This window comes from Streptomyces sp. NPDC005576, from assembly GCF_042871745.1.
In the GTDB taxonomy this organism is placed as follows: domain Bacteria; phylum Actinomycetota; class Actinomycetes; order Streptomycetales; family Streptomycetaceae; genus Streptomyces.
The window spans coordinates 22,529-80,199 of sequence record NZ_JBIAJC010000006.1 but is presented as its reverse complement, the minus strand read 5'-3'; the positions used below and the strand labels follow the sequence as shown (position 1 = coordinate 80,199).

Sequence of the window (57,671 nt, the reverse complement as noted above, 5' to 3'; positions counted from 1 at the left end):
CGGGCGATCGCCGCACTGATGGCGGTGACCGTCAACAACGTCCGGTTGATGCGCGCCTTCACCCCGCAGCCCTACCCGGGAGAAGCGCTCTTCTTCCAGGCGGGCCGCGAGCAGATCACCGCCGTTGAGGCGAAGGGCCTCTGGGCCCCGTACACCGGGCGCCTCGTGCACCACGTCGTCGACAGCGGCCACGCCGGCATGACCGGCGCGGACTCCCTCCAGGTGATCGGCCCGGTGATCGCGGCCCGGCTCACGCCCGCGCCCGCGTCGGTCCCGGCCGCCCCGGAGCCCGTCGTCCCCGCCCGCCTCCCCGCCGAGTCCGGGCTCTCCCTGACGGTCTGAGCCGTCCCCGCCCAGCCCTGCCCGCCCCGCACCCGTCCTGTCCCGCTCCCGCAGCGGCACGTACCCCGAAAGGCTCACCATGTCCCGCTCGATCCTGCTCGACGCCGTGCAGACGGGCATCGAGGTCCCGACGTTCACCTCCTCGCCGGCCGCCCAGGCCACCCGGGGACTCCGTCCGGCCCAGGTGCACCGGTACGACCTCTCCCCGGCGGAGGCGCGGGCGGCACTCGCCCTCGCGGAGCAGTGCTTCCACGAGTACCGCCACGTCAGCGACCCGCGGTTCCTCGCCGACGTGAGCGTCCTCGCCCACGAACTCCCGCGCGCCCTGCGGCTGGCGGTCAACGCGGCCCGGCTCGACGACCGCAAGCACGGGCTGGTCATCGGCCGCAACCTCGTGGACGACGACGGCATCGGGCGGACCCCGCTGGGCTGGCAGCACGCCGACACCCGGGCCAGCCGCACCCACGCCTTCCTGATCATGCTCTACGGGTCGCTGCTGGGCGACGTCGTCGGCTGGGCCACCCAGCAGGACGGGCGCATCGTGACCGACGTCGTGCCGACCCCCGGCATGGAGCAGAGCCTGGTGAGCTCCAGCAGCACCACCGAGCTGGGCTGGCACACCGAGGACGCCTTCTCCCCGTACCGCGCGGACTTCGTGGGGCTGCTCTGCCTGCGCAGCCCGCAGCTCACCGCCACCACCATCGGCCACCTGGACCTGGAGGCGATGCCGGAACGCGTCGCCAGGGTGCTGCGCCGGCCGCGCTTCCACATCCTCCCCGACACCTCCCACGAGGCCGCCCTCAACACCGATCCCGCCGCCGCCGGCCGCGCCGACGCCTTCGGACGGCTCGACCGGGTCCGCCGCGAACCCCCGCTCGTGGCGCTGCTGGAAGGCCACGCGGACGCCCCCGTGCTCCGTATCGACGGCGACTTCGTGGTCGCGGCCGAGGGAGACCCGGAGGCCGCCGCGGCCCTCGACTGGCTCGTCGGCCACCTCGGCGACAGCCTGTACGACTTCCCGCTCGCGGCCGGCGACATGGGCTTCATCGACAACCGGAACGTCGTGCACGGCCGCCGTCCGTTCACCCCCCGCTACGACGGCACCGACCGCTGGCTGAAGCGGGTGAACGTCGTGGAGGACCTGCGGCGCACCCGCCCCGGCCGACCGTCCGCAGCCAGCCGTGTCATCGGCTGACCCGCTCATCCACCGGAGGCAGACATGACCGACGACCCGACCCGCGCCGTCACCCGCGCCCTGGGCGACATCGAACCCGCCCTCCTGGAGGACTGGTTCAGGACCCGCTACTTCGACGCCCGCGTCGACATATCCAGTTCGGGCATGCAGAACTACTCGCTCGGCGACCTGCGCTCGATGCTCGGCATCGAGGTGTCCGAACTCGACCGGCTGGCCTTCCGCGACAGCCCCTCGCTCGGCTGCGAGCCGCTGCGCGCCGCGATCTCGGACCGGTACGCGCCCACCCGTCCGGAACGCGTGATGGTGACGCACGGGTCCACCGAGGGGATCTTCCTCGCGCTCTCGGCGGTGGTGAGGCCCGGCGACGAGGTCATCGTGCTCAGCCCGGTCTACCAGTCGCTCTCCTCGGTGGCGTCCGCCCTGGGCGCGACCCTGCGGATCTGGGAGCTTTCCGGGCAGGACGACTTCGAGCCCGATCTCGACCGCCTCGCGGCCCTGATGACCCCGCGCACCCGCGCCGTGGTCGTCAACTTCCCGCACAACCCCACCGGCGCCATGCCCGACCAGGCCGGCTACCTCCGGCTGCTGTCCCTGGTGGAGAACGCCGGGTGCTACCTCTTCTGGGACGCGGCCTTCGGTGAACTCGTCTACGACCGCGCCCCGCTGGCCGACCCCGCCACCCTCATCGACCGGTGCGTCTCCTTCGGCACCATGTCCAAGGCCTTCGGCCTCCCCGGCCTGCGCATCGGCTGGTGCATCGCTCCGCCGGACGTACTGGAGGCGATGGTCAAGCTGCGTGACTACGTCACCATCAGCACCTCCCCGCTCAACGAACTGCTCGCCACCCGGGTCATGGAGAACGTCGAGAGCGTCGTGGGCCCGCTGCGCGAGCAGGCGCGGTTCAACCGGCTGCTGCTCACCTCATGGGCGGCGGACCACACCGGGCTCGTCGGGATGCCGCTGCCGCACGGGGGAGTGAGCGCCTTCCCGGTCTTCCCCGCCCTGACCGACACGGTCGCCCTCTGCGACAAACTCCTCACCGACCACGGCGTCCTGCTGGTCCCGGGCATCTGCTTCGGCCACCCGGACCGGGTGCGGCTCGGCTTCGGCGGCCCCCACGGGGAGTTGCAGGAAGGGCTCGCCGCGGTCGCCGAGGTGGCGGCCGAACTCTCGGCGGAGACGCTGGGCGTCCGGTGACGGGACCGTACCGCCGGGAGGGCACCGGGCCTCCGCACCGGCTTGTCATCGGTTGTCATGCGGCAGCCGGGACAGCTTCCCCGGGGGACCTCCGATCCTCGAAACCACTCCCCACCTGCGACGGACCGCACAGATGCCAACGGCCGCACCATGGCTGACAATCCGCAGTCGGAGGGGGCAGGGAACCAGCTGACAGGATTTTAAAGATTTCCTGTCAAGATCTGGCATCTCAATTGGCAGGGTGTGCTTAGATAGCTGTCATCAGGAGGGGCGGTGCGGAAAGCACCGGACTCCTGGGGCTGGCGTCGTCCCTCGCGCCGGAACTGCACCACGGCGCGACAACGCGCCGCCCGACGGGCGGCGCGCCCAGGCGATGGACGGTCCGAAGGACGAATGATGAACCAGGAAACCGCAACGGCCCCCGCCGCGACCGCAGGTCGGGCGGAGATCGCCGGCCACGGCCGGACCGCCGGTCCCGACCGGATTGCCGGTCGTGACGGGTACGCCGGACCGGACGGCGCCGCCACCGTCGCCGGCGCGGTCGGCCCGGAGCGCCCCGCATTCCTCTGGCGCGAGCTGCTGGACCGGCTCGCGGTGGCCGGGGCCGAGGACCTCCCGCCCGCGGACGCCACGGACCGCCGGGAGTTGCGGCGCCTGCTCGGTGAGCGCGAGGCCCGCACTGGGGCCTGTATGGGGTTGGCCCGCGGCGTCGCGGAGCTGGACACGCACGCTCGCAGCGTTGCCGAAACGCCCTGGTAGCTCCGCTACAAGGCCGCTCCGGCGCCTTGCGATCGCACGCACCCAGCCCCACTCCTCCATCCGCGCGACCATCCCGTACAGGCCCTGACGGCTGACCTGGCCGAATCGCCCTTCTTGACATCACAGCTGTGCGCCGCGCGTGTCGCGGCGGGATCGAGCACGCCCACCCATGCCTTCCCCTGCCGGGGTCCGAGAACCAGGAGTTCTGTCATGACCCGTTCACTGCGTGCCCTCTCCGTCGCCACCCTCGCCGCTTTCGCCCTCTCCGGTGCCGCAGCGCTCTCCGGAGCCGCCGCACTCGACATCGAATGGCCGGTGGCCCCGCAGAGATCGGTGTCGGCCGCCTCCGCCCCGGCCGGCATCGAATGGCCCGCGGCCCCCAGCACCACCACGTCGGACACCGCCACGCCCGCCGGTATCGAGTGGCCGGCGCCCCCGGCCGGCTCCACCACCAACAAGATCGAATGGCCGTAACCCTTCCGTCCCCTGCTTGTCAGGGCTTGTCAATGTGAATGACACGACCGTGCCCGAGAGGGAGTCCATGCTCACCGAAGTCAGAGCCCCCGCCACGGCCCTCCCCCGAGTCCTCGGGGTGAGCACCGCCAACCCCGAGACCAGTTACAGCCAGGACGACATCCTGCGGATCTTCGGCATCGACGACCCGACCATCGTCTCCGTCTTCCGCAACAGCCACATAGAGAAGCGCCACCTCACGCTCCCGCCCCCCGGTCCGGACGGTCTGCCCGTCCTGGAGACGCAGGGCCAACTCCTGCGCAAACACCGTGACAAGGGCATCGAACTCGCCTCCGAGGTACTGCTGAAGTGTCTCGCGGAGGTCGGCGCCGGCCTGGAGGACCTCGGTTACCTCTGCTGCGTCACCTCCACCGGCCTGCTGACCCCCGGCTTCAGCGCCCTGCTCATCCGGGAACTCGGCATCCCCGTCACCTGCAGCCGGCTCGACGTGGTCGGCATGGGCTGCAACGCGGGGCTCAACGGCCTGAATCCCACCGCAGCCTGGGCCTCCCGCAATCCCGGCAAGCTCGCCGTGATGATCTGCGTGGAGAGCTGCTCCGCCGCGTACGTCTTCGACGGCACCATGCGTACCGCGGTGGTGAACGGCCTCTTCGGGGACGGGGCGGCGGCGGTGGCGGTCCGGGCCGACGACGGCCTCGCGCCCGGCGGCTCGGGACCCCAACTCCTCAACTTCACCAGCCTGATCATCCCCGAGGCGGTCGACGCGATGCGCTTCGACTGGGACGACGACCACGGCAAGTTCAGCTTCTTCCTCGACCGTGACGTCCCGTACGTCGTCGGCGCGCACGCGGAGCAGGCGATCGACAACCTGCTGGCCGGCACCGGTCTGCGCCGCGCCGACATCGCGCAGTGGATCGTCCACTCCGGCGGCAAGAAGGTCATCGACGCTGTCAAGGTCAATCTCGGACTGACCTCGCACGACGTCCGCCACACCACCTCGGTGCTGCGCGACTACGGAAACCTCTCCAGCGGCTCCTTCCTCTTCTCGCTGGACCGGCTGCGCGCCGAGGGGACGGTCGCGCCCGGCGACCACGTGGTCCTGATGACGATGGGTCCCGGTTCCACGATCGAGAACGCCCTCGTCCGCTGGTGAACGATCCGGCCCCGACCGGGACGGCACACCTGTCCGGGCCGGCACCGGAAGCCCGGCCCACCGTCCATGCCCCGCACACCGTCCAGTCCCGCGCGCTCAGCCCGACGCGCGTGCCCAGCCCCGCCCCGCCCGGCCGCCGCGCGTAACCGCGCACCCCGTACGCACCCGCACCGCCCCGCACCCGCACCGCACCCTCCACGGTCGCCCCTCTGGACGGCACTCCCCGACAGGACGGTACTTCTGATGGCTCCGCAGACTCAGTTCTCCCTCGCGGGAATCGAGCTCTCGACGACGATCGACAGCGCCGCGGCTCTGCCCGATCTCGTCCGTACGGTCACCGACATCTGCGGCCGCGCCGAGGACGCGCCCGAGGGCGGGGCGCTGCTGCTGCGCCTCACCGGCACGGCCTCCGACGATCACACCGCCGGCTTCACCGGCGCCGCGTTCACCGGTGTCCACCAGGTCAACAAGTGGGAGCGCGCCCTGCGGCGGCTCGAGCGCGTACCGGTCGCCACCGTCGCCGTCGCGACCGGCGACTGCTCGGGTCCGGCCGCCGACGCCCTGCTCACCACCGACTACCGCATCGCCGGATCCGGCCTGCGCCTGCGCCTGGCCGCGGTCGGCGGTACGACCTGGCCGGGCATGGCCCTCTACCGGCTCGCCCAGCAGATAGGCGTCGGCCGGGCGCGCCGTCTCGCGCTCTTCGGCATCGAGATGACGGCCTGGCAGGCCCTGGAACTCGGACTCGTCGACGAGGTCAGCGACGACACCGAGTCCGCTCTCTCCGTCGCCCTCCACGGGCTCACCGGCGAGCGCGGCCAGGACGTCGCCGTGCGCCGCCGCCTGCTCATGGACGCCTCCTCGATCAGCTTCGAGGACGCCCTCGGCCCGCACCTGGCCGCCTGCGACCGCTCTCTGCGCCGCGCGGTCGCGGCCTCCTGAGGTGACGGTGACGACATGCCCAGAGACCTTGCCGAGCAGATGAGGGAGAACGCCATGACCGCCGGCCGCCCCGTCCCGGCCCGTCCGGTGGCCCCGGACCGGGCTCCGCACCTCCGCGGCGACTTCGACGCCGACGCCGCCGCGCTCAGCCGGTACCTCGAAGGGCTCCAGGAACGCGTCGACCGGCTCCCCGCCCGCCCCGACCGGGGCGAGGCGGACCGGCGGGCCGCCGACCGCGACCTGACGGCCGGCCGCCGCGCCCGGATCGCCTTCATGCGTACGCACGGCGAGCGACTGCACCAGGAACTCACCGACGGTGGACGCCGGTCGGCACGGATCGAGGAGCTCGCCCTGAGCGCCGCCGACCGCGTGCCCGGCCTGGCGCCCACCGCCGCCCGCCTCGCCGGGGAACGCACCCACGTGCAGTCCGCGAAGGACGGGCACGAGATCGACCAGGGCATCCTGCTCTGGGGCATGCTCCGCTCGCCCGGCGCGGGTCTGCGGATCGTCGAGTCGATGCTGGAACCCACCCCCCGGGCCCTGGCCGCGCTGCCCGCCTTCCGCAGCGCCGGTGAACTCGACCTCGGCACCGTCCACCTGAAGCGGGAGGGCGGCACCACCACCCTCACCGTCAACAACCTCCGCTATCTCAACGCCGAGGACGACCACCTCGCGGAGGACCTGGAGACCGCCGTCGACCTGGTGCTGCTCGACGAGGAGAGCCACGTCGGCGTGGTACGCGGCGGTGTCATGGAGCACCCCCGCTACCGGGACCGGCGCGTCTTCAGCTCGGGCATCAACCTCACCAAGCTCTACCACGGCCAGATCTCCTACGTGGACTTCCTGATCCGCCGCGAACTGAGCTACATCCACAAGCTGATCCGCGGCATCCGGTGGCCCGAGGGCGCCGACCCGCTCAGCCCGGACGGCATCGTGGAGAAACCGTGGATCGCCGCGGTCGACGGCCACGCGATCGGCGGCGGGATGCAGTTGCTGCTCGCCTTCGACCGGGTCATCGCCGACACCGGGGTGCACCTCAGCCTGCCGGCCCTCCAGGAGGGCATCGTGCCGGGCGTCGCCAACCTCCGGCTCGGCAGGCTCATCGGCCCCCGCGCCAGCCGTCAGGTCATCCTAGGAGGCCGCCGCATCGAGGCGGACGAGCCCGACGCCCTGCGGATCTGCGACTCGATCGTCGAACCCGAGCAGATGGACAAGGCGGTCGCCGAGGCCGCCGAGACGCTGGACGACCCGGCCGTCGCCCCCAACCGCAGGATGATCAACCTCATCGAGGAGCCGGTCGACGCGCTCCGCGCCTACATGGCCGAGTTCGCCCTGGAGCAGGCCCGCCGCCTCTACAGCGACGACGTCATCGGGAACATCGAGCGCACCTGGCTCAGCCGCCGGCGCGGAGCGGAGACCTGAGATGTCCGTGACCACCCTGCCCGCCGCCGCGGCGGCGCTGGAGCGGGAGTCCCTGCACCCCGCCCTCGCCGACCCGGTGCTCTCCTCGATGAACTTCCTCAACGAGGTGATGACCCGCTTCCCCGACGCGATCTCGTTCGCCCCCGGCGCCCCGCACGACAGCTTCCTGGCCGAGGTCGACGCCGGACGGCACATCGAGAGCTACCTCGCCCACCGCCGGGCCACCGCCGGACCCGACGCCGAGTACCGGCTCTACCGCTACGGACCCGCCGCCGGCCAGATCAACGACCTCGTCGCCCGCCAGCTCCGCCTGGACGAAGGCATCGTGGCCGCCCCCGAGTCCATCGTGGTGACGGTGGGCTGCCAGGAGGGCATGTTCATCACTCTGCGGGCCCTGCACGCCGGACCCGACGACGTACTGATCGTCCCCGAACCCTGTTACGCGGGAGTGGTGGGCGCGGCCCGCCTGCTCGGCATCCCGCTGCGCACCGTCGACCAGACGGACGGGACCCTCGACCCCGAGCAGATCACCCGGGTCTGCGCGGAGATCCGCGCGGAGGGCCGCCGGCCCCGCGCCCTCTACCTCGTACCCGACTTCGCCAACCCGTCCGGGGCGCGCATGGATCTGGCCGCCCGCAGGGGCCTCCTGGCGCTGGCCGACGAAGAGGACCTGCTGCTCCTGGAGGACAACCCGTACGGCTTCACGGCCGCTCCGGGCAGCGAACTGCCCACGCTCAAGGCCCTGGACACCGCCCGGCGGGTGATCTACCTGGGCACCTACGCCAAGGTGTGTCTCCCCGGCGCCCGGGTCGGCTTCGTCGTCGCCGACCAAGAGGTACGGGACGCGGCGGGCGGCACCCGCACGCTGGCCCACGAGTTGACCGCGATCAAAAGCATGATCACCGTCAACACCTCGCCGATCAGCCAGGCCGTCGTCGGCGGCATCCTGGTGGAGGAGGGCGGTTCGCTGCGGAACCTCGCGCACCGCAAGGCGGCGTTCTACCAGCGGAACCTCGCCGCGCTGCGCACCGCGCTCGACCACCACTTCCCGCCCGCCCTGCGGAGGAGTTCCGGCGTGGACTGGCAGGTCCCCGAGGGCGGCTTCTTCCTGATGATGACCGTCCCGTTCGAGGTCGACGAGGAACTGCTGGAAGCCTGTGCCCGCGACCACGGGGTGCTGTGGACCCCGATGCGCCAGTTCTACGTCGGATCCGGCGGCAACCGCAGGCTCCGGCTCTCCTTCAGCTACCTGGACGAGGCGCGCATCCACGAGGGCGTGGCCCGGCTCGCCGCCTTCGTCCGCGGTCGCCTCGTCCCGGCGGCCCAGCCCGACCGCGAGGCCCACCCGGACCACACGGCCATCCCCGGCCACGCGGCCCACCCCGGCCACCCCGCGTCCGCGGGCCGCCCGGACGTGTGCCGCCCCTCGGTGAGATCTTCGTCCGTCCTCTGAGCGGACCGCGGCCGACATCCAGTCGGCCCTGGTCCGCCGGACCCACCCAGCGAGACCGACCGTGCCCACGGCCCCCGCACACACCCGCGCGAGGGCAACCAGCTTACGGAGGAGGAGACATGACCGCTCGATTGGCGCACCGCGCCCTGCCGGCGACCCCCGGCGACCGGGGGGTGCAGCGGCCCGGCCCGATGAACATGCACAAGTACCGGCCCTATACGCCGATCGGACTGCCGGACCGCACCTGGCCCGATCGCAGGGCGGAGCACGCTCCCCTCTGGTGCAGCGTGGACCTGCGCGACGGCAACCAAGCGCTCGCCGACCCCATGGACGTCGGCCGCAAGCGCCGCATGTTCGACCTGCTGACCGGGATCGGCTTCAAGGAGATCGAGGTCGGCTACCCCACGGCGTCCCGCGACGACCACGCCTTCGTCCGCCACCTCGTCGACACCGGCGCGATCCCGGACGACGTGGTGGTCCAGGTGATGACACCGATGCGGGAGGAGTTCATCTCCCGCACCGTCAGCTCGCTGAGGGGCGTCCCGCGCGCGGTCCTCCAGGTGTTCAACCCGACCTCCGAGGTGCAGCGGCGGCTGGTCTTCCGCAAGGACCGCGCGCAGATCCTGAGGATGGCGCTGGAGGGGGCCGAACAGGCCCTCCGCCTCCAGGACTCCCTGCCCGGCACCGAGATCTACCTCCAGTACGCCCCCGAGTCGTACACCCAGACCGAACCCGAGTACGCGCTGGAGATCTGCAACGCCGTCCTGGACCTCTGGGCCCCGCGCGCGGCCCACACCCTGCGCGTCAACCTGCCGGCCACCGTCGAGGTCTTCCCGCCGCAGGAGTTCGCCGACCGGATCGAATACGTCCACCGCAACCTGCTCCACCGCGAGCGCACCCTGCTCAGCGTCCACCCGCACAACGACCGGGGCAGCGGGGTGGCCGCCGCCGAACTCGCCGTTCTCGCCGGGGCCGACCGGGTGGAGGGCACCCTCTTCGGCAACGGGGAACGCACCGGCAACGTCTGCCTGGTGACGCTCGCCATGAACCTCTTCTCCCAGGGTGTGGACCCGATGCTGGACCTGCGCGACATCGACGCCGTCCGCAGAGTGGTGGAGTCCGCCAACCGGATGCCCGTGCCGGCCCGCCACCCCTGGGTCGGGGACTACGTGTACACATCCTTCGCCGGTTCGCACCAGGACGCCATAGCCAAGGGACTGCGCGCCCGCAGCGCCTCCGAGGAGGACCTCTGGGACGTCCCGTACCTGCCGGTCGACCCGCAGGACGTCGGCCGGGACTACAAGGCGCTCATCCGCATCAACACCCAGTCCGGCAAGGGCGGGATCGCCCATCTGCTGGCCACCGACTACGGCATCGAGCTGCCCCGTCGCCTCCAGATCGACTTCGCGGCCGTCATGCAGTCGGTCTGCGAACGCACCGGGGGCGAGATCACCTCGGACGAGCTGTGGAAGCACTTCGCCGACACCTACGTCCGCCCCGGCGTCGGCGGCGTCGAGGAGTCGGGCCCGCTGCGGGCCGGTCGGTCCCCGGAAGAGATCGAAGCCTGGATCGCGGCCGGGCACGGTCTGCGCGCGACGGTCGAGGGTCTGACCGTCACCCGGTCCGGCGAACCGCTCAACGCGGTCACCGTCGCCTGCGAACTCGTGGTCGACTCACGCACCCACTGGGGAGTCGGCATGGCCGACGACGAGGCGGAGGCCCTGACCCGGGCCGTACGGGCCGCCGCCCGGACAGCCACCGAGACGCTCAAGACACTCCCCGAACCGCTCGGGATCGCCGCCGAACCGCGGACCGTCGAAGCGCGCACCACCCAGTCCCATGCCTCGGAGCAGAGATGACCACGCCGACCGCGTACCCCCGACTGACCCTGGCCGAGAAACTCTGGGACCGGCACACGGTGAGCTCCCGCGAGGGCGAGCCCGATCTCCTCTACATCGACCTCCACCTCACCCACGAGGCCACTTCGCCGCAGGCATTCGACGGACTGCGGCTGGCCGGCCGCCCCGTACGCCGCCCGGAGCTGACTCTGGCCCTGGAGGACCACAACGTCGCCACCGCGCCGGTGGACGTGCCCGACCCGGTCAGCGCACGGCAGTTGCAGACGCTGCGCACCAACTGTGCGGAGCAGGGCGTCGAGTTGTACTCGGTGGGTCATGAGCGCCAGGGGATCGTGCACGTGGTGGGTCCCGAACTCGGCCTGGTGATGCCGGGGATGACCGTCGTCTGCGGAGACAGCCACACCTCCACCCACGGCGCGTTCGGTGCGCTCGCCTTCGGCATCGGCACCAGTGACGTGGAACACGTCATGGCGACGCAGTGCATCGAGATGCCGCGCCCCCTGACGATGAGCGTCGAATTCGCGGGCGAACTCCCCCCGGACGTGGGCGCCAAGGAGATGATCCTCGCGCTCATCGCCGAGATCGGGCCCAACGGGGCGCAGGGACACGTCGTGGAGTACCGGGGCGCCGCGGTGCGCGGGCTCTCGATGGAAGGCCGCATGACGGTCTGCAACATGAGTGTGGAAGCCGGTGCCCGTGCGGGACTGATCGCTCCCGACGAAACCACCTTCGCCTACCTCCATGGCCGCCCGCACGCCCCGGCGGGACCGGACTGGGAGAGCGCGACCGCCGACTGGAAGACCCTGGGCACCGACGCCGGAGCGCGGTTCGACCGCGAGGTCGTCGTGGACGTCGGCCGGCTCACCCCCCTCGTGACCTGGGGCACCAACCCGGCCCAGAGCGTGCCGCTGGACGGTGTGGTGCCCGACCCGGAGGGGGTCGCCGACCCGCTGGAGGCCGCCGCCGCCCGCAGGGCCCTCGCGTACATGGGGCTGCGGCCCGGCACCCGGATGCGGGACGTCCCGATCGACGTGGTCTTCCTCGGCTCCTGTACCAACGGGCGAATCCAGGACCTCCGTTCCGCCGCCGAGGTGCTGCGCGGACGCAAGGTCGCCGGTGGCACCCGGTTCCTCGTCGTCCCGGGATCCGCGCGGGTCAGGCTGCAGGCGGAGGCGGAGGGGCTGCACGAGGTCTTCCGGGAGGCGGGCGCCGAATGGCGGCTCCCCGGCTGCTCGATGTGCCTCGGCATGAACACCGACCGGCTGACCGGCCCGCAGCGGTGCGCCTCCACGTCCAACCGCAACTACGAGGGGCGGCAGGGCTCCGAGGCCCGTACCCACCTGGTCTCGCCCGCGGTGGCCGCAGCCACGGCGGTCGCCGGCCGACTGGCCGCGCCCGCGGACCTGCCCCGCTGAACCGCCCCTCCGGCGCCTCCCTCCGACCCCTTCCTCCCGAGAGGACGCAGACCACCCATGGAACCCTTCGCCCGCCACCGGGGCACCGCGGTCGCGCTCCGGCGCGACGACATCGACACCGACCAGATCCTCCCGGCGGAGTTCTGCAAGCGGGTCACCAAGTCCGGTTACGAGGACGGGCTGTTCGCCCGCTGGCGGGAACAGGGGGACCCGGTGGTCGTCTCCCGCCGGTACGCGGACGCCTCCGTGCTGCTGGCAGGACGCGACTTCGGGATCGGCAGCTCGCGCGAGCACGCCGTCTGGGCGCTGCGCGACGGTGGCTTCCGGGCCGTCGTCGCCACCGGCTTCGGCGACATCTTCCGGCGCAACGCGCTCAACAACGGCCTGCTGCCGGTCGATCTCCCGGCCCCCGTCGTCACCGGCCTGATGGACCTGGCCGAGGAGGCGGACGGCGGGCTTACGGTGACCGTGGACCTGACGGAGAACCGGCTCCTGTGGGCCGGTGGCTCGGCGGCCTTCGAGGTCGAACCGCGAGCCCGCCGACGCCTGCTCGAAGGGCTCGACGCCATCGCCGAGACGCTGCTTCGACGGCAAGCCGTCGAAGCGTACGAGGCGACCCGCCCGGGCTGGCTGCCGCGCGTACCGCGGACCGCGGCTGCCCCGTAGGGGGCGTCGGGCCGCAGGTCGGTGCGCGAGCGGGGCGCGCGGGTGGCCGGGCCGGCCCGTATCCCGGAAACACGCTTCAGCGCAGGCCCCCCTCCAGCACCGCCCGGCCGAGCCGGGTGCGGTGGTGGAGCACCCGTACCCCCTGGCGCTGGGAGAGCAGCAGTCCCGCCTCCCGCAACACGGTGGCGTGCCTGCTGGCGGTCGACGGCGCGAGCCGGAGTGCCGCGGCGAGGTCCATCGTGGTCATCGGGCGGTCCAGTATCCGCAGCAGCTCGGCGCGGGAGGCGCCGATGAGCTGCGCCGCCGGGGCGTCGCCGTCGTGGTGCCGGCGTTCGAGCCAGCCGGGCGCGGGGGAGAGCGGGTGGACGAGGACCGGAGGCAGTTCCTGGTCGGCGAGGGTGATGGGGGAGCGGACGCAGAAGAATGCCGGGAGCAGAGTCAAAGCCCTTCCCCGTAAGGTCAGTTCGCGGTCCAGCGGGTAGGGGGCGCGCAGCTCGCGGTCGCGGTAGCGCCATCCGGGCAGCTCGTCGTACCCGATGAGGAGGCCCTCCGCTCCGTGGGTGAGGACGGCCTCGGCGCGCGCGGTCCGGTCGGCCGTCGCCTGGGCGCGCATCGCCCCGAGGTAGGGCTCGACGGCCACCCGGTGGTAGGCGCGCAGCGCGGAGCCGAGGTGGCGCAGGGCCCGGGGGCACCCGTCGGCCAGAGGGCGTACGGCTGCGGGGACGGGGTGGCCGGTGTGCGCGTAGAGGCGGGTGAGTTCCGCGCGCAGGCGGGGCCGGGGGGTGGTGAGCAGTCGGTCGAGTCCGGTGTCGAGATCGGTGTCCCCGCGGCCGGGCGTCAGGAAGTCCGGGAAGTAGGAGCGGTCCGGGCACAGCCGCATGAGCGCGCGGGTCGCGGGGGCGAGCCCGGCGCGCCGCAGGGCCGCGGTCACCTCGCGGCGCCACGGCCCGAAGGCGAGGGGCGCCCGACGGTTCTGGAGCAGATGCAGGCTCAGCGCGGTTTCCCAGAGCGGGTCCACGTCAGGAGCGAGACGCAGCCGGGTGAGCTCCCGGTGCGTGAACTCCACCCGTAGCACGGCGCACCCCCGGTGATCGCGGGCGTTCGGCGGCACCCGCCCGGCGGAACTCTACGCGCATTGCGGATGTGACGCATGCATGTCAGATGGAACGGTCGCGGTGGCGTCCGGCACGTCACCGCCCTGGTGGCAGAGGCGGAAGGTAGCGGGGCGCCGTCCCGCCGACAAGGGCGCGACGGCCTCCTTCGACCAGGAACGAATGGCTTGCGCCGCACCCCCGCCCGCACCACCGTGGCGTTCAGGTGTCACGTCGTCACCAGGCGTCGGACCGGTATGCCCTGGGCCCGGAAGAGGCGCCGGCCCGGGGCCCGGCCGACCGCCGGGTGCTGATGTCCGTGCCCGTCCGCCCGTCACCACGCTCCCGGCAACACCCTTCCGGGCGTACCCCACCGCCCGCGAGTCCTTCGCCGCCCCACCGAGAAGGAGGCGCACCGTGCGCCGAGACCAGAGACCCACCGCCCTGTCCGGTTCCGTACGCCGCGCGGCGGAGCCCCGCCCCGCCGCGCCCCTCGTCCGCCGCGGGCCCGCCGCCGCCGTCTCCCTGCTGGCCGTCGCCGCGCTCTCGCTCGCCGCCGGTCCGGCGGCGGCCCGCGACGCCGCCCCCGGGGACGCCCCGCTCGGGAGCGTCAGCTGGCGGGCGGACCTGTCCGCGCCCACCGGGGACGAGTCCAACGTCAGCCGCGCCGACGGCACACTGCGCCTGCGCGACCACCACGTACGGCCCGCCTCCGCGCGCTCCCCGCGGGGACAGGGCACGGTCCTCCTGGCCGTGCGCCAACTCGACCGCGCCGTCGACCGGATCACCCCGGACGTCGACGCCTCCCTCCCCGCCGGGTCCCAGGTGGTCGTCGACGTGCGCGGGCAGGACGGGCTGGGCCGGTGGACCGAGTGGCGGGAGGCGAGTGAGGACGCCCCCGCCGTGCTGCCCCGGGCCGTCACCCGGGTGCAGACCCGCCTCGTGCTGGTCGCCGCCCCGGACGGCGCCGCGCCGAGCGTCCGTGCGCTGTCCCTGAGCGCCGAACTCGACCCCGACGGACCCCGGGCCGTCACGGCCGCCGCGTCCCTCACGGCCACGGTGTACGCGACCCGCGAGGGACTGGTGGGCGGCACCACCGCCAACGGTCACGTGATCGTCGCCAACGACCACTTCGTGGCCCTGCCGTCCCGGCGCGGCCTCTCCCCGCAGGGCAGCGGCCAGTACTCGGTCAAGGTCTGCGGCCCCGCGCGCTGCGAGACCGCCCCGGTGTGGGACGTCGGCCCGTGGAACACCCATGACGATTACTGGAACCTGTCCTCCACCCGTGAGTCCTTCAAGGACCTGCCGCAGGGCAAGCCCGAGGCGCAGGCCGCGTACCTGGAGGGGTACAACGGCGGCCTGGACGGATCCGGCCGCAAGGTGCTCAACCCGGCCGGCATCGATCTCGCCGACGGCACGTTCTCCAACATCGGCCTGAACAACAACGGCTACGTCACCGTCGAATACCTGTGGACCGGCGCCGGTGCCGCGACCAAGTCCTTCCCGACCTGGGGCACGGACGTCAACATCCGCCAGCAGGCCACCAGCACCTCCACCCGGGTCGCCCAGCTCGCCGGCCCCACGACGGTACGGGTGCAGTGCCAGGTGCACGGCCAGCTCGTCCAGTCGAACGGATACAGCAACGACGCCTGGTCCTACCTGCCCGACTACGGCGGATACGTCTCCAACATCTACATCGACAACCCCGCCGCCTGGCTCCCCGGCGTCCCGAACTGCTGAGCACGTGGCGGGTGGTGCGGCCCCGGCTGCACCACCCGCCCCCTCCGAGGCCCTCTTCCCAAGGTGCCGGAAGCGGTCCAGAATCATCGCTCCGCGACTCGCGTCCGAGGCGCCGTCGTACAGGGTTCGGCACGGTCCGATATGGAAGGATTCCGCCGGAGAAACGTCACTCGTGGGCGGCGTGCCCCGAGTGCCCGACGCCGGGGGAGGCGTCTTGCCCCGTGCGAACGGACCCGCCATCCGGTCGGTGTCCGGCGGACCGGCGCCACCGGGCGTCGTGCCGGGCGTCGTGGGCCGGGCGTCGCGGGTCGGCCACCGTACGCCGCCCCGGGGCGGAAGCCCACGGGCCGGGGTGGCTGCGGCAGCCTGCCCCGCGCGCCACCTTCGCGCACAGGACCAGGGAGCAGCAGCATGGACTTCGGACTCGTCCTCCAGACCGACCCGCCCGCCTCGTCCGTCGTCGGCCTGATGCGCCGCGCCGAACGCAACGGATTCCGCTACGGCTGGACCTTCGACTCGGCGGTGCTCTGGCAGGAGCCGTTCGTCATCTACAGCCGCATCCTCGAACACACCGAGCGCCTCATCGTCGGCCCGATGGTCACCAACCCCGGCACCCGCACCTGGGAGGTCACCGCCTCCACCTTCGCCACGCTGAACGACATGTACGGCAACCGGACCGTTTGCGGCATCGGCCGGGGCGACTCCGCGATGCGGGTCGCGGGCCGCAGGCCCAACAACCTCGCCCGGCTCGGCGAAGCCATCGACGTCATCCGCGATCTCGCCGAGGGGCGCGAGGCGTCCGTCGACGGGCAGCCGGTCCGCATCCCGTGGGTGAAGGACGGCAGACTGCCGGTGTGGATGGCCGCGTACGGGCCCAAGGCCCTGGCACTCGCCGGGCAGAAGGCGGACGGGTTCATCCTCCAGCTCGCGGACCCGTTCCTCACCGAGTACATGATCAAGGCGGTGCGGACCGCGGCCGAGGAGGCGGGCCGCGACCCGGACTCCGTCACCATCTGCGTCGCCGCCCCGGCCTACGTGGGCGACGACCTCGCCCACGCGCGCGAGCAGTGCCGCTGGTTCGGCGGCATGGTCGGCAACCACGTCGCCGACCTGGTCTCCCGGTACGGCGAGCACTCCGGCCTGGTGCCCGAGGCCCTCACCGCGTACATCGCCGGCCGGTCCGGGTACGACTACAGCCACCACGGCCGCAGCGACAACCCCGACACCGCGTTCGTACCGGACGAGATCGTCGACCGGTTCTGCCTGCTCGGCCCCGCCGAAGCGCACATCGAGAAGCTGCGGGCCCTGCGCGACCTCGGCGTCGACCAGTTCGCCGTCTACAACATGCACGACGCCCGCGAGGCCACCATCGACGCCTACGGGTCGACGGTCATCCCGGCCCTCGCCGGCTGACCCCGCACACCGGCCTCCGCGCACCGGCCTCCCACACCGGCCCCCGCACCGGCCCTGCGTACGTCCCGGCCCCGGCACGCAGCGGGGCCGGGACCGCCCGGAGCAGGCCGTCGGCCAAGGCTTCGGCGCACAGGTACGGGGTCCCTTGTGGAGACCGGACCGGTCACGAGATATCTTGATGTCAAGCAATGTTGCAGACGTGGAGCGGAGCACCCGGTGACTGACTCGACCATCATCTATACGCACACCGACGAGGCCCCTGCCCTGGCGACGTACTCGTTCCTGCCCGTCGTCGAGGCCTACGCCTCGACCGCCGGTGTCACGGTCGAGCGCCGCGACATCTCCCTCGCGGGCCGGATCATCGCCAGCTTCCCGGAGCACCTCACGGCCGACCAGCGTATCGATGACGCGCTTGCCGAGCTGGGCGAGCTGGCCAAGACGCCGGGCGCCAACATCATCAAGCTGCCGAACATCTCGGCCTCGATCCCGCAGCTCAAGGCCGCCGTGGCCGAGCTCCAGGCGCAGGGCTACGCCCTCCCGGACTACCCGGACGACCCGCAGACCGACGAGGACAAGGACGTCCGCGCCCGGTACGACAAGGTCAAGGGCAGCGCGGTCAACCCCGTCCTGCGCGAGGGCAACTCCGACCGCCGCGCCCCCGCGTCGGTCAAGAACTACGCCAAGGCCCACCCGCACCGCATGGGCGCCTGGACGGCCGATTCGAAGACCAACGTCGCCACCATGGGCGTCGACGACTTCCGCTCCACCGAGAAGTCCGCCGTGATCGCCGAGGACGGCTCGCTCCGTATCGAGCTCGTCGGCGACGACGGCTCCACCACCGTGCTGCGCGACTCCGTACCGGTCCTGGCCGGCGAGGTCGTCGACGCCGCGGTCATGCGCGTCGCCGCCCTGCGCGAGTTCTTCACCGCGCAGGTCGCCCGCGCCAAGTCCGAGGGCATCCTCTTCTCGGTGCACCTCAAGGCCACCATGATGAAGGTCTCCGACCCGATCATCTTCGGCCACGTGGTCCGCGCCTTCTTCCCGAACACCTTCGCCAAGTACGGCGACGTGCTCGCGGCGGCCGGCCTGACTCCCAACGACGGCCTCGGCGGCATCCTGAAGGGCCTGGACTCCCTGTCCGAGGGCGGCGCCGAGATCAAGGCGTCCTTCGAGGCCGAGCTCGCCGAGGGCCCGGCCCTCGCGATGGTCGACTCCGACAAGGGCATCACCAACCTGCACGTCCCCAGCGACGTCATCGTCGACGCCTCCATGCCGGCCATGATCCGCACCTCCGGCCACATGTGGGGCCCCGACGGCAACGAGGCCGACACCCTCGCCGTACTGCCCGACAGCAGCTACGCCGGCGTCTACCAGGTCGTCCTCGACGACTGCCGCGCCAACGGCGCCTTCGACCCGTCGACCATGGGCTCCGTGCCGAACGTCGGTCTGATGGCGCAGAAGGCCGAGGAGTACGGCAGCCACGACAAGACCTTCGAGATCCCGGTCACCGGCACCGTGCGCGTGGTCGACGCGTTGGGCGACGTCGTCCTGGAGCAGGCCGTCGGCGCCGGCGACATCTTCCGCATGTGCCAGACCAAGGACCTGCCGATCCAGGACTGGGTCAAGCTGGCCGTCACCCGTGCCCGCGCCACCGGCGTCCCGGCCGTGTTCTGGCTGGACGAGACCCGCGCGCACGACGCCAACCTCATCGCCAAGGTGAAGACCTACCTCGCCGACCACGACACGGACGGCCTCGACATCTCCGTCAAGTCGCCGGAGGATGCCACCGCTTTCTCGCTGGAGCGCATCCGCCGCGGCGAGGACACCATCTCGGTGACCGGCAACGTCCTGCGCGACTACCTCACGGACCTCTTCCCGATCCTGGAGCTGGGCACCAGCGCCAAGATGCTCTCGGTGGTCCCGCTGATGAACGGCGGCGGCCTCTTCGAGACGGGCGCCGGCGGCTCCGCGCCCAAGCACGTCCAGCAGCTCGTCAAGGAGGACTACCTCCGCTGGGACAGCCTCGGCGAGTTCCTCGCCCTGGCCGTCAGCTTCGAGCACCTCGCGCAGACCACCGGCAACGCCCGCGCCCAGGTCCTCGCCGACACCCTGGACCGCGCCACCGGCACGTTCCTGAACGAGGACAAGTCCCCGAGCCGCAAGCTCGGTGGCATCGACAACCGCGGCAGCCACTTCTTCCTGTCGCTCTACTGGGCGCAGGAGCTGGCCGCGCAGACCGACGACACCCAGCTCGCCGAGGCGTTCGCACCGCTGGCCAAGACCCTCACCGAGCAGGCGGACACCATCGTCGCCGAGCTGAACGCGGTGCAGGGCTCCCCGGTCGACATCGGCGGCTACTACCAGCCCGACCCGGAGAAGGCCGCCGCCGTCATGCGCCCGTCGGCGACCTTCAACCAGGCGATCGCGACCCTCGCCTGATCCGGCTGCCCGGGTGAGTGCGCGCGCCTGAGCGCACGTACCGCCCGCGCTTCCACGCCACCGCCCCGGCCGGGGAACACCCGGCCGGGGCGGTGGCGTTTCCGGCATTCCCGCAACACAGCCGCCACCTTTCGCGCGGCCCCGCCTGCCAGAATGAGCACGGCTCCACCGCCCGGCGGGAGCCGCCGCGAACGACGGAGGAACCCGTGCCGCCCACCCCGAAGCCGCTGCGCAAGCTCGGGTTCCTCACGATCGGCCTCTTCGACGGCGCGGACCCGCGCCCCGGCCACGAGTCGACCCTGCGCATCATCGAGCTGGGTGAGCGACTCGGCTTCGACAGCGCCTGGGTGCGGCACCGCCACCTCCAGTACGGCATCTCCTCACCGATCGCCGTCCTGGCGGCGGCCACCCAGCGCACCAGCCGCATCCACCTCGGCACCGCCGTCATCCCGCTCGGCTGGGAGAACCCCCTCCGTCTCGCCGAGGACCTGGCGACCGTGGACGTCCTCTCCGGGGGCCGTCTGGAGCCGGGCGTCAGCGTGGGGCCGCCCATGCACTTCGACCGGGTCAAGGACGCGCTCTACCCGGACACGGCGGCCGACGAGGACTTCGGCCACGACCGGGTGCGCCGGCTGCTCGGCCTCGTACGCGGCGAACGGGTCACCCCCTTCAGCGGCACCGAGGGCATCGAGGTGTTCTCCGACCGCGTCGAACCGCACTCCCGGGGCCTCGGCGACCGCATGTGGTACGGCGCGGGCAGCCTCCGGTCCGCCCGGTGGGCGGGCGAGAACGGCATGAACCTGCTGACGAGCAGCGTGGTGAAGGCGGAAGAAGCCACCGGATCACCGGACTTCGCCGAGATCCAGCTGTCGCACATCCGCACCTTCCGCGCCCACCACCCCGACGGCGACGAAGCCCGTGTCTCCCAGGGGCTCGTGGTCATCCCCACCGACTCAGCCACCCCCGCGCAACGCGCCAGGTACGAGGAGTACGCCCGCAGCCGGGCGCCCCGCACCACCGCCCCGCAGGGACCCGCGCGCATGATGTTCGCCCCCGACCTGGTCGGCACCTCGGAGCAGCTCGCCGAACGCCTCCGGGCCGACGTCGCGTTCCAGGAGGTGGACGAGGTCGCGTTCGCGCTGCCGTTCAGCTTCGAGCACGAGGACTACGTCCAGATCCTCCACGACATGGCGACCTTCCTCGGACCGGCCCTGGGATGGAAGCCCGCGGAGTGAGACGGTACGGCGACGTCCGTGCGGCGCGCCGCCCACGGACGACCGTCACCAGCTCGTCCGCAACAGGTGGTTGACGAGGAGCGCCAGCACCACCTGGGCGCCGAGCCAGCCGCGCCGGTGGCCGCCGGGCAGCGCGGCGGCGGCGGGCAGCAGCCAGAGGACGAAGGGCAGCCAGATGCGCTCCGTCTCCGCCTTGCTCATCCCCGACAGGTCGGCCGCCACGACGGCCAGCCCCGCCACCAGGGTGAGCACGGCCAGCCGCTGCGCCCCGGCGAGCGGCAGGCCCGTCCGCAGCGCCCGTACGGCCCCGGGTGCGGCGACCGCCGACCTGCGCAGCCCGGCCACCGTGGCCAGTCCGGCCGGGACGGTGACGGCGGCGAGGTTGGCCCAGACCCAGTAGCCGTACGGCCGCTTGCCGCCCACTCCCTGGTGGTAGCGCTCGACCAGCAGCGGATACGCGTCCCACCAGTGGAAGCCCGCCAGCGTGAACAGGGCCGGCACCACCAGCGATCCGGCGGCGAAGGCGGGCAGCGGGCGGGCGGTGCGGGCGAGCACGAGGACGGTCGCGAGCAGCAGGCCGGTCAGCGGAAGCCCGTAACTCAGGTAGCAGACCAGTCCGAAGAGCAGGCCGGACCCGGCCGCCGCCGGTCCCGGAAGGCGGGTCGTGCGGGTCGCCGACACCGCCAGCAGTGCCATCGACCAGCCGACGACCGCCGCGAACGCGGCATCGGCCGAGACGCCCGCCCAGATCGCCCCCGGTGCGAGGACGAGGAACGGCGCCGCCCTGCGCGCGGACTCCTCGCCGACGAGCACCCGCAGGGTGACCAGAGCGGCGGCGGCGGCGGTCGCCGCGACCACGACGCAGAAGACCGCCGCACACACGGCCCCGCCGAGACCGATCCGGTCCAGGAGCACGAACGGCAGGGTCGCGCCGGGCGGATGCCCGGCCACATGGGTGGGCCAGTTGCCCGGCCGGCCCATCACGATGTGGTCCTCGAAGGTGCGCAGGGCGGCGCCGATGTCGTGGAACCCGGCGACACCGGCGAGGTATTCGTGACGGCTGGTCAGCTTGAGGGCGAATCCGCTCCGCCAGCCGTCGATCATCGCGAGCGAGAAGATCCACGCCGCCGAGACCGTCCAGGACAGGGCGAGCAGCCCGCGCCACCGCGTCGTCACGGCCACCCGGGGGCCGAGGGCGACCGCGAGCACGGCCAGGGCGAGCGCCGCCGGTGTGCCCGGCCCGACGTGCGGGTCCCACGACGCGATCAGGGGCGGCCACCCCGCGTACAGGCCGCCGTCGCCGTTCACCGCCCGGCCGACGAGCACCGCCACCGCCACCAGCACCGCCCCGCAGGCGGCGGCGGCCAGATCCCGGCGTCCGCCACGGTCCACGGCACCCGGACGGCCCGGGGCTCTCGTTCCTCCGGCGCGTCCGGCGCGCTCCTCGGTCCTCACCCCGGCACGCTAAGCCTCCGGTGGGCGTATCCCCCGGCCGACGGGGCCGCCGTACGCGCTCCCGGGCATTCGGGCCACTCGACGGAGTGACCCGGCCCGCACGCCGTCAGGCGCGTCCCCGGGTGGACGGGGTCCGCGCCCTACCGTCGCACCATGGGAGACCTCGCGCGACGCCTCTTCGCACTTCCCGGACCGACGCGGCCCGACTTCTGGCGCAGCCCCCTGCGGGGCGCGCGGTTCACGGCCGTACTCGGCGTGGTCCTCCTCGTCGGGCTGACCCTGGTGGCGGTCACCGGGCTCCTCTCGTACGCCGCGTACAACCCGGACCTCGCGCCCGTCAACGACAAGACACCGGACAAAGGACTGCTCGGCTTCTACCTGTTCGCCTGGCCGACCGACCCGCACTGGCTCTACCGGCTCACCCAGGGCGTCCACGTCACCCTCGGCACCGTGCTGGTCCCGGTGCTCCTCGCCAAACTCTGGTCGGTGATCCCCCGGCTCTTCGCGCTTCCGCCGGTCCGCTCCGCCGGGCACGCGCTGGAACGGCTCTCCCTGGTGCTGCTGGTCGGCGGCGCGCTGTTCCAGTTCGTCACCGGGCTCCTCAACATCCAGCTGGAGTACGTCTTCCCGGGGTCCTTCTACCGGCTGCACTTCTACGGAGCGTGGGTCTTCCTCGCCGGCTTCCTCAGCCACACCGCGCTCAAACTCCCGCAGGCGGCACGGGTCCTGCGCCACGGGCTCCCGGCGGGGGAGCAGGACTCCCTGGCCGCGCCGGCCCCCGCCCCGCCGACGCTCTCCCGGCGCGGCGCGTTCGCCATGGTGGGCGCCGGGTCGCTGGTCCTCCTCGCCACCACGGCCGGCCGCAGCTCCGACGTGCTCCGCCCCACCGCCCTGCTCACCCCGCACGGGGTCGAGGACCCGGGGACCGGACCGGTCGGCTTCCAGCTCAACAAGACCGCCGCCTCCGTGCACATCCGCCCCGCCGACACCGGACCGGCCTGGCGCCTGACCGTACGCGGCCCTGCCGGCACCTTCCGCTTCACCCGGGCCGAATTGCTCGCGATGGACCAGCGGAGTGCGGCGCTCCCCATCGCCTGCGTGGAGGGCTGGTCCACCTCCGACCAGTGGTGGCGCGGGGTGCTGTTGCGGGACCTGGCGGCGATCGCCGGGTTCCCGGACCGGCCCCCCGGCGTACTCGTGGAGTCCGTACAGCGCGCCGGCTCCTTCCGCGCGGCCGCCCTGCGCGAGAACCAGGTGCGCGACGGCCGCTCCCTGCTCGCCCTGGAGGTCAACGGCGAGACCCTGTCGGCCGACCACGGCTACCCGGCGCGGGTCATCGTGCCGGCCGCCCCCGGCGTGATGAACACCAAGTGGGTCGGCGCCCTGACCTTCGGCGCCCTGTGACCGGCCGGGAGCGGGACACGGACGGAGCGGGGAGCACGGACGGAGCGGGGAGCACGGACGGGGGAGGGAACGCGGCGGCGGGTCCGCGCGCCCGGTCGCGCGTCCCCGCCCTCTTCCGACGCCGGTACGGCGAGGGGCCACTCCACCTGCTGCTCCTGGCCGCGAGCTTCGCCCTGACCGGGTACGCCGGGGTCCGGCTCCTGCACGGCGACACCCTCCGGATCCTGCTCTGGTTCGCCGGTGCCGCGGTGGTGCACGATCTCGTCCTGCTGCCGGTGTACTCGACGGCCGACCGCGCCCTGCGCGTGGCGCTGGGGACGCGGCCGGGCCCGGGCGGTGACCGGCGCCGCTCGGTCGACTTCGTACGCGTACCGGCCTTTCTCTCCCTGCTGCTCCTGCTGGTCCAGTTCCCGCTGATCGCGCGGCTCTCCGAACGGTACGAGCCCTACACCGGGCTCTCCGTCGACGTCTTCCTCGGCAACTGGCTCCTCGTCACCGGGGTCCTCTTCGCCGTCTCCGCGCTCTGGTTCGTCCTCTCCGTCCGCCGCCGGAGCGGCCGCGCGCCGAGGCGGCGCAACGAGACGAAGGGCCGTCCGTCGGACTCCCACTGATCGGCCACCCCCCAGCCCTGCCGACGGGCGTGGCGCAGCAGGGCCGGAGTCCCCAGCCGGGCCCACGGGAACGGCGCGGGCGGGGGTCCGGGGTGCGCGGATGCGGAGATGCCGGCCGCGTCGGTGCTCCCGTCATGGAGATGGACCTCGGACCGTTCGTCCAGATCGAGCGGGTGGGTCTCCACGATGAGGAGGCCGCCGGGGGCGAGCAGCGCCGCCACGCGCTCCAGCAGCACGGACGGATCGCCGCCGATACCGATGTTGCCGTCGGCCAGCAGCACCGTTCCCCACCGGCCCTCGCCCGGCAGCGGGTCGAACACACTCCGCCGCAGGGCCCACCCGCCGAGACCGCGGGTACGGGCCACCGCGGCCTCGCTCACGTCGATGCCGAGCGCCCGGTACCCGCGCCGGCTCAGCGCCGCCACCAGCCGGCCCGGTCCGCAGCCGATGTCGAGCACGGGGCCCTCGCAGCGGCGCAGCGCCGACAGGTCGGCGTCGTCGGCGCCCAGACACCAGCGCTCCACGTCCAGCGGCATCAGCAGGCCGTCCGTCCGCCGGAGGAAGAGCGGTCCGCGGCCGGAGCGGAGGGCGTTCGCGTACGGGTCGGCGGCCCAGGAGACGTTGCTCGCGGTGTGGGAGGTGCTCACAGGGCCGCCGCCCTGTCGTTCAGCCGGCCCAGGGTCGCGGCGAACCGGCCGTGCGGCGCGAGGCCGGCGACCCGTACCGCGTCCTCGGCGGTGTCCACGTCGCGCAGGCGCGGCAGCTCACGGACCGTCAGCCCGGCGTCCAGCAGCCGCGCGCGCTGCACCGCGCCCGTCCCGGGTACGGACATGGGGACCCCGCGCAGCAGCCCGGGGTCGGGCGAGGCGAGCCCGAGGGCCCAGAACCCGCCGTCCTCCGCCTCGCCGAACCAGGCGTCGCAGTGGTCCCACCCGTCCGGCGCCAGGGCGGGCGCCAGATGGGGCGCTCCGAGCTGCGGAGTGTCCATGCCGATGAGGAGCGCCGGGCCGTCGCAGCCGCCGAACGCCCCGGCGAGACGTTCGTCCAGTCCGCCGGAGCACTGCGGTACGACCTCGAAGCCCTCGGGGAGCCAGGGACCGGGCGCGCCTTCCAGCACGAGGACCCGGCGCGCGGCCGGCAGCGAGAGCACGGTCAGCAGGGTGTCCGAGAGGGACGCGGCGGCGAGTTCCGCCGCCTCCCCGGGGCTGAACGGCGGGGTGAGCCTGGTCTTGACGCGACCGGGAACCGGTTCCTTCGCGATGACCAGCAGGGTGGTGGGGCCGGAGGGGGTCATCGACAGGACTCCGTCCGCGCGGCGGTGCGCGCGAGCGGCGGTTCCCGCAGCACCGCCCGCATGTCGAGGACCGCGTGCCAGGTGCCCCGCCAGGTCCCGGTGACCTTGGACCTGCCGGTACGGGGGCGGTACGGGACGTCGGCCTCGGCGATCCTGAGCCCGGCGTCGGAGGCCCGCACCACCATCTGGAGCGGGTATCCGCTGCGGCGGTCGGTGAGGTCGAGGGCCAGCAGGTCCGCCCGGCGTCCCGCGCGCAGCGGGCCGAGGTCCCGCAGCCGCAGTCCCGTGCGGCGCCGCAGCATCACGGCGAGCGCCACGTTGGCGACCCGGGCGTGCAGCGGCCAGGCGCCGCGCCCCTCGGGGCGGCGGCGCCCCAGCACGAGGTCGCAGTCGCCCGAGGCGACCCGCCCGACGAACGAGGGCAGCAGGCCCGGGTCGAGTGAGTCGTCGCAGTCGCAGAAGCAGACGAACTCCGCCTCGGCGGCGGCGAGTCCCGCATGGCACGCGGACCCGAAACCGCGTCGCGGCTCGTGCACCACGGTGGCGCCCAGCGAACGCGCCACCTCCGCCGAGCCGTCGGTCGAACCGTTGTCGACGACGATCGCGCGCCAGCCCGCGGGGATGCGGGCCAGCACCCGGGGGAGGGCGGCGGCCTCGTCCAGGCAGGGCAGCACCACGTCGACGGGGAACGGAGTGGTGGAAGGGGCGTGGGTCGGGGTGGTCGAGGTATCGGTCACCCGGCTCACCCTATGAAGACAGATCGGGCATGTGACTGCATATGGGCCACGCGAAACGGTGACGTCGATCGGGTGGCCCTCCCGTACCAGCCGCCCGTACCGATCTGTCCCTCCGTCAGGCGTCCGCGAGACGGGCGACGCCCGGGGGTGCGGACGCCCCTCCCCGCTGCGGCGCGGCCGCGAACTCCCGCATGCCCTCGGCGAACGCCACCCGCGGCAGCCAGCCCAGTTCCGCGCGCAGCCGCCGGGAGTCCGCCGTCACGTGGCGTACGTCCCCGAGCCGGAACTCCCCGGTGACGACGGGCGGCGGCCCGCCGTACGCGGAGGCGAGCGCCGTCGCCATCTCCCCGATGGTGTGCGGCTCCCCGCTGCCGGTGTTGTACGCGGCGAGGACCCCTGGGGCCCGCTGCGGCAGGGCGGTCAGCGCGGCCACCGCCGCGGCGGCGACATCGGTCACGTGCACGAAATCGCGTCGCTGCCCACCGTCCTCGAAGACCCGGGGCGCCTCTCCGCGTGCCAGCGCGGAGCGGAAGAGCGAGGCGACCCCGGCGTACGGGGTGTCGCGCGGCATCCCCGGCCCGTACACGTTGTGGTAGCGGAGCGACACCGCCCGGCCGTCCGTCGCCCGCGCCCACGCGGCGGCGAGGTGCTCCTGGGCGAGCTTGCTGGCGGCGTAGACGTTCCGGGGGTCCGCCGGAGCGTCCTCGGGGACCAGGCCGGGCACGAGGTCCGCACCGCAGGACGGACAGCGGGGCTCGAAACGGCCCGCCTCCAGATCCCGCCGGGCACGCGGCCCCGGCCGGACGGGCCCGTGCCGCAGGCAGTCGTACCTCCCCTCGCCGTACACGACCATCGACCCGGCCAGCACCAGATCCCGGACCCCGGCCGCCGCCATCCCGGCGAGCAGTACCGCCGTACCCAGGTCGTTGCAGCCGACGTAGAGCGGTGCGTCGGCGAAGTCCTTGCCCAGTCCCACCATCGCCGCCTGGTGGCAGACCGCGTCGACCCCCGCCAGTGCGTCGGCCACGGCCACGGGGTCCCGCACATCCGCGACGATCAGCCGCTCGTACGGCCCTTCCGGCGCCGTTCCCGCAGGATGGGCGGAGGGCAGCAACGCGTCGATCACCACCGCCCGGTGCCCGGCCGCGACCAGGGCCCTGGTGATGTGCGACCCGATGAACCCTGCTCCGCCTGTGACGAGTACCCGCATGGCCGCCACGCTAAGGGGCGTCCCGGGCGTTCCCCGGACAGGCACGGGTGGCGCACCCGACGGGGTGTCGGGTGCGCCACCCGTATCCCTCGTACGGACTACTTCGGGTCGCGGTTGAAGAGCGAGGTGGACCAGAAGTAGCCGAGCAGAGCCAGCCCGAAACACCAGGTGACGGCGATCCATCCGTTGTTGCCGACCTCGGTGCCGAGGAGGAGCCCGCGCAGGGTCTCGATGGCCGGGGTGAACGGCTGGTACTGGGCGACCGGCCGGAACCAGCCCGGCATCGCGTCCAGCGGGACGAAGGCGCTGGAGAGGAGTGGCAGGATCATCAGCGGCATCGCGTTGTTGCCGGCCGCCTCGACGTTCGGGCTGGACAGGCCCATCCCGACCGCGATCCAGGTGAGTGCCAGGGAGACGAGCGCCAGCAGCCCCACGGCGAGCACCCATTCCAGGACGGTGGCGTCCGTGGACCTGAAACCGATGGCCACCGCGACGGCGGCGACGAGGACCACGCTCATCACGCACCGCAGCACGCTGCCGATGACGTGTCCGACGAGGACCGATCCCCGGTGGATCGCCATGGTGCGGAAGCGGGCGATGATGCCCTCGGTCATGTCCATGGAGACGGAGACGGCGCTGCCGATGGTGGTTCCGCCGATGGTCAGCATCAGGATGCCGGGGACGAGGTACGCCACATAGTCGGACCGGTGCGCCCCGCCGCCTCCCATGCCCGCGCTCATGGTGTCGCCGAAGATGTAGACGAAGAGCAGTAGCAGCATCACCGGCGTGAGCAGCAGGTTCAGCGTCAGGGACGGGTAGCGCCTGACGTGCAGCAGGTTGCGGCGCAGCATCGTGGACGAGTCGCGCACGGCGAGGGAGAGGGAACTCATCGGACGCCCTCCTCGGGCTGGGTCTGCGGGGTCTGCGGGGACTGTTGGGTCTGCTGGGCCTGGGAGATCTGCCGGGCCTGCGGGGTCTGCTGGTTCGGCACGGTGTCGCCGCCGGTGAGGGCGAAGAAGACGTCGTCGAGGTCGGGGGTGTGGACGGTGAGCCGGTCGGCTTCGACGCCGGCGGTGTCGAGGCGGTCGAGGATGGTGCGGAGTTCTCGCTGGCTGCCGTCGCTGAGGATCTGGAGGGTGAGTGTGTCGTCGTCGCGGGAGGCGTCGGGGAGGGCGGTGGCGGCTTCGCGGTAGTGGTCGGGGTCGGTGAAGGCGAGGCGTACGTGTCCGCCGGGGACGAGGCGTTTGAGTTCGTCGGCGGTGCCTTCCGCGGCGATCTTCCCGTCGTGGAGGACGGCGATGCGGTCGGCGAGTGCGTCGGCCTCGTCGAGGTACTGGGTGGTGAGGAGGACGGTGGTGCCGCCGGTGACGAGTTCGCGGATGATGCCCCACATGGTGCGGCGGGAGCGGGGGTCGAGCCCGGTGGTGGGTTCGTCGAGGAAGATGATCCGGGGGCTGCCGACCAGGGTCATGGCGATGTCGAGGCGGCGTTTCATGCCGCCGGAGTAGGTGGAGGCGGGCTTCTTCGCCGCCTCGGTGAGGTCGAACCGTGCCAGCAGTTCGGCGGCCACCCGCCGTCCCTCCGCCTTGGAGAGGTGGTGGAGGTCGGCCATGAGGAGCATGTTCTCCTCGCCGGTGATCAGCCCGTCCACCGCGGAGAACTGTCCGGTGACCCCGATCGCGGCCCGTACCGCCTGCGGGGCGGCGGCGACGTCGTGGCCCGCCACCTGGGCCCGTCCCGCATCGGCGGTGACGAGGGTGGAGAGGATCTTGACGACGGTGGTCTTGCCGGCGCCGTTCGGACCGAGGAGCGCGAACACGGACCCGGCCGGGATGCGCAGGTCGATGCCGCCGAGGACCGTCTTGTCGCCGTAGGACTTACGGAGACCGACGGCGGAGACGGCGGCCGGGGACGGGCGGCCGTCGCCCTGCTTGGATGTGGACATGACATTGACATGCATGAAGATCTCCCGGTCGGAGGAGGAGGAGGTGCGGGAGGTGGAAGGGCCGACGCCGGCCCTTCACGCGGTCAGGCCGTGGCGCGGCGGACGTCGATGTTGCCGTGCCGGGTGCGGGCGCGGACCTTGACGATGTTGTCGGTGCTGTCGGGGTCGGCCGGAGCCTCGGACGCGGTGAGCGCGTTACGCACCTGGCCGGAGCCTGAACTCGCGTCGAGCCAGGCGGCCGAACCCTCACGGACGCCGATCTCGATGGCCCCGTAGTTCGTCTCCAACTGCGCCGTGCCACGGGTCACTTCGCCCACACGCAGGGTGCCGTAGGCAGTGGTGGCGATGACCGAGTCCTCGGCGCGGAGGATCTCGATGTCGCCGTGGGCGCCGCTCACCCGCAGTTCGCCGGTCGCGGCGCGGACGGTCGTGGTGCCGTGCGAGTTCTTCAGCACGGCCGGCCCGTCGATGATGCCGACGCGGAGGCTCCCGGAGCTGGTGGTGATCTCGGCCTTGCCCTCGATCCGGTCCACGGTGATCGAGCCGTGGGAGGCGGTCAGATGGAGGGGCCCGGTGGTGTCGAGGCGTACGTCGCCGGACGAGGTCTTCACGCGGACCTCGCCGAGGCGCCCTTCGCCGAGTACCTGGGCCCAGGCGCCGGCCATGTCGACGCGTGAGCCCGACGGCAGGTCGACCGTCACGTCGACGATGCCGGTGCGGCCGAACAGGCCGGACTTGGGCGTCCTGACGGTCAGCGCGCCGTTCGCGTACGTCACCTCGGTCTGGTCGGCCGCCCGTACGTCCATGTCCCGCTTCGGGTCGCGGGGGCGCACCGCGACGACGGTGTCGGGGCGCCGGTCCGCCGTGAACTGGATGGAGCCGGCCTCCACGCGGGCGGTGACCGAGATCGCTTCAGGGGTGTCGAAAGAAGGCATGGCTGTCCCGTCCTCTGGGGTCTGGTGTCTGTGTCTGTGTCTGTGTCTGTGTCTGGGGCCTGGGTGTCTTGGGGCCCGGGGGCCCGGGGGCCCGGGGTCGTCCCTGCGGGTGGGAAGGGACGCGATCAGGGGCGAGGTGACGCGGTGGCGCGGGCGGTGCTCAGCGGACCCAGCCGGTGAAGCTCTGTCCGAGCGCCTGGGCCTTCGCCGTCGTACGCGGCCGGCTGCCGTCGTCGACGGCACTCGACACGGCCCGTACGAGCCACGCGTTGACCGACAGGCCCTCGCGGGTCGCGGCCTCCTCGGCGCGCGTCTTGAGGTGGGCCGGCAGGCGCAGGTTGACGCGGGCGGTGCCGCCCTCGTCGCCTTCGGCCGGTGCCTGCGCGGAGGTCTGCTCGACGGGTGCGGTCGGCTCCGCGGGGACGTCGGTGGGCGGTCGTGTCACCACGAAGTCGGGGTCGAGACCCCGCAGCCGTACGTCGACCGAGCCCGGGGCGAGTTCGCGGGTGACCTCGTCCATCGCGGCGGAGAGGACGTTGAGCAGGGTCAGGCGGGTCGCCGACTCCAGGGGAGCGGTGAGCCTCTCGGCCAGCTCGCGGGCTTCGTCGCCGCCGGCCTCGGCAGCCACCGCGAGCTCGCGGCGGAGGGTGTCGACATACGGGGTGAGGTCCATGACGCCATAATGGCACCATAGTGGTGCCACGCGCAAGCATGCTGATGCCATGAGGGTGAAACCGCATGGCTACACCGCTCTGACCTGCCTGGATCGAGGGAAATGGGTGCGCGGTGACCCGGTCGGGTTCGGGTTTCGGATGAGGTGTGCAGTCCCGTGTGGCACCACGTGGTGCCATGTGGTGTCACACGGCATCGAAGTGGTGCCACCTCACGCCCATCGGTACTCGGTACCAGGCGGCTCGGCTCAGAGCCGGAGCCGGAGCGGGTGCTGGGGTCGGCCGTCGGGAGGTGCGTCCGGCGACCCTCAGGCCGGATACGCATGGGTCTGTGCGGCCTTGACCGTGGCCCAGACCGTGGCCCCCGGGTGCAGGTCGAGTTCGGCGGCGGCGACCGTGGTGAGGTCGGCGGCGAGGGGGAGTTCGCCCGCGAGGTCCGCCCGGATCTGGTCGCCGTGCGTCTCCAGGCCCTCGACCTCGCACCGCCAGAGGTTGCGGGCGCTGGAGCCGGTGGGGCGGTCGCGGTGCAGGGTGACGGCGTTGGGGGGGAAGGCGACGAACACCGGTCCGGTCAGGTCCTCGGTGGTGGTGATCGCCGGCCCGGTGTCGAGCCGGACGGTGTGGCCCTCGGCCTGCCCCCGGTAGAGGTTGAGACCCACGAGCTGGGCGATGTAGTCGGTACGCGGACGGCGGGCGATGTCCGGCGGTGCGCCCTCCTGGACGACCCGGCCGTGCTCGATCACGACCAGCCGGTCGGCGAGCACCATCGCGTCCAGCGGATCGTGCGTGACCAGCACTGCGACCGCCTCGAACTCGGCCAGATGGCGCCGGAGTTGGGAGCGCACGTCGAGGCGGGTACGGGCGTCGAGCGCGGCCAGCGGCTCGTCGAGCAGCAACAGCCGGGGGCGGGTCGCCAACGCGCGTGCGAGCGCGACACGTTGGGCCTGTCCGCCGGAGAGCCCGCGTGGTTTCGCACCGGCCCGGTCGGTGAGCCCCATGCGCTCCAGCCACGCGGCGGCCTGGAGCCGTGCCTCGGACTTGCGTACACCTTGGCAGCGCGGCCCGAAGGCCACGTTGTCCAGCGCCGACAGGTGCGGGAAGAGCAGATAGTCCTGGAAGACCACCCCGACCGGACGCGCCTCCGGCGGGGAGCCGGTCAACTCGACCCCGTCCAGGCGTAGATGTCCCTCGCTGAGCGGAGCGAGGCCCGCGAGCGCGCGCAGCGCCGTGGTCTTCCCGGCGCCGTTCGGCCCCAGCAGGGCGACGACCTCGCCCGGCCGGACGCCCAGCGTCACGTCGAGGCGGAAGGCGCCCCGGTCCACGACGAGCCGGGCATCGAGCCCTTCGGCGGAGGAGGGCGGGGCGGAAGGGGAGGAAGGGGAGGTGGTGGCGGGCGTGCTCCTCATGACGCCCTCATCCAGCGGTCCCGCAGCCCGGCAAGTACCGCGATCGACACCGCCAACAGCACCAGACTCAGGGCGATGGCGGCCTCCGGATCGCTCTGCAGGGCGAGGTAGACGGCCAGCGGCATGGTCTGCGTACGGCCCGGGAAGTTGCCCGCGAAGGTGATCGTCGCGCCGAACTCGCCCAGTGCGCGGGCCCAGGCCAGCACGGCACCGGCCGCGATGCCCGGGGCGATCAGTGGCAGCGTGACCCGCCGGAACGCCGTGAAGCGGGAGGCGCCCAGGGTGGTGGCCGCCTCCTCGTACCGCGGGTCGGCGGCGCGCAGCGTGCCCTCCACGCTGATGACGAGGAAGGGCATGGCCACGAACGCCTCCGCCACGATCACCCCCGCCGTGGTGAACGGCAGGGTGACGCCGAACCAGGAGTCCAGCCACTGCCCCACCACCCCGTTGCGGCCGAGCGCCAGCAGCAGCGCCACGCCGCCCACGACCGGCGGCAGGACCAACGGCAGCGTCACCAGCGCCCGTACGAGACCGCGCCCCGGGAAGTCGGTGCGCGCCAGCACCCAGGCGAGCGGCACGCCCAGAACCAGGCTCACCGCGGTGGCGGCGGTGGCCGAGACCAGGGAGAGCCGGAGCGCCTGCCACACCTCCGTACTGGACAGCAGTTCCGGCATGTTCCGCCACGGGGCCCGTACGAGCAGGGCGACCATCGGCAGCAGCAGGAACACCAGGCCGAGCAGGGCCGGCAGCAGCAGCGGCAGCGGAACCCCGCGCCGGCCCGCGCGATCGCGCGCCTCCCCGCTGCCGCCCGCCTTCCTCGGGCCGCCCGGAGCGCGGCGGAGCCGTGACCGGCCCACCGGAGGGCCCGTCACGGCGTCGGACGCGGCGGGTGGCTTCACGGCTTGAGGAACCCCGCCCCGGTCAGCACCCGCAGGCCCTCGGCGGACCGCACCAGCTCGATGAACGCCTTCGCCGCTCCGGCGTTCGGGGCGTCCTTCAGCAGCGCGATCGGGTAGTCGTTGACGGCGTCGGCGGACTCGGGGAACTCCACACCCTCCACCTTGTCACCCGCGGCCTTCACATCGGTCTTGTAGACCACGGCCGCGTCGGCCTCCTTGAGCTCCACCTTGGTGAGGGCGCTCTTCACGTCCTGCTCGTAACTGACGGGAGTGAGCGTGAGCCCGGCGGCGTCCAGCGCCTTCTGCGCGGCGGCACCGCAGGGCACCGTCCTGTCGCAGAGCACCACCTTCAGGCCGGAGTCGTCGAGGTCCCGGAGTGTGGCGACCCGGTCGGGGTTCCCGGGCAGCGTCGCGATCTCCAACTGGTTGCGCACGAAGGTGGCGGGTGTGCCCACCGCGTCGTGCGCGTCGGTGACGAGGGCCATCGTCTTGGCGCTCGCGGCGGCGAAGACGTCGGCCGGGGCTCCTCCGGTGATCCCGGCGGCCAGGCTGTCGCTGCCGCCGAAGTTGAAGGTGACCTCCGTGCCCGGGTGGGCCCTCTCGAATTCGGCGCCCAGGGTCGTGAAACTCTCCTTGAGCGACGCGGCGGCGAACACGGTCACCGTGCCGGAGAGCTTCGGCGCCGTGTCGGCGGACGCGGAAACCGAGGCGCCGGTCGAGGGGGAGGCGGAACCGGACGAGGAGTCGTCGGAGGAGGAATCCCCCGACGAGGAGCAGGCGCCCAGCGCCAGCAGCGCGGCGACTCCCGCACCCGTCCACTGCAGGGTCCTACGGGTCCGGGGCGCGGAACGGGTCATCACGGGTCTGCTCCCTCTGGTCCTGCGGAGCGGCCGGGCGACTGCTCCGCGGTGGTCCGCCGGCGGCCGTCGTGGTTCGGCGGCGCGGCGGGCCGGGAGCGCGCCGGTAGTGGGGACGGCCGCGGGTGCCGGGACCGATCATACCGGCACGCAGATGCCAGGGTGAAGACCCCTATTGCTTGGCAACAGCCGCTTTGCTGATGCTCCGAGTGGCGCATATGCGGTTTCGGCTTTCCCGGGGACGGCCGACCGTTTCGGGGCACGCGTCGACCCCCGGAACCGTGTGGTCCAGGGGGCGCTTGTTCCGGCAGTGTTCCAGAAGTGCCGTGTGCCGTTGCGGATCGTTCGGCGGGCAGGTCAGACGCGGGCAGGTCAGACGCGGCTCCGTCAGACGCGGTCGATGTGCACGTTGGTCGACTTCACGCGGGCGGTGGCCTCCATGCCGACCTCCAGGCCCAGTTCCTCCACCGCCTCGCGCGTCAGCAGCGAGACCAGCCGATGGGGCCCGGCCTGGATCTCGACCTGCGCGGCGACATCACCGAGCTTCACCGCCGTGACGATGCCCGCGAAGGCGTTGCGGACGGAGGTGTACGGGACATCCTCCTCGCCCCCGCCCGTGCTCCCGGCGACCTCGACGGAGAAGGCCGCCAGATCCCCGCCGTCGATGAGCCGGCGCCCACTCTTGTCGCGGTGCGTGGCCACCCGGCCGGCGTCGGCCCACCGTCGTGCGGTGTCCGGGCTCACGCCCAGCAGGCGGGCCGCTTGGCCGATCGTGTAGGACTGCATGCGCGTCACGGTAGGTCGCCGCCGCTCGCCCACGCAAGCGCGGACGGCGCGCCGCCGCAGGTCCCGGGGGCTCGGCGGCACGCGGACGTCACAGGGGCTGTGGCACGCGCGCGGCACAGGGGTTACGGCACGCGGGCGGTCCACTCGTCGCCGCTGTACTTGGTGGCGGCCAGTTCCTCCGCGCGTGCGAGCTCCTCGGCCGTGACGCGGCCGTCGGTGAGCCCGTAGCGGTTGCGGAAGGAGTCGACCATGCGCTCGATGACCGTCTCACGCGGCAGCCCGGTCTGGCGCCGGAGCGGATCGACCCGCTTCTTGGCCGACTTGGTGCCCTTGTCGGACATCTTCTCCTTGCCGATGCGGAGGACTTCGAGCATCTTGTCGGCGTCGATGTCGTAGCTCATGGTGACGTGGTGCAGGACCGCTCCTGGGCCGCCCTTCGGGCCGGTGACCCGCTTCTGGGCGGCGCCCGCGATCTTCCCGACCTCGGTCGCGATGTCGTTGAGGGGCTGGTACCAGGCTTTGATGCCCATGTCGCCGAGGGCCGCCAGGACCCAGTCGTCCAGATAGGCGTACGAGTCCGCGAAGGAGAGCCCGGAGACGAGGGAGGCCGGGACGGAGAGGGAGTACGTGATCGTGTTCCCCGCCTCCACGAACATGGCGCCGCCTCCGGAGATCCGGCGCACCACCCGTACACCGTGGCGGGCCGCGCCCTGGGGGTCCACCTCGTTCCGCAGCGACTGGAAGCTGCCGATGATGACCGCCGGGGCGCCCCACTCCCAGACGCGGAGCGTCGGGGCACGACGGCCGGCGGCGACCTCCTCGGTGAGTACCTCGTCCAGCGCCATGTGGAGCTCGGGGGACTGGGGACCCTCGTGGATGAACTGCCAGTCGTAGTCGGTCCAGTCCGTGGCGTGGGCCAGCGCCCGCCGCACCGCCACCGCGATGCCCTCGGTGGTGATCCCGTACATCACCGTGCCCTCGGGCAGCGCCGCCTCCACGCGGGCGGCCAGCCCGGCGGCCTCGGTGTCGGCGGGTGCTCCTTCCAGCGCCGCGTCCACGGCTGTGATGGCCTCGTCGGGCTCCAGGAAGAAGTCCCCGGCGACCCTCACGTTGCGCAGGGCGCCCGCTTCGACGTCCAGGTCCACGACGACCAGCTTGCCGCCGGGGACCTTGTACTCACCATGCACGGTCTTGTTCCCCTCACTGCGCGATGTGCTGCTCGAGCCTGTTGCTCCGAAGTCTCCAGAAAGCGCGCACATGCTCCGTATCGCACCTTAACGCTCGCCCGTGCCGGGCGACCTTGCAGCTCCGAGGGCGACGGGCCTCCGACTGCTCGGCCCCGCGTGGGTGGCCGGGCCCGCGCCCGCGCCCGGGCGACGGCGGCCGTCGGCACGTCCCCTCCGCCGGAGCGTGAGCGGACGAGCCGTCGATCGTGCGGGGGGCACGGTGCCGGGGTACGCGGCCGACGCCGGGACGGGGTTTCGGCGGACGGGGGTCAGTGACCCAGGACGATGCGGTGGATCAGGTCCTTGCTGTCCGTGCCCGAGCCCGACTTGTCCACGACGTAGGCGATGCCGTCGGCGACCGTGACGTGGTTCGGGTTGGCGCCCGTGGCGAGGGTCTCGATCACGGCGCCCTTCTTCGGGTCGACGACCGTGACGTTGGCGTCGGTGCGGTTGACGACCAGCACGCGGCCCGACTTCTGGTCGGTGGCGACGGCCAGCGGACCGGCGCCGGTCGCGACGGTCGACGTGACGGTGCCCTTCTTCAGGTCGATGACCGAGAGGGTGCCCGCGCTCTGGTTCGCGGTGTACGCGGTCCTGCCGTTGGCGGACAGGGCGACCGAAATCGCGCCGTCGCCGGCGGGGATGAAGCGCGGTGCCTTGTGCGGGGCGACCTCGATGACACGGTCGTTGTTCAGGTCGGCGGTGTAGACCGTGCCCGTCTTCTCGTTCAGCGTGAGACCGGTCGGGCTCGAACCCTCGATGGTGACCCGGCCCTTCTCCTTGAGGGACTTGGAATCGAACGCGACCAGGCTCGCACCGGCGAAGCTGCTCGCCCACACCGTGTCGTGCTTCTCGTCCACGACGATGTCACGGCCGTGCGCGATGCCGGGCAGGGTGGCGAGGTGCGCGCCGGTCTTCTGGCTGTAGACCGAGACGGTGTTGTTGCGGGTGTTGGTCGTCCACACGGTGTTGTGCTCGTCGTCCACGGCGACACCGTAGACGGCCTCGACCGCGCCGGTCGCAGCGTCCGTGACCGGCGGCACGATGGTCTTCTCGACCTTCAGGGTGCGCGGATCCACCTTCAGCAGGCTGGAGTCGGTGACCGGCGGCCGCCCCACGGCGGTGGTCGCCCACAGCACGTGATTCCGCTCGGAGTACGAGGACTGGTACAGGCCCGTCGCCAGCGAGGCGGAGGTGAGGGTGGAAACTGAACCACCCTGGTGGCCCGTGGCACTGGCGGTCGCCGTGCCGGCCAGAGCCAGTGAACCGCCGACGGCGAGGACGACGGCGGTGCTGAGGGTGCGGCGGGTTACAGACGTCATGCTGCGTCAATCTCCTTGACTGGTGCGCCCCTTGTGCCAGGGCGTCGCTCATTCAGGTTAGCTTAGCCTTACCTAAGTAACGACGGTTCGGGGGTGGCGTATGTCACAGGAGACGGGTGGGTAGGCCGGACGAGAGGGGGAGTTGCTCCGGCGGGCGGTGGTGGAGGCGCCGTCGCGGCCGCACGCTGGTCGACGGCGCCACGGTGCTCGGGAGGTTCTGGCGGCGATCCTGTTCGGGGCTGCGTCGGGCTGCACGCGGCAGCGGTTGCCCACGGAGTCGTTCGGACCTCCCGTGGGACGGTCCACCGCGGATTCACCGGGGGACGCCGCTGCTGTGAGCGCGAATCCTCCCGCTTCCTCGCCTTCACCGGCATCGCCCGTGCCCCCATCCGCTGCCGCCGACCCACACGAATGAGATGACTGCTCTTGGGTGGTCATGGCTGTGACCGGGGAATTCCGGCCGGGGCGCCGTCCGTCGGAGTGCCCCTCGGTGCAGCCCGCTTCGCTCTGCGGCCCCGTCCGTTCGGGCACGGGGGTGGTGCAGAGCGTGGCGACCCTCCGGTCAGCGGGGACCGCGCCGTGGTGGACGCAACAAGGCCCACATGGCGAATGGTTGGGCAGCGTACGTGAATCGTTCGGCGAATCGCACGACAGTGGAACGACGCAGGGTGCACAGCCACAGGTAGCTGCTCAGGGAGACGCAGAGACATGCCAGGGTCTGCCACCAGAACGCGCGGCCCGCCGACTCCTGGCCCGTGCACAGATAAAGCGTCCAGGTGGCTGCCGTGGCCAGTCCCAGCGCGACGAGGCCGGCCCTGGCCGGCCGGCCGCGGACCACCCAGCGGGAGGCGAGAAGACCAGCGGGAATCTGAACGGCGACGTGGAGCATCAGAGTCCAGATCACCAGCCCGCACGCTTCGCCGTAGGTTGCTGTGGAAGCGGCGGGAATCCAGAAGGAGCTGATGAACAGCAGAAAGCCACTCATGTGCATGGCGGCAATGTTCAGCGGGACGTGCCACGCGCTGATCCAGTGGCGCTCGTCACCGCTTGCCTCCACGACGTCCGCCCCTGGAGCCGAGCCCCCGCACGTGACGTGCAGTGTACGTGCAGGGGCGGCGTGCGATGCGTACCAGCCGCTCCGGTCCCACCAACGACAGCGTGCCGGCACGCCCCATGGGATGACTTCTCCCTACGTCGCGGGGCGCTGCGCGCAGGTGTGCGCACCACGCTCCGCACACCTGCCGGAGCCGCTCACGTCGCATGGGGCCCTCATGGAGGGGGCGACGGCAGCGTGACGCTCCGTCAAGCCTGCTCGGGATGCGGCGACCGCTGGGGCTTGCGTCGGCGCAGGAGGAAGGTCGTCGCTCCTGCCGCTCCGGCGGCGCCCCCGACGGCGGCCGCTCCGGCCGCCCAGGCGATCGTCGCGTACGAGACACCGGTTCCCACACCTTGGATCGAGGCCGCGTTGACGGTCGGGTCGGTGGTGGTCGCCGCCGCGTCCGGGGCCGTGGAGGAGGCCGAGGAAGCCGCCGTGACATCGGCGGCCAACACGGTGAAGTCGACCTTGAGTGTCGTGGCGGGGTTCGGGGCGAGGAAGCGCAGCCAGTGCGCGCCGGGCGTCACCTCGGCCGGGATGTCCACGTCGCCCTCGAACGACCCCTCGGCGTCGATGTTCCACTGGCCGAGGATGGCGTCGTCGTCGAGCTTGATGGTGACGATCTGCGAGACCGGGAACTTCGTGACCTTGACATGGAGTTTTCCGCCGGGCTGAACCTCACTGGCGGTGATCTCCGCCTTCGCCCCGCTCGCGTTGGCGGCGCTGGCGGGCGCGCCTGTGGCGGCAGGGATCGCGGTCGTCGGGCCGGTCGTCGCGGTGGCGCCGGAACCGCCGGTCGCGCTCGTGCCCGTACCACCCGTGGTGGCGGCCGAGGCATCCGAGCCGGAGGTGATGGTGAAGCCGGCCTTCATGCTGGTGGACGGGTTCGGGGCGAGGAAGCGCAGCCAGTGTGCCCCCTCGGCCGCGCTCGCCGGGACGGTGACCGTGCCTGAGAACGAGCCGTCCGCCGCGATGCCGTCGGGCCACTGCCCGATGATCCCGCCGTCGTCGAACTTCACGGTGATCTGCTGGCCGGCGGGGAAACCCGTCAGGCGGAAGGACACCTTGCCACCGGCGGTGGTGCTCGAACCGGCGGTGATGATGGCCGAAGTGCCGGAGGCGGTGCTGCCGCCCGTGGACGTACCGCCGGTACTCGTGCTGCCGGTGTTGCTGCCGCCCGTGCTCGTGCTGCCGGTGTTGCTGCCCCCCGTGCCCGTGCTGCCGGTGCTGCTGCCGCCCGGGCTCGTACCGCCGGTGGAGCCGCCGGTGCCGCTGCCGCCCGTGCTCGTGCTGCCGGTGGAGCCGCCTCCGGTGCTGCCACCGTCGCTGCCGGAACCGCCCGTGGAAGGCGGGGAGGTGACGGTGAAGTCGGCCTTCAGGCTGGTGGAGGGCTCCGGGGCGAGGACGCGCAGCCAGTGTGCGCCGGCGGCGGTCGTGGCGGGGACGGTCACCGCGCCCGTGAACGTACCGTCCGCCTTCACGGCGGTAATCCACTGCTTGAGGATCGTCTGGTCGTCGAGCTTGACCGTGATGTTCTGGCCCTGGACGAACCCTGACAGCGAGAAGGAGACGGTCCCGCCGGCGGGGACCTTGGTGGTGCGCAACTCCACCTTGGGCGTGGCCGGTTCGGGTGTGGTCGGGGCTGTGGTGACCGTGAGGCCGGTGCTCTTGACGCTGGTGCCGGTGGCGAGGAAGCGGAGCCAGTGGTCGGCGCCCGGGGTGGTGCCGGCGGGGATGGTGACGGTGCCGGTGACGCCACCGTCGGGGCCGCTGGTGAACTGGGCAAGGAGGGTGGTGTCGTCCAGTTTGACGCTGACCTTGCTGTCGGCCGGAAACCCGGTCGCAGTGAACGACACGTCCCCGCCCACCCGTACCGAGGCCGAGCCCAGGGTGACGCTCGGGGCCGGCGCTTCGCCGGCCGCGGCAGCGACCGCGACCGCTCCGGTCGCCCCCGAATCGTCGCTGGCCGCCGCGAACGGCATCGACAGGACGCCGAGGCCCAGCGTCGCTCCGGCGGTGAGCGCGGCCACCCGTGCGACCCGGCTGCGAGGGCCGCGCAGCGGCGGTATGGAGGTACGGACAGGTCTGTCTGCGCTCATGGCGTGCTCCTGGCGGACAAGGGAAAAGTGCATGCGGGATGAGGCGTCCACTGGCCGGTTCGGCAGGATGTCGCCAACTCCTGGTTAGGTTAGCCTAACCAATCCTGTTGGAGTTACGGTGGTGCCCACTCCTACCTGTCGTCGTTCTTCGGAGACCGCCCGCATGTTCGCGTCCGCACCGCCCGAAGGGGCTCCCCTCCATCCGCCGAGGACGGCGCGTCCCGACGCGCTTCCGTTCCTCGCGGCGCCCGGCTTCGAACTGCCGGGCCCCGAAGGGGTCGACGCGTTCTGGGTACGCGTACGCGGACGGGGAACGCCGCTGGTCGCCCCCGATCCGCAGGGCAGCCCCGACCACGCGGCCGTCACCTTCCTGTGGCGTGGCACGGAGGCGACCCGGGCAGTACAGGTCATGCCCAACAAGCTCGGCGACCCGCGCCGGCCCGAGGGAAACCTGATGGAACGTGTCCCCGGTACGGACGTCTGGCATGGGACGCTCCGGCTGCGCCGCGACTGGCGCGGGACCTACGACTTCCACGTGGACGAGGGGGGCGGCCCCGGGGCCGGCGGGCCGGAGTACTGGCAGTGGCTGCGAACGCGGCGCCGCTCCGACCCGTTCAACTCCCGCCGCATGCCGCGCCGCTGGGGCGGTGAGCCGGTGTCCTGGGCGGAGGTGCGGGAGTCCCGGTCGGATTCTGACTGGGAGCCCCGGTCCGGTGTGCCCCGGGGCACGGTGACCGAGCACACCGTCCCCAGCGAACACCTGCGGGAGGACCGCCGGGTCTGGCTGTACGAGCCTCCCGCCCCCGCCGGTGGTGGAGGACACCACGAACTGCCCGTGCTGGTACTGCTGGACGGTGAGCACTGGCAGCCGCTGCTCGGCCTCGCGAACCTGCTCGACAACCTCGTCGCGGACGGCCGGATACCGCCGATGGCCGCGATCCTGGTCGACTCCGTCGACCCGGGTGCCCGCTGGCGGGACCTCGCCTGCCGACCCGCCCACGCGGACTTCCTGGCCGAGGAGTTGCTCCCGTGGGCCGCGCGACGCCTGCCGCTCACGGAAGACCCGGCGCGCACCGTGATCGCGGGGCAGAGCCTGGGCGGTCTGTCGGCGACGTACACGGCACTGGCCAACCCGCACCGCTTCGGTAATGCCCTGGTCCAGTCGGCCTCCTACTGGTGGCCGGACGGACCCGAGCCGGAGTGGCTCACCGGACGGATCGCCGCCGCGCCGCGCCGCCCCGTACGGTTCCGGCTCTCCTTCGGCGAGCAGGAGTGGGTGGCGCTGCCCGCCGCACGGCGACTGCGCGCAGTGCTCGCGGAGGCCGGATACGACTGCGAGTACCGCGAGTTCAACGGCGGCCACGACTACCTCTGGTGGCGTACGGAGATGGCGGACGGGCTGATCCGACTGCTCGGATCCGGGAGCTGATCCGGCTGCTCAGCCGGGCGGTTCGGCCACCGGACCGGCTCCGCCGTCGGAGACCGGGGTCCCGTCCACGTGCTCGGCCGCACACCATCGTCCCCGCCGAAGCCCACCGCTACCGTGCCGCCGCTACCGTGCCACCGCCACTGCCACCGCGCAGGCCGCGACGAAGCCGGTCGGGACCTCGACGTCGGCAAGGGTCCAGCCGGCGGGTTGCGCTGCCGGGGACGGCCCCGTCCCCAGATGGGCGCCGCCCAGCGCCTCGCCGGAGAGCCCCTCCCCGGTGCCCTTGAGATACGCCTCCTTGCGGGTCCAGCACCGTGCGAACGCGGCAGGCCGGTCCGCCACCGCCAGGGCTGCCAACTCCGCCTGTTCCAGGGGATGCAGCGCAGATGCCGCTTCGGTGGCCGTCCTCGCCGAGGGCAGCCGTTCGACGTCCACGCCGACCGGCCGGGCGGCCAGCGCCACCAGTGCCAGCCCTTCCGTGTGCGACAGCGAGAAGTGCACCCGGTCCCCGGCCGGCCCCGCGACCGCAGGCCGGCCGTGGAGAGCGCCGCACCCCGGGCACGGCAGCCGGACCAACGTCACCCGGGCGGGAGGGACTTCCAGGACGCCGCCCAGCAGCACGCGCAACGCGGTGTGCGAGGCCGCGTACATCACCCGGTCCTCCGGGCGCCGGAACGCCGCGACCCGGCGCCGCTCCTCCTCGTCCAGTACGTCGAGCCCGTCCGGGCTCATCGGCTGCCCGGACTGCCCGGACTGCCCGGAAGGCCCCGGCGGACGGAGGCCCCAGGGGCGCACGGACCAGAGGAGCGGGCCTCCGCCGGCCAGCGCGGACGGTCCCGGAGGCCGGTCTCCCGGCGTCCAGGGCCGCACCTCGGCCGTCGTACTCACCACCGGGCGGACCCGGACGTGCGCGCCGCATCAAACGAAGAGGTCGGGGCGGTCATCCGTCGAGCTCCTTCAGCCGGGCCGCGAGGACGGTCGCGACGGTGTCGAGGTTAGCGCCCTGGAGCAGCCGGGCGTGGGTGCAATCGAGATCGTGATTGACGATCTCCCCCGTCACATGGGCCCGCCACGCCTCTCGGGTGAGCCAGTCCTCCGCCCTCGGCGCAGCGGCCGTGAAGAAGAGCACGTCGCCCCGGTAGAGGTCGTGCCGGTGCTCGCGCATCAGCCGCGCGTGGTGCGGCACGATGTCCACGATCCTGGACAGGGTGCGGTCGCTGAGACCGGCGAGCGGGCTGCCCGCCCTGCGCAGGGTGGCCAGGACATCGTCACCGGTCCGCTCGTCCGTGCGCTCGAAGCCCGCCATCCGCAGCACCGCCGTGAGCGCGTCGCCCTCCTCGGGCGCCGGGCGGGCGCGCCACATCTCGGACGGGAACGCGTCGAGCAGGGCGAGGAGTTCGACCTCCTCGCCCGCCTGCTGGAGCAGTACGGCCACGGCCTGCGCGAGTACGCCCCCCACCGACCACCCCACCAGCCGGTACGGCCCGTGCGGCTGGACGGTACGCAACCGTGTGGCGTAGTCGACGGCCTGGTCCCGCAGCGTCGCCGCCAGGGGCTCGTCGTCGGTCAGCCCGCGCACCTGGACGGCGTACAGCGGCTGGTCGGCGCCGAGCCGGGCCGAGAGGCCCGCGTAGCACCAGGCGATGCCCCCCGCCGGGTGGAACGCGAAGACGGGCCGCCGGTCGCCGCCGCCGCGCAGCGGCAGGAGGACGTCCAGCGCGTCGTCGGCGCCCCCACCCGGGCCGGCGAGGCGTGCCGCCAGGGCCGCCGGCGTCGGCGTCTCGAAGAGCGAGCCGATCGTCAGCTCCGTCGCGCACTCCTCCCGTACCCGGGCCACCAGCCTCATCGCGAGCAGCGAAGTGCCGCCGAGATCGAAGAACGCGTCGTCGGGACCGGCCCCTTCGACGCCGAGCACGTCGGCGAAGAGCCGGGTCAGTCTCTCCTCCAGGGCCCCGGACGGGCGCCGGGCCCCCTTGTCGCCGGTGAACACCGGTGCGGGCAGCGCGTGTCGGTCCAGCTTGCCGGCCGGACTCAGCGGGAACGCGGCCAGGGCGACCACCGCCGCCGGCACCATGTGGTCCGGCAGCACGCGCGCCAGCGTGGCCCGCACGACGGCCGGGTCCGCCTGCCCCTGTACGTAACCGACGAGGCGCTGTTCGCCGCCGTCGTCCTCGCGCACGAGGGCGCAGACGCCTTCGACGCCGGGCTGTCCCGCCATGGCCGCCTCGATCTCGCCGAGTTCGATGCGCTGGCCGCGCAGCTTCACCTGGTGGTCGGTGCGGCCGAGGTACTCGACCTCGCCCTCGGGGGTCCACCGGGCGAGGTCTCCGGTCCGGTACATCCGGCTGCCCGCCGGACCGAAGGGGTCGGCCACGAAACGGGTCGCCGTCAGTCCGGGCCTGTCGAGGTAACCGTCGGCCAACTGTCGCCCGGCGAGGAAGAGTTCGCCGGGCACGCCGGGCGGGCAGAGCTGGAGCGCCGCGTCCAGCACGTAGAGCCGGGTGTTCCACACCGGGCGCCCGATGGGGACCGGACCGCTGCCCTCGGCCGCGCAGGTGTGGTGGGTGACGTCCACCGCGGCCTCGGTCGGCCCGTACAGATTGTGCAGCCGGGCCCCCGGCAGCGTACGCGCGAAGAGGTTCGCGGTCTCGCGGGGGAGCGCCTCACCGCTGCAGAAGACCCGGGTGAGGCCGGTGCACCGTGCGGCCTCCGGGTCGGCGAGGAAGACCTGGAGCATCGACGGCACGAAGTGCAGTGTGGTGACCGCCTGTTCACGGATGAGACGAGTCAGATACGTGGGATCGCGGTGACCGCCGGGCTCCGCGACGACCAGCGTCGCGCCCTCCCGCAGCGGCCAGAAGAACTCCCACACCGACACGTCGAACGAGGAGGGCGTCTTCTGCAGCACCCGGTCCCCGGCCGTCAGCCGGTAGGTGTCCTGCATCCAGCGGAGCCGGTTGTCGATCGCCCCGTGCGGCACCACGACCCCCTTGGGGCGGCCGGTCGAGCCCGAGGTGTAGATGACGTACGCCGGGTGGGAGGGGGTGAGGGGACGGCACGGGTCGGTCGGCAGGTGCGCCGAGACGTCGAGACCGTCGAGTGCGACGAGCGGGGTCGCGGCGCCGTCCGGCAGCCTGCCCGCCCTGTCGGTCACCGCGCAGACCGGCGCCGCGTCCTGGAGCATGTCCAGCAGGCGCTGCTCCGGATAGTCCGGGTCGAGCGGCAGATAGGCCGCACCCGTCTTCAGGATCGCCAACAGCGTCACGATCAGCTCGACGGACCGGGGCACCGAGAGGGCCACCACCGTGTCCGGGCGGGCGCCCAGGGTCCGCAGGTGCCGGGCGAGGCGGTTGGCGCGGACGTTCAGTTCCGCGTAGGTGAGCGTTACCTCGCCGTACACCAGGGCCGTCGCGGCGGGGGTCCTGCGGGCCCGTGCCTCGATGGGGCCGATCAGGTTCGTCGCCGGGAGGTCGCGCTCCGTCCGGTTGAACTCGTCGCGGACGAGGGAGACTTCGGCCGGAGTGGCGAGCGTGTGCACGGCGAGCGGCAGATGCGGATCGGCCGCCGCCAGCCGGGCGACCAGCCCGGTGAACCGGTCCTGGTGGGCCGCGAGGTCGTCCTCGGTGTAGAGGGCGGGGTTCGCGTCGTGGTCGATGAGGAGCCCACGGCCGTCGGCGCGGTCGTAGACGTTGACCGTCAGATCCTCCACCTGCCCGGCCGACAGGTTGCGGGCCCGCACCGGCGCGCCCGCGAAGCGCACGTCGTAGTCGAACGGCATCACGTTCACCAGGGGGCCGACCAGGGAGCGGCTCTCGCCGAGCAGCCCGAGGTCGCGGCGGATGTCCTCGTAGCGGTAGCGCTGGTGGCGGCGCACCGTGCGGATGCCCCGCACGACCTGGCGCACCAGCCCGGCGAAGTCGGCGCCGGGGGAGACCTCCAGGCGCAGGGGCAGGACGTTCATCACCATGCCCGGCACCCGCAGCGCCACCGAGCCCATCCGGCCCATCATCGGCAGCCCGAGGACGATGTCGGAGCGTCCGGTGGTACGGGAGGCGTGGACGGCCTGTGCGGCGATCAGCACCTCGGGCCAGGTCGCCCGGAGCCGGGACGCCAACTCCCGTACCTGTTCGGTCGTTTCGCGCGGAAGCGAGACCGTGCGGCGCAGCGAGGTCCGGGAGGGCAGCGCACCGCGCCCCGCGAGGCGGGGCGCCTCGGGGCAGTCGGCGAACGCCTCGCTCCAGTGGGCCCGGTCGGCCGCCAGGGCTGCGGACGCGCGGTACTCGGCGTCCTGTGCGACGAGTTCGGCCAGCGGCCTGAACGGAGTCGGAGCGGGCGCCTCACCCGCCGCCAAGGCGCTGTAGACCTCGGCGGTGCGGCGTACGAGCAAGGAGTAGCCGAAACCGTCCATGGCGAGGTGGTGGACGCGCTGGTACCACAGCCACCGCTCCCCGCCGACGCGGAAGAGCGCGTGCCGGAACACCGGGCCGCGCGCCAGGTCGCAGGTGCGGGCGAGATCCTCCCGCATCCACGCCCCGGCGACCTCGTCGGGGCGCCTCTCCGCCCGCAGATCCGCGGTGTGCAGGGGGAGTGGGACCTCGGCACCGATGCGCTGCCGGGGCCCCTCCGGGGTGTCCTCCACCCGGATGCGCAGCGCGTCGGCCTCGGAGACCACCCTCCCCAGCGCGGCGGCGAAAAGCCTCGGGTCGACCGGGCCCTCGATCTCCACGCACTCCGCGGTGTTGAGCGCCGGGCTATGGGGATCGAGAGCCTGGGCGTACCACATGCCCGACTGGGCGGCAGTCAACGGCAGTACGGTGTCCGGAGCGTCTGCGCACCACGTGTCGAGGCCGACGAGCGGCGCGCTCACGAGGCCACCAGCAACGGCAACCACGCCTCGATGGAAGGCTGTTCGGCGAGATCGGCGAAGGCGGCCGTCACTCCGTGGTCGCGGCGCCAGCGCTCCAGGAGCGCCATGATGCGTACCGAGTCCAGCCCGTGATCCACGAGGTTCTCGTCGACCGGAATGTCCTCCGGCTCCTCGCCGAGGGAGTCGGCGATGTCGGCGCGGATCAGCTCAGGGGTGAGGGTCATCGGTTCAGACCTCCTGCGCGAAGAGCGCGTCGGTGGTGGTCACCACGGCGCACCGGCCGGACGCGTACCGCAGCGCCATGTCGTGGTCCTCCCGGGAGAAGTCGGCGACCGCGTCGGCGACGACGAACGCCTGGATGTCGCGCTGCCACGCGTCCGCCGCGCTCATCAGCACGCCGATGTGCGCGTACACGCCGACCACGATCAGCTGGTCACGGCCTTGTTCGCGCATGAGCTCGGCCAGCTCGGTGCGCACGAAGGCGCTGTACTTCCACTTGGTGAGGACGCTCTCGCCCTCGACGGGCGCCACCTGCTCCGGCCCGTCGAGCGCCGCCGGGTCGTCCGCCACCCCCGGGCCCCAGAAGTCGAGCTGTAGACCGCGCTCCTGGGCGGTCTGGCCGCCGCGCTGCGCCGAGTGCACCACCGGGACTCCCCGCGCGCGGCACTTCTCCAGCACCCGGGCCGTGTTCTCCAGCATGCCGGTCAGTGGTTGCTCGCCGGCCGCGAACGTCTTCAAAAAATGGTTCTGCAAGTCGTGGACGAGCAGCACGGCACGGGACGGATCGACCGTCCACGCCACCCGGTTGACGGGCAGCTCCTCCACCGTGGGCAGCGGGTAGGGGGCGATGGCGGGCAGTGCCATGGGGGCGGGCCTTTCCTCGTGGTGCGGCGCGGGCGCGGCGGACCGCAGGCTCTTCTTGCTGATCTTGCCGATGCCGGTCTGCGGGAACGCGTCGACGAACTCGACCAGATCGGGGATCTTGTACGCGGCGATGCCGCGCTCGCGGACGAAGCGCTTGACCGCGACGGGCTTCAGCGGCTCGGCGCCCTCGCGGAGGATGACGTGGGCGAGGGAGCGTTCGCCGAGATACGCGTCGGGGACCGCGACGACCGAGACGTCGTGGACGGCGGGGTGGGCCAGGATGATGTTCTCCACCTCTTCGGGAGCGATCTTCTCGCCGCCCCGGTTGATCTGGTCCTTCGCCCGGCCCTCGACCACGAGGTGACCGCTGGGGGTGCGGCGGACGATGTCGCCGGTCCGGTAGAAGCCGTCCTCGGTGAAGGCCCGCGCGTTGTGGTCGGGGGCCCGCCAGTAGCCGCGGACGGTGTACGGCCCCCGGGTGAGCAGATGGCCGAACTCGCCCTCGGGGACGTCCTCGTCGGCGTCGTCCACGATGCGCACCTCGTCGTCCGCCGAGATCGGGCGGCCCTGGGTGGTGAGGACTGTCTCCTCGTCGTCGTCCAGCCGCGTGTAGTTGACCAGTCCCTCGGCCATGCCGAAGACCTGCATCAGGCGGCAGCCCAGCGCGGGTGCCAGCCGCCGGGCCGCCTCCTCGCTGTACTTGGCGCCTCCGACCAGGACGAGTTCCAGGCTCGACAGGTCCTCCTTCGCGGCCGGTCCCGCGTCCGTCCACACCAGTGCGAGCGGTGGCACCATGCCGGTCATGGTGATCCGCTCCTGCTCGATGAGCGGGAAGGCCGTCGCCGGGTCGGGCCGGGGAGAGAGCACGACGGTGCCGGCCGCGTACAGCACGCCCAGCCAACCCGGGGAACTCATCGGGAAGTTGTGCGCGGCGGGCAGGACCACGAGGAATCTGGTGTCCTCGTCCACCCCGCAGATCTCGTTGGACGCCCACAGCGAGTAGATGTAGTCGTCGTGGGTGCGGGGGATCAGCTTGGAGACGCCGGTGGTCCCCCCGGAGAGCTGGAGGAAGGCCAGTTCGTGCGGGCGGGGGCCGTCGAGCGGTCCGGCCGGGTCCATCGGTACGTCACGGAGCGCGGTGTACTCACCCGGATCGCCCACCACGAAGACCTCGCGCAGCCCGGGCGTCATGGACTGTACGTGGCGCGCGAGTTCGCGGTAGTCGTAACCGGCGTGGCGCTCCGGTACCACGTACGCGACGGCTTCGGAGAACGCAACGAAGTGCTCGATCTCGGTCTCCCGGTGCGCCGGCAGGGCGTACACGGGGAGGGCACCGATCCGGAAGAGCGCGAAGACGACCTCGATCAACTCCCCGATGTTCGGGAGCTGGAGGACGACCCGGTCGCCCTTGGCGATTCCCCGGGCGGCGAATCCGGCGGCCAGCCGGTCGGCGCTCGCGTCGAGTTCCCGGTAGGTCCAGGTGCGGCGGGCCGGCGCCGGGTCGACCAGGGCGACGCGGTCGGGGTGCGTGGTGGCGCGCTCGCGGAGGAAGTCGCCGAAGGTCTCCCCGCGCCAGTAACCCGCGGCGCGGTAGCGGGCGGCGAACTCGGCCGGCCAGGTGGGCGCGTCCGGCCCCCCGGGGGCGAGCGGGTCGCGCTCGGTGACGGTCACAGCTGGGCTCCCACGGCGCTCAGGAAGGTACGGAACTTCGCAGCGGTCTCGGCGGTCTCCGCCTCGGGCGAGGAATCGGCCACCACTCCGGCACCGGCGAACAGGCGCAGCGAGCGGCCCTCGGCCTCGGCGCAGCGGATCGTGACGACCCACTCGCCGTCGCCGTCCGCGTCCTGCCACCCGACCATGCCGGTGTAGGCGCCCCGGTCGAAGGGCTCGGACTCGGCGATGACGGCGCGCGCGGCCGGGGTGGGCGTACCGCACACGGCGGGCGTCGGGTGCAGGGCGGTGGCGAGCCGCAGTGCGGTGGTGGCCGGGTCCGCGAGGTCACCGGTCAGCGTGGTGGAGAGGTGCCACATGGTGGCGGTCCGTACGAGGGTGGGGCGCTCGGGCACGTCCAGGCGGGTGCAGAACGGGGCGAGGGCCTCGCGCACGGCGGCCACCACCACGGCGTGCTCGTGCAGGTCCTTGGGGGACTCCAGCAGCGCGGCGGCCCGCCGGACGTCCTCGGCCAGGTCGGAGCTGCGCGGCGCGGAGCCGGCCAGCGGGTTGGCGACGAGCCGTCCCTCCTGCCGGGCGACCAGCAGTTCGGGGCTTGCCCCGATGAGGGTGCGGCCGGGGCCGGTGGGTACCGCGAAGGTGTAGCCGCAGGGGTCCCGGCGGGCGAGCCGGCTCAGCATCGCGGGCAGATCGGGCTCGTCGGGGGCGGTCAGTTCCAGGGTGCGGGCCAGCACCACCTTGGCGAACTCCCCGGCGCGCATGCGGCGCACGGCGCGGGCGACCGCCCCGGCGTACTCGGCGGCGGCCGGGACCTCGCGGACCTGCCAGGAGCCACCGTCCTCCGCCGCAGGAGCGGGCAGGGCGACCAGCGGGTCCTGGCGCAGCGCGGGCGCCCACTCCACGGACTCCGGCACAACCAGCGCGGCCGGGGCGTCCACGTCGAAGGGGATGGACCCGACGACCACGGGGGTGAGGTCCCCGGCCCGCCGCCGGGACCGGAGGACGTCGCGTACGCGCTCCTCGACCGGCTCCGTCCCGTGCGGCACTTCGGCGAGCACGCCGCGCCCGAGCAGGGTGCGGGTCGGCGAGGCCACGAAGCGGTCGGTGCCGGGGCGGTAGGCGTCGAGGAGCGCGGTCGCCGCACCGGGGGTGACGGGGGCGAGGTGGGTCGGGCCGGGTACGGCCGGAGGGGATGCGTGCACGGAGGTGGACATGGAGTGTGTCTCCTGCGGTGGAGGGCGCCCCCCGCGGTCGGCGGCAGGGCGGTGAGGCGGGGGGACGGGCGCGGGACCGGGGCGCGGGCGGTGTGTCGGGTGTACGGGAGCCGGGTGTACGCAAGCCGGGGGGACGGGAACCGGGTGCGCGGCGCCGGTCCGTTGCGGGATCAGGCCCGCAGGGTGGCGCCGCCGTCGACGTACAGGTCCTGCATGGTGATGTGGCGGGCGCGGTCGGAGAGCAGGAAGGTGACGGCGTCGGCGATGTCGGCGGGGTCCGCGATACGGCCGAGCGGAATACCCGTCCGGTGGGTGGCGAGGTCGCCCGCGACGACGCGGTCCGCGGCGGCGGTCACGTCCGCCGGGTCCAGGTCGGCCCACAGGGCGCGCTGCATGTCCGTCATGGTCGAGCCGGGGCAGACGCTGTTGCAGCGGACGCCGTGCGCGGCCATCTCCAGGCCGAGGCACTTGGTGAACATCGCCGAGGCCGCCTTCGACGCGGCGTAGGCGGCCATGCCGGCGCGGGGGATGCCCGCCGCGTTCGACGCGACCGTCACGATGCCGCCCCTGCCGCGCGCGGCCATGCGCCGGGCGGCGGAACGCGAGACGTGGAACACCCCGTCGACGTTGACGGCGAAGGTGGCGTCCCACTGCGCGTCGCTGGTGTCGACGATCTCCGCGCTGTGCAGCACACCAGCCACGTTGACCGCGAACTCCAGCGGTCCGAGGGCCCGTTCGGCCTCCTCGATCGCGGCCTCCACGGCGTGGGCGTCGGTGACGTCGAGCCGGCGGGCGACCACCTGCGAGCCGTGCCGACGCGCGAGGGCCTCGATGCCGTCGGAGGTGATGTCGGTGGCCACCACGCGGGCGCCGCGCTCCACGAGCGCGGTGACGACGGCCTCACCGATGCCCCGCCCCGCACCCGTGACGAACGCGAGCCCGCCATCGAATTCGGCGCTCACTTGACCATGGCCTTCCGCAGGTCGGCCAGGACGTTCACGGCGGCTTCGGCGCCGCCGAGGCTCGTCCACATCGAGCCGTCGATCTCGGTCACATGGCCGGCCTCGACGGCGCCGAGCTGCTGGTAGGCGGGCTCCGCGGAGAGCCGGCCGACCACGCCGGAACCGCCGGTCGAGGTCAGGGTGCCGATGAAGAGCCAGTCGCCGTCGAGCTCGGCGAGGTTCTCCTCGCTGATCGGCGTCGAGTGGCCCTCACCCTTCTCCGCCTGGATGCCCGGCCGGGTGAAGCCCACGTCGTTCAGTACGTCGCTGATGAACACCCCCTGCTGCATGACGGCGGAGCCCTGCGGGGAGTAGCGGGCGACGGAGACCTCGGCGCCGGCCTCCGCCCCGAGGTCGGCCTTCAGGGCGGCGACCTTCGTGTCGTAGTCGGCGAGGAAGGCGTCGGCCTCGTTGGCCCTGCCGAGGACCTCTCCGGTGAGCGAGAGGGACTTCTTCCAGTCCTTGTCGTCTCCGACGGTGACCAGCGTGGGGGCTATCTTCCGGAGCTGCGACAGCACTTGGGTGTCCGTCATCTGTCCGGCGAGGATCACGTCGGGTGCGGCCCGGACCACCTTCTCGATGTCCGGTCCGGTGACCGCTCCCACCACCTCGATGCCCGCGGCCTTGTCCGTCAGGTACGCCGGGGCGCCCTTCTGGCCGCGTCCCGCCGTCAGGCCCACCGGCTTCACGCCGAGAGTGAGCGAGGAGTCGAGATCCATCTCGCTCAGGACCACGACGCGGTTCGGATCGGCCGGCACGGTCACCTTGGTGCCGGCCGCGTCGGTGACGGTCCGGGAGCCCTTCGTGTCGGTATCGCCGGACGCGGCACCCGAGTCCGAGGAGCCGCAGGCGGTCGCCGTGAGCGCGCAGATACCGAGGACGGCGACCGCGGCCAGCGGGCGGACGGTGCGGCGGGGAGCGGGGGACTGGTTCGACGACATGGCCGGAAACCTCCGTAGGCAGGGTGGAGCGGAAGGGCGCTGACGTGCGGTCATGGCTGGATGCGGCGCCCTGCGGGCACGACGAATCCCGGCCACATCGGGTGGAGGGGCCACCAGTCCGGGCGTCTTGACTTAGGTTAGGCTAACCATATGTTCACAGCGCAAGAGGGGTCTGCCGGAAGGGTGGGAACCCGAATATTCAGGGCTTTTCGCCAAGATCTGCCCGGAGCCCGAGCCGGAGTCGGAGCCGGAGCCAGGACGGAGGCCCGCGCTGAGGCCGGAGCCGGAGCCGGAAGCGGGGACAGACATCCGGTCCGGTGGGCCGTCGTGGCCCTCGTCGCCCTGCTCTGCCTGAGCCTCGCCTCCCTGCTGACGGGCACCGGCTCCACCCCGCCCGCCCGGGCGTGGGACTACCTCTGGGGCGACCCGTCCGCCCGCGCTGACGCCCAACTGCGCCTCGCCGTCATGGATGTTCGCCTGCCGCGCACCCTTGCCGCGATCCTGGTGGGCCTCTGCCTCGGCACCGCCGGCTGTCTCCTCCAGGCCGCCACCCGCAACCCCCTCGCCGAGACCGGACTGCTCGGCGTCAACTCCGGCGCCGCCTTCGCCGTCGTCCTCGGACTCACCTTCTTCCACGCCGACTCCTCCCGCGCCCTGTTGGTGTGGGCACTGCTCGGCGGCATGGCGGCGAGCGCCGTCGTCCTGCTGCTCGCCGCGTCCGGGCGGGCGGCCGGCTCCCCGCTCCGCCTGGTCCTCGCCGGTGCCGCGCTCAGCGCCACCTTCCACGGCCTCACCTCGTACGTCCTGCTGGGCACCCGGTCCACCTTCGACACCTACCGCTACTGGACGATCGGCTCACTCGCCGGTGTCGAAGCCGGACAACTCGTGCCCCTGGTACCGCTGGTGGCGATCGGCCTGCTCGCCGCCGGCTGCTGCGTCCGGCCGCTCGCCGCGCTCGGCCTCGGCGACGACGGGGCGCGCTCGCTCGGCCACCACCCCGGACGCATCCGCCTCGTGGTGGCCGTCGCCGTATCGCTGCTCGCCGGCTGCGCCGTCGCCGTGGCGGGCCCCATCGCCTTCCTCGGGCTGCTCGCGCCCTACGCCGCACGCGCCCTCTCCGGCGCGTCCATGGGCGCGCAACTCGCGCTCTCCGCGCTGATCGCCGCCGACGTCATGATCCTCGCCGACATCCTCGCCCGGATCGTCATCAGGCCCTGGGAGACCCCGGTCAGCGTGCTCCTGGCCCTCGTCGGCGGTCCGCTGCTCATCTGGATCGCCCGCTCGTCCCGGCTCTCCACCGCCGGGGCCACGGCATGAACGGACGGAAGGCCCCGGCCTGCGGCGTGCCGGACCTCACCCCGCCCGACAGCACCGTGCTGCGCACGGGCACCCTTTCCTGGTTGTTCCCGCGCCGCGGCGCCCTCGTGGCGGCACTGTCCGTGCCCGTACTCCTGCTGCTCGTCGCGCTCGCCGTGCTGGCCAGCTCGTCCGGCATGAGCCCGACGCGGACCCTCTCCGGCCTGCTGGGCACCGGGGACGCAGGCACCGTGATGGTCGTCCGTGAATTCCGGCTGCCCCGCGTCATCGTCGGCATCATGGTCGGTGCCGCACTCGGTATCTCCGGCTGCCTCACCCAGACCCTGGCCGGCAACCGGCTCGCCACCCCGGACCTGGTGGGCGTCAACGAAGGAGCCACCGCGGCCGTCGTCGCCGCGGCCGCCGGGTCGTCCACCGGCATGGTCGGCATGTGGTGGCTCGGTCCGGTCGGCGCCGTCGCCGCCGCCGCGCTCGTCGTCCTGTGCGCGGGCGGAGCGGGGAGCGCCGGCTACCGCGTCCTGGTCACCGGTATCGGCGTCTCCACCTCCGTCGGAGCCGTCAGCGACCTCGTGATGTCCCGCCAGAACGACAATTCGGCCGGGGGAGTCTTCCTCTGGGCCGTCGGCAGCCTCAACGGCCGTGACTGGGAGGCCGGTACGCCCCTCCTCATCGCCCTCTGCTTCCTCGTCCCGCTCACTCTCGCCGCCGGACACCGCCTGCAACTGCTGCGGTTCGACGACGACATGGCCGCCACGCTCGGTGTCGACCTGCGCCGGGTGCGCGCTGCGGGGCTCGCGCTGGCCGTGCTCCTCGCCGGGGTCGCCGTCGGCGTCGGCGGACCGGTCGCCTTCATCGCGCTGGGCGCTCCCGTCCTCGCGCAGCGGCTGGCCGGACCCACCCGCGTACCGGTCGTCGGCGCCGGCCTGGCCGGAGCCGCCCTCGTCACCGCGGCCGACGCCCTCGCCCGCGTCGCCGCCCCCGTCGAACTCCCCGTGGGCGTCGTCACCAGTGTCCTCGGCGGACCCTTCCTCCTCTGGGTCCTCTTCCGTTCGGACCGCACCGAAGAGAAGGCGTGAACACCCCGGCATGAACTCCCCCCTCAAGCAAGCACCGAACGGCCTGGACGTCCGGGGGCTGCACGTCGCGTACCCCGGCCGTGCCGTCGTCAAGGACGCCGGGTTCACCGTGCCCGCCGGGCAGGTCGCCTCGATCGTCGGCCCCAACGGCTGTGGAAAATCGACCCTGTTGCGCGCCGCCGCCAGGCTCCACCGGCCGGATTCCGGCACGGTCCACGCCGACGGGGCGGACATCTGGTCACTCGGCCGGCGCGAGGCCGCGCGGCGCGTCGCCCTGCTGCCCCAGTCGCCCCGTGCCCCCGAGGCGGTGACCGTCGCGGGGCTCGTACGGTACGGGCGCCACCCCCACCAGGGTCTGCTGCGGCAGTGGTCGCGGGAGGACGAGAACGCGGTGCGCGAAGCGCTGGAGGCCACTGGTACCACCGGCCTGGCCGGCGAGCGGCTCGACCGCCTCTCCGGCGGCCAGCGCCAGCGCTGCTGGCTGGCCATGGTGCTCGCCCAGCAGACCCCCGTGATCCTGCTGGACGAACCCACCAGCGCCCTCGACCTGGGACACGTCGTCGACGTACTCGAACTCGTCCGCGAGGTCGCGCGCGCCGGGCGCACGGTCGTCATGGTCCAGCACGACCTGGCCGCCGCCGCACGCTACTCCGACCTCCTCGTCGCGATGAAGGACGGCAGCGTCCTGGCCCAGGGAGCCCCGCGCACCACCGTGACCGCCTCCCTGGTCAGGGAGGTGTACGGGGTGGAGGCCGATGTCCTGGAAGCGCCCGTGGACGCCTCGCCCGTCGTGGTCGCCCGGGCGCGCACAGCGGTGGAGGAGAGCGCCACCACCGGGTGAACGCCGCCGGGAACCACGGGCCGCGCCCCCCGGCCCGTCTGCTGTACGGACTCGCCGGCCGCGGCCCGCGGCCCCCGAGGAGGCCGACGGCTCCGACTTCGGCCTCGCAGCCGCCCTCTTCTCCCGCGATCCCGTGCTGCGCACCGCTCCGCAGAGGAGATGACCCGGCATCATCGAGCTCCACCCAGCATCATCCAGCAAGAGAGCAAGAATGGAGGATGCCGATGACCGACGAAACGGTCGGCATCGTCGGAGCCGGCATCGTGGGCCTGGCGACGGGCCGCGAGATCGCGCTGCGCCGCCCGGGCACCCGCGTGCTGGTGTTCGAGAAGGAACGCCAGGTCGCGGCCCACCAGACCGGACACAACTCGGGCGTGGTGCACGCGGGCATCTACTACGCCCCGGGCAGCCTCAAGGCGGACCTGTGCGTACGGGGCGTGTCCCTGCTGCGCGAGTACTGCCAGGAGTGGAAGCTGCCGTACCAGGAGATCGGCAAGCTCGTCGTGGCGGTGCGCGAGGACGAACTCGGCCGCATGGAAGGCCTGTACGAACGGGCCAGGAACAACCACGTGCCCGACCTGCGGAAGGTCTCCAAGGAGGAGATCAAGGAGATCGAGCCGCACGCCGGCGGCATCGCGGCCCTCCACTCGCCCCGCACCGCGATCACCGACTACCCGGCGATCGCCCGCCGGTTCGCGGAAGACATCGAGGCCGCCGGCGGCGAGGTGCGGCTCGGGTTCGCGGTGGACTCGCTGACCGACGTGCCCGGCGGCATCGAGGTCGGCTCGGGACAGGAACGCGTACGCGTCGACCGGCTGGTCCTCTGCGCGGGCCTCCACGCCGACGCCGTCGCGAAGCTCGCCCACGACAGGAAGGCGCCCAGGATCGTCCCCTTCCGGGGCGAGTACATGCGGCTCAGGCCCGAACGCGCCGATCTGGTGCGCGGCCTCATCTATCCCGTACCCGATCCGCGCTACCCCTTCCTCGGGGTGCACTTCACCCCCCGGGTCGACGGCTCGGTGGAGGTCGGCCCGAACGCCGTCCTCGCGACGGCCAGGGAGGGGTACACGCTTTCCCAGGTCTCCGTGAGGGACCTCGCGCAACTCGCGGCGTACCCCGGTGCGTGGCGGATGGCGGCCCAGCACTGGCGGACGGGCGTCAAGGAGTACCGCGGTTCGCTCTCCAGCGCGGCCTTCATGAAGGACGCGGGGGCGTACGTCCCGGGGGTCGGGGCCGCCGACGTGGTCCGCGGCGGAGCCGGCGTACGCGCCCAGGCACTCGACCCCGACGGCACGCTCGTGGACGACTTCCGCATCCACCGGGTGGGCCGCGTCACCGCCGTGCGCAACGCCCCGTCCCCGGCCGCGACCGCCTGCATGGCCATCGCCGAGCACATCTCTCGAACCGTGTTCGGCCCGGCATGAGCCCGTGTGACCCGCCGGTCGCCCCGGAGGTCCGGCGCGACCTCACCGAACGCGCCGCCGAGTACGGCATCACGCCGTCGGAGCGGTGGCGGCGGGCTGACGGCCGCGGCGGGTGCGGTCCCGCCGCCCCCGACCGGGCCGTGGGGGGGGGGGGGGGGGGGGGGGGGGGGGGGCGGCGGCGGCGGGGGGGGGGGGGCCCCCGGGCGGGGGGGGGGGGGGGGGGGGGGGGGGCCGGGCCGGCGGGCCCCGGGGGGGGGGGGGGGGGGGGGCGCGGGCGC

The 57,671-nt window shown here is 72.9% G+C and carries 47 protein-coding genes and 1 pseudogene (1 of these 48 cut by a window edge); 22 read left to right on the top strand and 26 right to left on the bottom strand.

Annotated elements, in window-relative coordinates:
* The 12 genes from ACFYPN_RS12350 to leuD all read left to right on the top strand — a co-directional run.
* Positions 1-342: the 3' end of an amino acid adenylation domain-containing protein gene (locus ACFYPN_RS12350; protein WP_358756463.1), read on the top strand. Its footprint begins 6,945 nt before the window's first position; only the last 342 of its 7,287 coding nucleotides appear in the window; its start codon lies off the left edge, out of view; the stop codon is at positions 340-342.
* A gap of 79 nt (positions 343-421) precedes the next feature.
* Entirely contained in the window at positions 422-1,537 is a 1,116-nt protein-coding gene (gntD, locus tag ACFYPN_RS12345; protein ID WP_358756465.1) for a guanitoxin biosynthesis L-enduracididine beta-hydroxylase GntD, read from the top strand.
* A gap of 24 nt (positions 1,538-1,561) precedes the next feature.
* On the top strand, positions 1,562-2,734 hold the full coding sequence (gene vioD, locus ACFYPN_RS12340; protein ID WP_358756466.1) for a capreomycidine synthase: 1,173 nt from the start codon (positions 1,562-1,564) through the stop codon (positions 2,732-2,734).
* A 393-nt stretch (positions 2,735-3,127) separates the two neighbouring features.
* The gene (locus ACFYPN_RS12335; RefSeq protein ID WP_389297995.1) at positions 3,128-3,493 is read left to right on the top strand and encodes a hypothetical protein; all 366 of its coding nucleotides are present in this window, start codon (positions 3,128-3,130) and stop codon (positions 3,491-3,493) included.
* A 210-nt stretch (positions 3,494-3,703) separates the two neighbouring features.
* Positions 3,704-3,967, top strand: coding sequence for a hypothetical protein (locus ACFYPN_RS12330; protein ID WP_358756470.1), 264 nt, complete (start codon positions 3,704-3,706; stop codon positions 3,965-3,967).
* Between the two features lie 67 nt (positions 3,968-4,034).
* Positions 4,035-5,120: a 3,5-dihydroxyphenylacetyl-CoA synthase DpgA gene (gene dpgA, locus ACFYPN_RS12325; protein ID WP_358756472.1), complete on the top strand. Its 1,086-nt coding sequence runs from the start codon at positions 4,035-4,037 to the stop codon at positions 5,118-5,120.
* Between the two features lie 243 nt (positions 5,121-5,363).
* Positions 5,364-6,062: an enoyl-CoA-hydratase DpgB gene (gene dpgB, locus ACFYPN_RS12320; protein ID WP_358756474.1), complete on the top strand. Its 699-nt coding sequence runs from the start codon at positions 5,364-5,366 to the stop codon at positions 6,060-6,062.
* Positions 6,063-6,077: 15 nt separating this feature from the next.
* The gene (locus tag ACFYPN_RS12315) at positions 6,078-7,484 is read left to right on the top strand and encodes an enoyl-CoA hydratase/isomerase family protein (protein ID WP_358756476.1); all 1,407 of its coding nucleotides are present in this window, start codon (positions 6,078-6,080) and stop codon (positions 7,482-7,484) included.
* A 1-nt stretch (position 7,485) separates the two neighbouring features.
* Positions 7,486-8,937: a PLP-dependent aminotransferase family protein gene (locus tag ACFYPN_RS12310; protein WP_358756477.1), complete on the top strand. Its 1,452-nt coding sequence runs from the start codon at positions 7,486-7,488 to the stop codon at positions 8,935-8,937.
* A 119-nt stretch (positions 8,938-9,056) separates the two neighbouring features.
* Positions 9,057-10,796, top strand: a complete 1,740-nt coding sequence (locus ACFYPN_RS12305) for a 2-isopropylmalate synthase (RefSeq protein WP_389297992.1) — start codon at positions 9,057-9,059, stop codon at positions 10,794-10,796.
* A complete protein-coding gene (gene leuC, locus ACFYPN_RS12300) occupies positions 10,793-12,211 on the top strand; it encodes a 3-isopropylmalate dehydratase large subunit (protein ID WP_358756481.1) in 1,419 nt (472 codons plus the stop codon). Before ACFYPN_RS12305 ends, leuC begins: the two co-directional genes overlap by 4 nt.
* A gap of 57 nt (positions 12,212-12,268) precedes the next feature.
* The gene (gene leuD / locus ACFYPN_RS12295) at positions 12,269-12,877 is read left to right on the top strand and encodes a 3-isopropylmalate dehydratase small subunit (RefSeq protein ID WP_358756483.1); all 609 of its coding nucleotides are present in this window, start codon (positions 12,269-12,271) and stop codon (positions 12,875-12,877) included.
* Between the two features lie 76 nt (positions 12,878-12,953).
* Here leuD and ACFYPN_RS12290 read toward each other — a convergent pair whose 3' ends face one another.
* The gene (locus tag ACFYPN_RS12290; RefSeq protein WP_358756485.1) at positions 12,954-13,943 is read right to left on the bottom strand and encodes a helix-turn-helix domain-containing protein; all 990 of its coding nucleotides are present in this window, start codon (positions 13,941-13,943) and stop codon (positions 12,954-12,956) included.
* A gap of 442 nt (positions 13,944-14,385) precedes the next feature.
* On the opposite strand from ACFYPN_RS12290, the gene ACFYPN_RS12285 reads away from it, so the two are divergent.
* From ACFYPN_RS12285 to ACFYPN_RS12270, 4 genes are all read left to right on the top strand, one after another.
* Complete coding sequence (locus ACFYPN_RS12285; protein WP_358756487.1) at positions 14,386-15,708, top strand: hypothetical protein; 1,323 nt, start codon at positions 14,386-14,388, stop codon at positions 15,706-15,708.
* 411 nt (positions 15,709-16,119) lie between these two features.
* Positions 16,120-17,121 carry a TIGR03842 family LLM class F420-dependent oxidoreductase gene (locus tag ACFYPN_RS12280; RefSeq protein WP_358756489.1) on the top strand — a complete coding sequence of 334 codons (1,002 nt, stop codon included), beginning with the start codon at positions 16,120-16,122 and terminating at the stop codon, positions 17,119-17,121.
* Between the two features lie 216 nt (positions 17,122-17,337).
* Positions 17,338-19,560: an NADP-dependent isocitrate dehydrogenase gene (locus tag ACFYPN_RS12275; RefSeq protein WP_358756491.1), complete on the top strand. Its 2,223-nt coding sequence runs from the start codon at positions 17,338-17,340 to the stop codon at positions 19,558-19,560.
* A gap of 206 nt (positions 19,561-19,766) precedes the next feature.
* A complete protein-coding gene (locus tag ACFYPN_RS12270; protein ID WP_358763116.1) occupies positions 19,767-20,795 on the top strand; it encodes an LLM class flavin-dependent oxidoreductase in 1,029 nt (342 codons plus the stop codon).
* A gap of 45 nt (positions 20,796-20,840) precedes the next feature.
* Here the strand turns inward: ACFYPN_RS12270 and ACFYPN_RS12265 are convergent, their stop codons facing one another.
* Positions 20,841-22,250 carry a hypothetical protein gene (locus tag ACFYPN_RS12265; protein WP_389297988.1) on the bottom strand — a complete coding sequence of 470 codons (1,410 nt, stop codon included), beginning with the start codon at positions 22,248-22,250 and terminating at the stop codon, positions 20,841-20,843.
* 153 nt (positions 22,251-22,403) lie between these two features.
* On the opposite strand from ACFYPN_RS12265, the gene ACFYPN_RS12260 reads away from it, so the two are divergent.
* Entirely contained in the window at positions 22,404-23,654 is a 1,251-nt protein-coding gene (locus ACFYPN_RS12260) for a molybdopterin-dependent oxidoreductase (protein WP_358763115.1), read from the top strand.
* A gap of 445 nt (positions 23,655-24,099) precedes the next feature.
* On the opposite strand, the gene ACFYPN_RS12255 is transcribed toward ACFYPN_RS12260, so the two are convergent.
* The 16 genes from ACFYPN_RS12255 to ACFYPN_RS12180 all read right to left on the bottom strand — a co-directional run bounded on the left by ACFYPN_RS12255 (position 24,100) and on the right by ACFYPN_RS12180 (position 40,748).
* Complete coding sequence (locus tag ACFYPN_RS12255) at positions 24,100-24,912, bottom strand: methyltransferase domain-containing protein (RefSeq protein ID WP_358763114.1); 813 nt, start codon at positions 24,910-24,912, stop codon at positions 24,100-24,102.
* Entirely contained in the window at positions 24,909-25,559 is a 651-nt protein-coding gene (locus tag ACFYPN_RS12250; RefSeq protein WP_358763113.1) for a DUF2064 domain-containing protein, read from the bottom strand. The genes ACFYPN_RS12255 and ACFYPN_RS12250 overlap by 4 nt, the downstream gene beginning before the upstream one ends.
* On the bottom strand, positions 25,556-26,296 hold the full coding sequence (locus ACFYPN_RS12245) for a glycosyltransferase family 2 protein (RefSeq protein WP_358763112.1): 741 nt from the start codon (positions 26,294-26,296) through the stop codon (positions 25,556-25,558). The genes ACFYPN_RS12250 and ACFYPN_RS12245 overlap by 4 nt, the downstream gene beginning before the upstream one ends.
* Before the next feature lie 115 nt (positions 26,297-26,411).
* Positions 26,412-27,506, bottom strand: a complete 1,095-nt coding sequence (locus ACFYPN_RS12240) for an NAD-dependent epimerase/dehydratase family protein (RefSeq protein WP_358763111.1) — start codon at positions 27,504-27,506, stop codon at positions 26,412-26,414.
* 98 nt (positions 27,507-27,604) lie between these two features.
* On the bottom strand, positions 27,605-28,396 hold the full coding sequence (locus ACFYPN_RS12235) for an ABC transporter permease (protein WP_389297984.1): 792 nt from the start codon (positions 28,394-28,396) through the stop codon (positions 27,605-27,607).
* Positions 28,393-29,451, bottom strand: coding sequence for an ATP-binding cassette domain-containing protein (locus ACFYPN_RS12230; RefSeq protein WP_389297982.1), 1,059 nt, complete (start codon positions 29,449-29,451; stop codon positions 28,393-28,395). Before ACFYPN_RS12230 ends, ACFYPN_RS12235 begins: the two co-directional genes overlap by 4 nt.
* Before the next feature lie 83 nt (positions 29,452-29,534).
* Positions 29,535-30,386, bottom strand: coding sequence for a DUF4097 domain-containing protein (locus ACFYPN_RS12225; protein ID WP_389297980.1), 852 nt, complete (start codon positions 30,384-30,386; stop codon positions 29,535-29,537).
* Positions 30,387-30,546: 160 nt separating this feature from the next.
* Complete coding sequence (locus tag ACFYPN_RS12220; RefSeq protein WP_358763107.1) at positions 30,547-31,059, bottom strand: toxin-antitoxin system HicB family antitoxin; 513 nt, start codon at positions 31,057-31,059, stop codon at positions 30,547-30,549.
* Between the two features lie 306 nt (positions 31,060-31,365).
* Positions 31,366-32,463 (bottom strand): ABC transporter ATP-binding protein, encoded by a 1,098-nt coding sequence (locus ACFYPN_RS12215; protein ID WP_389297978.1) that lies wholly within the window; start codon positions 32,461-32,463, stop codon positions 31,366-31,368.
* A complete protein-coding gene (modB, locus tag ACFYPN_RS12210; RefSeq protein WP_389297976.1) occupies positions 32,460-33,362 on the bottom strand; it encodes a molybdate ABC transporter permease subunit in 903 nt (300 codons plus the stop codon). The genes ACFYPN_RS12215 and modB overlap by 4 nt, the downstream gene beginning before the upstream one ends.
* A complete protein-coding gene (gene modA / locus ACFYPN_RS12205) occupies positions 33,359-34,219 on the bottom strand; it encodes a molybdate ABC transporter substrate-binding protein (protein ID WP_389297974.1) in 861 nt (286 codons plus the stop codon). The genes modB and modA overlap by 4 nt, the downstream gene beginning before the upstream one ends.
* 387 nt (positions 34,220-34,606) lie before the next feature.
* Complete coding sequence (locus ACFYPN_RS12200) at positions 34,607-35,005, bottom strand: helix-turn-helix transcriptional regulator (RefSeq protein WP_358763103.1); 399 nt, start codon at positions 35,003-35,005, stop codon at positions 34,607-34,609.
* 122 nt (positions 35,006-35,127) lie between these two features.
* Positions 35,128-36,192 carry a biotin/lipoate A/B protein ligase family protein gene (locus ACFYPN_RS12195; protein ID WP_389297972.1) on the bottom strand — a complete coding sequence of 355 codons (1,065 nt, stop codon included), beginning with the start codon at positions 36,190-36,192 and terminating at the stop codon, positions 35,128-35,130.
* Positions 36,193-36,500: 308 nt separating this feature from the next.
* Positions 36,501-37,553 (bottom strand): YncE family protein, encoded by a 1,053-nt coding sequence (locus ACFYPN_RS12190; protein ID WP_389297971.1) that lies wholly within the window; start codon positions 37,551-37,553, stop codon positions 36,501-36,503.
* Positions 37,554-38,115: 562 nt separating this feature from the next.
* Entirely contained in the window at positions 38,116-38,610 is a 495-nt protein-coding gene (locus ACFYPN_RS12185; protein WP_389297969.1) for a hypothetical protein, read from the bottom strand.
* Between the two features lie 245 nt (positions 38,611-38,855).
* A complete protein-coding gene (locus tag ACFYPN_RS12180; protein WP_389297967.1) occupies positions 38,856-40,748 on the bottom strand; it encodes a hypothetical protein in 1,893 nt (630 codons plus the stop codon).
* Between the two features lie 163 nt (positions 40,749-40,911).
* On the opposite strand from ACFYPN_RS12180, the gene fes reads away from it, so the two are divergent.
* Positions 40,912-42,177, top strand: a complete 1,266-nt coding sequence (gene fes / locus ACFYPN_RS12175; RefSeq protein WP_389297965.1) for an enterochelin esterase — start codon at positions 40,912-40,914, stop codon at positions 42,175-42,177.
* Positions 42,178-42,300: 123 nt separating this feature from the next.
* Here fes and ACFYPN_RS12170 read toward each other — a convergent pair whose 3' ends face one another.
* From ACFYPN_RS12170 to ACFYPN_RS12135, 8 genes and pseudogenes are all read right to left on the bottom strand, one after another.
* On the bottom strand, positions 42,301-43,068 hold the full coding sequence (locus ACFYPN_RS12170; protein WP_389297963.1) for a 4'-phosphopantetheinyl transferase family protein: 768 nt from the start codon (positions 43,066-43,068) through the stop codon (positions 42,301-42,303).
* A 49-nt stretch (positions 43,069-43,117) separates the two neighbouring features.
* A complete protein-coding gene (locus ACFYPN_RS12165; RefSeq protein ID WP_389297961.1) occupies positions 43,118-47,044 on the bottom strand; it encodes an amino acid adenylation domain-containing protein in 3,927 nt (1,308 codons plus the stop codon).
* Entirely contained in the window at positions 47,041-47,268 is a 228-nt protein-coding gene (locus ACFYPN_RS12160; RefSeq protein WP_358763088.1) for a phosphopantetheine-binding protein, read from the bottom strand. Before ACFYPN_RS12160 ends, ACFYPN_RS12165 begins: the two co-directional genes overlap by 4 nt.
* A gap of 4 nt (positions 47,269-47,272) precedes the next feature.
* Positions 47,273-47,908 carry an isochorismatase family protein gene (locus tag ACFYPN_RS12155; RefSeq protein ID WP_358763121.1) on the bottom strand — a complete coding sequence of 212 codons (636 nt, stop codon included), beginning with the start codon at positions 47,906-47,908 and terminating at the stop codon, positions 47,273-47,275.
* 18 nt (positions 47,909-47,926) lie between these two features.
* Positions 47,927-49,579: pseudogene (locus ACFYPN_RS12150) on the bottom strand ((2,3-dihydroxybenzoyl)adenylate synthase); the annotation flags it as partial.
* A complete protein-coding gene (locus tag ACFYPN_RS12145; RefSeq protein WP_389297959.1) occupies positions 49,576-50,793 on the bottom strand; it encodes an isochorismate synthase in 1,218 nt (405 codons plus the stop codon). The gene ACFYPN_RS12145 and the pseudogene ACFYPN_RS12150, both read right to left, overlap by 4 nt.
* A gap of 170 nt (positions 50,794-50,963) precedes the next feature.
* Positions 50,964-51,755 (bottom strand): 2,3-dihydro-2,3-dihydroxybenzoate dehydrogenase, encoded by a 792-nt coding sequence (locus tag ACFYPN_RS12140; protein ID WP_358763084.1) that lies wholly within the window; start codon positions 51,753-51,755, stop codon positions 50,964-50,966.
* A complete protein-coding gene (locus ACFYPN_RS12135) occupies positions 51,752-52,735 on the bottom strand; it encodes an ABC transporter substrate-binding protein (RefSeq protein WP_389297957.1) in 984 nt (327 codons plus the stop codon). Before ACFYPN_RS12135 ends, ACFYPN_RS12140 begins: the two co-directional genes overlap by 4 nt.
* Before the next feature lie 327 nt (positions 52,736-53,062).
* Between ACFYPN_RS12135 and ACFYPN_RS12130 the strand changes: the two genes are divergently transcribed.
* From ACFYPN_RS12130 to lhgO, 4 genes are all read left to right on the top strand, one after another.
* Positions 53,063-54,052 (top strand): iron ABC transporter permease, encoded by a 990-nt coding sequence (locus tag ACFYPN_RS12130; RefSeq protein ID WP_358763080.1) that lies wholly within the window; start codon positions 53,063-53,065, stop codon positions 54,050-54,052.
* Entirely contained in the window at positions 54,049-55,128 is a 1,080-nt protein-coding gene (locus tag ACFYPN_RS12125; protein ID WP_358763078.1) for an iron chelate uptake ABC transporter family permease subunit, read from the top strand. The genes ACFYPN_RS12130 and ACFYPN_RS12125 overlap by 4 nt, the downstream gene beginning before the upstream one ends.
* Before the next feature lie 10 nt (positions 55,129-55,138).
* Positions 55,139-55,969, top strand: a complete 831-nt coding sequence (locus ACFYPN_RS12120) for an ABC transporter ATP-binding protein (RefSeq protein ID WP_358763076.1) — start codon at positions 55,139-55,141, stop codon at positions 55,967-55,969.
* A gap of 224 nt (positions 55,970-56,193) precedes the next feature.
* Positions 56,194-57,393, top strand: coding sequence for an L-2-hydroxyglutarate oxidase (gene lhgO, locus ACFYPN_RS12115; RefSeq protein ID WP_358763074.1), 1,200 nt, complete (start codon positions 56,194-56,196; stop codon positions 57,391-57,393).
* Positions 57,394-57,671 lie beyond the last annotated feature (278 nt).

Coding starts and splice junctions, on each gene's coding strand:
- gntD (WP_358756465.1), top strand. CDS start 422: ATGTCCCGCTCGATCCTGCTCGACGCCGTGCAGACGGGCATCGAGGTC.
- vioD (WP_358756466.1), top strand. CDS start 1,562: ATGACCGACGACCCGACCCGCGCCGTCACCCGCGCCCTGGGCGACATC.
- ACFYPN_RS12335 (WP_389297995.1), top strand. CDS start 3,128: ATGATGAACCAGGAAACCGCAACGGCCCCCGCCGCGACCGCAGGTCGG.
- ACFYPN_RS12330 (WP_358756470.1), top strand. CDS start 3,704: ATGACCCGTTCACTGCGTGCCCTCTCCGTCGCCACCCTCGCCGCTTTC.
- dpgA (WP_358756472.1), top strand. CDS start 4,035: ATGCTCACCGAAGTCAGAGCCCCCGCCACGGCCCTCCCCCGAGTCCTC.
- dpgB (WP_358756474.1), top strand. CDS start 5,364: ATGGCTCCGCAGACTCAGTTCTCCCTCGCGGGAATCGAGCTCTCGACG.
- ACFYPN_RS12315 (WP_358756476.1), top strand. CDS start 6,078: ATGCCCAGAGACCTTGCCGAGCAGATGAGGGAGAACGCCATGACCGCC.
- ACFYPN_RS12310 (WP_358756477.1), top strand. CDS start 7,486: ATGTCCGTGACCACCCTGCCCGCCGCCGCGGCGGCGCTGGAGCGGGAG.
- ACFYPN_RS12305 (WP_389297992.1), top strand. CDS start 9,057: ATGACCGCTCGATTGGCGCACCGCGCCCTGCCGGCGACCCCCGGCGAC.
- leuC (WP_358756481.1), top strand. CDS start 10,793: ATGACCACGCCGACCGCGTACCCCCGACTGACCCTGGCCGAGAAACTC.
- leuD (WP_358756483.1), top strand. CDS start 12,269: ATGGAACCCTTCGCCCGCCACCGGGGCACCGCGGTCGCGCTCCGGCGC.
- ACFYPN_RS12280 (WP_358756489.1), top strand. CDS start 16,120: ATGGACTTCGGACTCGTCCTCCAGACCGACCCGCCCGCCTCGTCCGTC.
- ACFYPN_RS12260 (WP_358763115.1), top strand. CDS start 22,404: ATGGGAGACCTCGCGCGACGCCTCTTCGCACTTCCCGGACCGACGCGG.
- ACFYPN_RS12250 (WP_358763113.1), bottom strand. CDS start 25,559: ATGACCCCCTCCGGCCCCACCACCCTGCTGGTCATCGCGAAGGAACCG.
- ACFYPN_RS12240 (WP_358763111.1), bottom strand. CDS start 27,506: ATGCGGGTACTCGTCACAGGCGGAGCAGGGTTCATCGGGTCGCACATC.
- ACFYPN_RS12235 (WP_389297984.1), bottom strand. CDS start 28,396: ATGAGTTCCCTCTCCCTCGCCGTGCGCGACTCGTCCACGATGCTGCGC.
- ACFYPN_RS12230 (WP_389297982.1), bottom strand. CDS start 29,451: ATGTCCACATCCAAGCAGGGCGACGGCCGCCCGTCCCCGGCCGCCGTC.
- ACFYPN_RS12225 (WP_389297980.1), bottom strand. CDS start 30,386: ATGCCTTCTTTCGACACCCCTGAAGCGATCTCGGTCACCGCCCGCGTG.
- ACFYPN_RS12220 (WP_358763107.1), bottom strand. CDS start 31,059: ATGGACCTCACCCCGTATGTCGACACCCTCCGCCGCGAGCTCGCGGTG.
- ACFYPN_RS12215 (WP_389297978.1), bottom strand. CDS start 32,463: ATGAGGAGCACGCCCGCCACCACCTCCCCTTCCTCCCCTTCCGCCCCG.
- modA (WP_389297974.1), bottom strand. CDS start 34,219: ATGACCCGTTCCGCGCCCCGGACCCGTAGGACCCTGCAGTGGACGGGT.
- ACFYPN_RS12200 (WP_358763103.1), bottom strand. CDS start 35,005: ATGCAGTCCTACACGATCGGCCAAGCGGCCCGCCTGCTGGGCGTGAGC.
- ACFYPN_RS12190 (WP_389297971.1), bottom strand. CDS start 37,553: ATGACGTCTGTAACCCGCCGCACCCTCAGCACCGCCGTCGTCCTCGCC.
- ACFYPN_RS12180 (WP_389297967.1), bottom strand. CDS start 40,748: ATGAGCGCAGACAGACCTGTCCGTACCTCCATACCGCCGCTGCGCGGC.
- fes (WP_389297965.1), top strand. CDS start 40,912: ATGTTCGCGTCCGCACCGCCCGAAGGGGCTCCCCTCCATCCGCCGAGG.
- ACFYPN_RS12160 (WP_358763088.1), bottom strand. CDS start 47,268: ATGACCCTCACCCCTGAGCTGATCCGCGCCGACATCGCCGACTCCCTC.
- ACFYPN_RS12155 (WP_358763121.1), bottom strand. CDS start 47,908: ATGGCACTGCCCGCCATCGCCCCCTACCCGCTGCCCACGGTGGAGGAG.
- ACFYPN_RS12145 (WP_389297959.1), bottom strand. CDS start 50,793: ATGTCCACCTCCGTGCACGCATCCCCTCCGGCCGTACCCGGCCCGACC.
- ACFYPN_RS12135 (WP_389297957.1), bottom strand. CDS start 52,735: ATGTCGTCGAACCAGTCCCCCGCTCCCCGCCGCACCGTCCGCCCGCTG.
- ACFYPN_RS12125 (WP_358763078.1), top strand. CDS start 54,049: ATGAACGGACGGAAGGCCCCGGCCTGCGGCGTGCCGGACCTCACCCCG.
- ACFYPN_RS12120 (WP_358763076.1), top strand. CDS start 55,139: ATGAACTCCCCCCTCAAGCAAGCACCGAACGGCCTGGACGTCCGGGGG.
- lhgO (WP_358763074.1), top strand. CDS start 56,194: ATGACCGACGAAACGGTCGGCATCGTCGGAGCCGGCATCGTGGGCCTG.